Genomic DNA, 57,671 nt, shown 5'->3' with positions numbered 1-57,671 from the left:
TCCCTGTAAAAGCTGTCCTGCTTACACACAGCCACATTGATCATTTCGGGGGAATGAGGGCCTTTATTAATGAAAAAGATATTAAAAGCGGAGCGATCAAAGTGTATGCTCCCGACGGTTTTTTTGAACATTCCATCAGTGAAAATGTAATGGGCGGAAATGCCATGAGCAGGAGAGCGGCCTATATGTACGGAAATCTTTTGCCTAAAAATGGAATGGGAAGTCTGGGATCGGGGTTAGGAACCACCACTGCCAAAGGAAGCACAGGAATTCTGGAACCAACGGATATTATTTCAAAACAAGACGGTGAAACCAGAGTAATTGACGGCGTTACCATAGAATTTATTTACACCCCGGAATCGGAGGCCCCGGCGGAGATGATGTTTTATTTTCCTGAATTTAAAGCTTTTTGCCAGGCTGAAAACATTTCACATACGCTTCATAACCTCTACACATTAAGAGGTGCGCAGGTGAGAAACGGTTTAAAATGGAGCAGCTATATTGATAAAAGTATTCAGAAATTCGGGGACAAAGTAGAGGTTTCTTTTGGCTCTCACCACTGGCCGGTGTGGGGAAACAGCAATATCGTTACCTTCTGGGAAAACCAGCGGGATATGTACAGGTTTATTCATGATCAGACCTTAAGGCTTGCCAATCAGGGGTATAATCCTACCGAAATTGCTGAAATGCTAAAGCTTCCCGAAGCGATTGATAAGAAGTTTTATAACCGCGGGTATTACGGTTCGGTAAGTCATGATGTAAAAGCACAGTATCAGTTGTATTTCGGTTGGTTTGATGGCAATCCTTCCAATTTAAATCCGCTGCCTCCGGCTGAAGCAGGGGCTAAATATGTAGAATTTATGGGCGGAGAAGATAACGTTCTGCAGCAGGCAAAAAAATCCTATGACAAAGGAGAATACCGATGGGTTGCCGAGGTTTTAAAGCATGTTGTTTTTTCCGGCAGCAAAAATCAGAAAGCCAAAGAACTGCTGGCAGATGCGTATGAACAGTTAGGTTACATGGCGGAATCAGGGCCATGGCGCAATTTCTACATCACAGGAGCATCAGAGCTCAGAAACGGTAAAAAAATGGCCGCACGCGGAGGAACAGCCAGCAAGGATATGATCAACGGAATGTCTTCCGAATTGTTCTTTGATTATCTGGCGATGCGCTACAAAGGAACCGAATATTATACAGACCAATTTAACTTTAATATTTCACTGACCGATAAAAATGAAAAAGTAGGACTTATCGTAAGAAACGGAATGGTAACACCAAGAATCGGCAGCTTCCTTACTAACGATGTCACTGCAACCGTTGCCATAAGCAGGAATGATCTGGCGATACTGACTGCCGGAAATAACGCCAAAGTCAATGAATACATTAAAAACGGGAAAATAAAAGTTGAAGGAAATGCAGAAGCTTTTATCAAATTTATTGAGCATATTGATAATTTTGATGCTTGGTTTAATATTGTTGAACCTTAATGATGAGATTAGAATAAGAAGTATTGCATAGCATAAGTAAAATATAGCTTAAAACAAGCAGTAAATAAGCCTCAATCCGAACGGATTGAGGCTTATCCTTTACATCAGCAATCTAGTGCATATAGGAGAAACCAACAAAATAATGTTTTTCCGAATGGTGCTGTAATCCATAATTAAGCCCCGCATCAATTTTAAAATTTTTCATAACCTCCATTTGAAGGGCTGCATTAATATAGTTTGAAAACTCGTGTGCTTTAAAATCGTACGTGTAATAGGTTTCTGCGATTCCGTCAAGATTTTTAGTCAGCGGGTGACTTATGGTAAGTGTCTGTAAAATTTCGGTATGCATTTCGGGAAGATCCTGATCTTTCAGCCGGTCTACTTCCACCTGAAAACCTAAATTCCAGTCTCCTGCAAATTTATAAAGCATGGGGACAATCAGTCCGTATTCAAACCGGCTCTCATCATCATACTGTGACGATGGAATTTTAGCATAGGGCAGTAATGCCATCACAAAAGTTCCTTTATTATTCCCTGTAATATTCTGTTTTATCCGTAAAGTAATATCGCCAAAACCATGTGTTTTAGAAATATCTCCGGAACTTTTTTCAGTTTCCTTTTGTAAACCATAGCTCTGAAAACCGATCTGTACAGCGGTTGATCCGGTAATTCCAATCTTTATATTCCCCTGGTTGATCAGTAAGGTTTTTGTTTTCGTTAAATCAGATTCTTATCTTGTGAATCGTACGGCATCTGTTTCATATTGAATATGCCCAGCATCCACAGTGTAAGGTGATTCTGTGACGTCCGGACGGTCGGTTTCCATCTCCCGCATTTGCGATTTCGGAACAGGATTAAATAATGTATATTTTTTTGTGTGTTCCTGTGCACTACAGGTGAAAGAAATTAAAAAAGCCGATAAAACCAATATGGAAAAGCTGTAATGGTGAGTCATTGTTTTTTTATGACTATTGCAAATTGTATACTAATTTGCATCGTAAAACCCATTTGTGGTATTTAAAATGTATTTGAATGGGTATTAAAAATTGAATAGCAGAATATCTCTTGGTAAAGTAGATCTAAAGTACCTACTTTTGCATACGTTTGAAAGGTGAATTTATTTATGGATACATTTTCGGAAAATCATGATATAGGTCTGGCTTCTTCATTTTCAGAACTGGTGGAAACTAACTTTCATGGGAATATGAATGCTGTTTGCTGGAAAAGAAATCTTGAAGGCGATTTTCAGGAAATTGTTTCCAAACTTACACTGAAAGAAAATATTACGGAAGTTTTTATCGATGATCTCTTGGAGCTGGATCTCTCTGAAAAAGGAAATGCAGCAAGACAAGCTATCATAAATGACATCAGGTTGCTGTCAGATTATGGAGCAGCGCCGTCCCTTAATTTATTAAAAAGTTATGAACGGGATGATGAATTTGATTTTATATCCACCGATGTTTATTCCTATCATGCAGACCGCTCTCCAATAGAAACCTCTACCTTTTTATGCACCTATTATGGTGCCGCCAGTGAAATTGTCGCGAATGATCAGTGCACGCAGAAAATTCTCATTCCTGAAATCCGGGAAAAGCTTAAAAAACTGCATGACGGCTCCGATGAAGAATTTGAAAACTTTTTAAAAGATAACTTTTTTGACCTTCATTATGCCGCAAAGGAAAATGCAAAACCGGTTAATTTAGGGAATGGAAATCTGTGGAGACTTGCAGTAGATCATCCTGGACAAAGCGTTTTACCCTGCATTCACAGAGCTCCGCAGGAAAATCCGGGAGAGTACAGGCTTCTGTTAATTTGTTAGAAAAGTAAATTGTTTTAAACTTTAAATTCAGAGTACGGTTACTATTCGCAAGCTTACCTAAAATAATAATGCAGTACTTTTCTCATCTGCTCCATTGACACGCCAAAAACAACATGCGAACCGAATTCCCAAACCCACCAGGATTTCGGCATATCCGAAACTTTTCCTGAAGCTTCAAAGCCGGAACGGTAGAACCGTGGGTCAGAGCCCATACTGTAATTCCTGCTGCAATGCCTTCGCCTGCCGTGAAATTTTTATTTTTCTCAGTCATAAATATATAGCTTACTCCAATCAATGTTCCTAATGTGTAATGGATGATTTTCATGGATTTTAATGTGCCGGAATATGACAATTCTGTGTGTGCTATTTTTCGGTACATCTCTTTAGCGAAAACCGCCGGCGGCATATTTTCCGGCTGACGGGTTACGTCTGCGCCACGTAATTTTAGTTCATCGTCTTCAGGAGGAAGTAGTGTTTCTCCTATTTTTTGAAGGGGCGGTTCAGCAAGAGATTTTATGAAGGATGCTATCAATCCTATGGCAACTCCTTTTATGAGATTTTTTGTGATCGTATTCATTGGTGTAATTTTAAACTATTGATTAGAACTTCGGGGGCGGCCGTTGAAAACGGCCGCCCCCGAAGTTCTTGTATTCATAAAAATCAAACTATTTCTTCAGAACAGCCATTAATTTTTCAGCAACACTTTCTGAAGAAGCCGGATTTTGTCCGGTGATTAATAATCCGTCCTGTACCACATGTACGCCCCAGTCATCTGTTCTTGTGTAATTTCCACCCGATTTTTTAAGCTCATCTTCAACCAGGAAAGGAACAATATCCGTCAGCTGAACAGCTTCCTCTTCACTGTTTGAGAAACCGGTAACGTTTTTATTTTTAACAAAAGGATCACCGTTTTCGAGGACAATATCTTTGAAAACGCCCGGAGCATGGCAAACTGCTGCTACAGGTTTTTCGTTATTATAAAAATCAAGGATCAATTGCTGAGAATCTTTATCATAAGCAAGATCCCAAAGCGGACCGTGGCCTCCCGGATAAAAAACGGCATCAAAATCAGCCGCTTTCTGATCAATCAGTTTTTCTGTATTGGCAATGATATTTTGCACTTCTTCATCCTGATAATAACGTTTTGTAGCGGGGGTCTGTGCATCAGGATCCTCACTTTTAGGGTCAATAGGAGCCTGTCCGCCTTTTGGGGTTGCAACAGTGATGTCGAATCCTGCATCTTTCAGCAGATAATAAGGAGCAGCAAATTCTTCTACCCAGAATCCCGTTTTTTTACCTGTATTTCCCAATTCCTCATGGGAAGTAACTACAAATAGTACTTTCATATTATTTTATGTTTGAATGTTGTAAAGAAATTTTTAAGTGTACTGTTTCAATAACAGCAGATTTTATCAAAAGATAACTGCTGTTTATGTTTAAAGACACTTTGCTTTATAGCGCATAAAAGCATACAACTTTACTGCCAATCAACAACGGATTGAAATAAAATGTGGTATGCATTAAATAGGTTAGTAAGGAAAATGTTTCGTAATTTTTCTATTAGCTTTTCATCAGAAGTTCGATCATGATCATGATGGAAATAAATTTCTTGGAAGACTGGTATTTGGGATTCAGCTGTTCCCGTATTTCACCCAAAGCATTGCTCAGCTTGTTGCTGACTGTTTTATTGCTTAAGCCTAAAGCTTCGGCAGTTTCATCCACCGACATATTCTTGCGGATTCTCATATCATACACTTTCTGCTCTGTTGCAGGCAGCATAGAAACCACCTCATCAATCATGGCAAAAAGATCGGTAATTTCATTTTCGTCAAGAATTTCAAAATACTCTGCATCTGTGAGATCTACAGAGTTTTCAGATTCGTCAATGCTTATCGTAGCTCTATCTTTTTTATTGCTGTTGAAAAAATCAATTACCCTGTAATGAAGATGTTTCAGGAAATATCCCTTTGCACTTTCGTTTCCGTCGGTCTGTATGTTTTCTGTGTCTTCCAGAACTTTTATCCATAGATTTTGAAGCAATTCTTCTGCCAGTTCCTTGTCTTTGGTTCGTGCAAAAACAAAGCGGTACAAATCATCCCAATACCTTTCATAGAGTATCATAAAAGCCGGCCGGTCGCCTGTTTTTATTTTTTTCAATAATATGTGATCCGTCTGATTCATTGATGCAAAATTACCTAAACGAAAATTAACTTTTTGTGAACTTTGGGGAATGTAATATTAATTATTTCTGAAAATGAAGCATGAATAATGAGTGAATTTTTATAAATGATTAAAAAACACCGGAAATTGTTAACAAGTTGATCCTAATATGAATACAGTGTTAAATCCGTGCTGGGGAAGTTTTTCATTTTCGCTGTTTTATAGATGTAACGGCAAACGTTGATCATGCATTTATGAAAAACCTACAGTATAAAGAAATTCAGGCATTTGTTTTCAGGCTTTGGGAAAGGGAAGTTACTGAAGAAAAAATTTCAGAGAAAGAAAAAGAACTTTTAGAGCAATGGAAAACCAGTGTGGAAAAAGATCTGGGTGAACATTATATCGGAGAATCAAGAGAAAGAGTTCTGTTCTCTTTAGAACCTTATTTTGTATCAACACATATTTCACATCATTCAACTCCGTTTAAAAAATATTTTTTCCGCATAGCGGCTGCCATCATACTGCTTTTTACGATAGGTGGTTTGTTGATCTATCATTCGTTCTTTAAAGCGGACAAATATTATGCAGAATCTGCCAATAGAAAAGTAATGCTGGCAGACGGTTCAGTTGTCGTATTGCTTCCCGGTTCTCAGCTTACGGTAGAAAAGTCTTTTCCGCAGGATACCAGGGTTGTTGATCTGAAAGGAGATGCTGTTTTCATGGTGGCAAAATCAAAAAAACATCCGTTCATTGTACATGCTGAAGGTTTTAGCACAAAAGTATTGGGAACTGTTTTTAAAATTACACAAACCGGAGACAGCAAAACAGTAGATCTTTACGAAGGAAAAGTTGCCGTTTCTTACGCGGGTACTCCGGTTGCTTATCTGAAACCTCATCAGAAATGGACCAACTTCGGGATTCCTCGTACTGCGGCGGTTATTTCGTACAAAACAGAAAAAACATCATACAAAAAACTGCCTTCTTTACTTTCATTGAGCTTTAACGACGTCATGCTGAAGGAAGTAGCAGAAGTTCTTCAGAAAAACTACAGTATCAGTATCATCTATCCTAAAGAATTTGCAGAAAAGAAAATAACCGCGGATTTTACAGGCGGAAGTACAGACGAAAATATTGAAGCGCTTGCTTTTATACTTGGACTGGAAGTGCAAAAAGAAAAGCAGACCTACATTCTTAAATAACATCAATTAAACTAATAATCAGATCAATATAATAAAGTAAACACTAACAATGAAAAGTTTGAAATGTAGTTTTACCATTGCAGCACTGTTTTTTTCGGTAGCGGCGGAGGCGCAGGAATTGTCACAGAAAGTGTCGTTTACTGCACCTGCCGGTAGACATCTTATCGAAGTGCTGGAAGAATTTGCAGGTAAAACAGGAATGAGACTGGCTTATTCAAAGACAGATATTAAAGATATAAAAATAAAAAAAATACAATGTGAAAATATCCCCATTCATCGCTGTCTGGATGATATGATCAACGGTCTTCCTATAGTTTACCGACTTCGGGGAGATCTGATTTCGGTTAAATACAAAGGATCGGAATTATCCGTAACGGGAAACGGAAGGATTTCCGGAAAAATTGTGGATGAAGTCGGGAATCCGGTTGCAGGTGCAGAAATCAGTATTGCAGGCAGAAAAACCGTAACCGATAACAACGGAGATTTTGTGATAGAACTTCCTTCGGGAACCTATACGTTAATGGTAAAGTCTCCCAGATACAATTCTTTACGTATAGAAAAACTTCAGATAAAGGATAATACAACCAATACCGTTTCTTTTGCTATGCAGCCGGTTTCGGATAAAGTTTCAGATATAAAAGAAGTGGTGATCACCGCAACCAAAAAAGCAGATACACAAGCCGGATTATTAACCCAGCAAAAAAAAGCTGCTCAGATGAGTGATGGAATCTCGGCAGAACAGATTTCAAAAACACCGGATAATGATTTGGGTGCTACCCTGAAAAGAGTAACCGGGGTAACTACAATTGATAACAAATATGTAGTGGTGCGATCCATGGGCGAACGATGGAATACTGCTGCAATGGATGGAATTAACCTACCCAGTACGGAAGCATACAACCAGAATTTTTCCTTCGACATTATCCCGAATTCTATGGTGGAAAGTGTTGTGATCAGTAAAACTGCAACACCCGACATGAATGCAAGTTTTGCAGGAGGATTTGTAGAAGTGAGAACCAAAGATATTCCGAATGAAAATTTTACTACCGTAACATTGGGAACTTCCTACAATGATATTGCCACTTTCAAAGAATTTGTAACCAGAAAAAGAGGGAAATACGATTATTTCGGCTATGATGACGGAACACGGGATTTTCCGCTTGACCTTGAATATACCGATTGGAACAATCCTCTGTTCTTTGAGCAGTCAAAACGCTTTGCCAACGATAATTTCACCAACTATAAAACAACGGCAGATTTGAATTCCAATATGCAGATGGCACTGGGAAGAAGCTTTAAATTAAAAAATGATAACAAATGGGGACTTGCCGGGGCGCTTACGATAAGGAACGAACAGAATAAACTGGACATCGACCATACCGGAAGAGGTGGCTGGCTGGATAACGCAGGACTTGTCAACAACTGGCAGGAACTGGGAGTGGCACCCGTAAAATTTTTTAATTTTAAAAATAAAGGAGCATCTTACAGTTACAATTCCACCATTGGAGCGATGCTGAACTTCGGATTGCAGCTGGGAAAGAACAGGCTGTCTTTCCGTAATTCGTATACCCACATTTATGACCAGACCCTTACCAGAATTACCGGATGGAACGAGTACACCGGCGGTACCGGACAGCCCGCAATGGCAGAAGGTTCATACAATTATTTTTATAATGGAATTATTCCGGATAATGATCCTTCACAGTTAAATTCTTTGGACAGACCTTATACAGATAATACAGACTATCCTGTTTACCAGACTTTATTACAGAATAAGCTGGAAGGAAATCATAAGATAAAAGATTTGGAAATCAACTGGTTTGCGGCAAGAACAGGCGTCATTTCGGATACGAAGGATTATACACAGTACCAGACTTTTTATGATTTTGTGGGGAGTGAAATTTTAACCTATCATCAGATTTATAATTCAGGGAATAATTTTTCAAGAGGATATATCGGCAATAAAGAAACCGATTACAATTTCGGAGCTTCGGCAAAATGGAAAATGGATGCCGGAAGCTTTAAAACCGATATCAAAATAGGATATGCCGGAGCCCTGAAAAGCAATACCAATGAGCAGCAGAAATTTTTCCTGAAAGTGGATGAAAACCGAGACGTTCCCAACAGTGAAAAAAATTACCTGAAAATGTACGGATTGCTTTCAGACTGGTTTGATGGCTCACACTACACACAGGGAGGCATCGGGTGGCAGACCAAACCGCTTTATAAAAATGATACATATGAAGGAGAGGTAGATCAGCATGCACCCTACATCATGTTTGACAATCGCTGGAAAAACAAATTGAGACTGGTCTGGGGAATTCGAGCCGAATATTTTAAATATACGCTCATCTCTCAGCAGCTTGATCCGGATGATCCCAGAAACGTAACCAAAGGATCTATTGATGAAAAGCCCTGGCAATGGATGCCTTCCGCCAACTTTACGTACAGCCCTACCAACAAAATCAATGTGAGGCTTGCCTATAACAGATCGGTAATCCGGCCGCAGTTTAATGAAAGAACCGGGCTGCCTTATTTTGATCCTGTAGCTAATGGTCTGATTTATAATACAGAAATGACCTCTTCAGTCATCAATAATTATGATTTTAAATTTGAATGGTTTCCTAATCTTGGCGAAATTATTTCAGCAGGTTTGTATTACAAAAATATCGATCGGCCAATAGAAAGGGAAGGTTTTATTTCCAATGAAGGAAATCTTTTTTTATACAATGGAAATTCGAAAAATGCAAAGCTGAAAGGATTTGAAGTAGAAGTAAGGAAAAGTTTGGGTTTTATACAAGAAAGCTTTTTTCTGCAGCACCTTTTTATCAGCGGAAACTTTACCTATAACACTACGAAGGTAATTGCTTTTAAAGACCGTTACAAAACTGAAGATACCGATGAGACCTATGAAGTGGAAAGACCATTGTACGGACAGACACCCTACGCTTACAATCTCGGACTTTTATATGACGGAGAGCGTCTGGGAGTAAACTTCCTGTATAATGCCAAAGGTGACCAGTACATCACTGTAGGATACGCTTATATCGGCGAAGAGATCCAGAGGCCTTATGCGGTAGCCGATGCACAAATTTCTTATAAATTATTAAGGAATAAAAATTTAGAAGTAAAATTTAATGTCAGGAACCTGTTTAACAGGGTGAAAGAATTTTACAACAATTTCAATTCGTACTCAGTATTCAAAGGATCCGGGACGGATTATCAGACACAGAGAGAAGCGCTTGAGCTGCTGCCCGGAGCCACCGATAAATATGATAAAGATGTAGACAGAATATTGTTCAGAGCTTATAACGGAAGAACTTTCGGACTAAGCGTGAATTATACTTTCTAAATAAATGAATATTCAGTAAAGAGCTCATTGCAATGTACAGGTTGATCCTGGTTATTTGAATCAAAAATAATACTGATGATGCGCGCCACAGTATTGATTCACAACAAAGCTGATACCTTCCCGAATATCAGCGGTGAATAATAGGGAACTCTTCATTACAGCTCCTCATGTAATGTTGGGTAAAAATAACCAAATCGCAGAAATACAGAGGCGGGTATTTCTAAATATTTAAAAACATCAGGTCTGGAAAAACTATATAAGGCTTGATCATTCAAAAACTTTAACAATGAGAAAATTAACTTTAATCGCAGTTACAGCTTTATCTCTTACAGCTTGTCAGCATGAAACATTAGCAGATGCTACTACACCGTTTGAAATGCAGTCTGCTTCTGCAGAATATTTAACAGCTTCTTCACTTCCTGTTACTACGGTAAGCGGAGCCATCACATCAAATACTACATGGAGTGGAGTTGTTGAGCTTGATGGTATTGTAACCGTGAAAAACGGAGCGGTACTTACGATTCAGCCGGGAACGTTTATCAAAGCAAAACCAAACGCAGCCAATACGGCTACCGGAGTGTTGGTAATTTCAAGAGGAAGCAGACTTGATGCTCAGGGAACTTCTACTCAGCCAATCGTTTTCACAAGCTACAATCTATTGGATGGTGACGAAAGCACAACCGCTAAACCTGGAGATTTCGGAGGAGTAATCATGCTGGGCGCTGCACCTACCAACAAACCGACTACTACGGTAATCGAAGGGTTATCCGGAGTAGATTATCAGTATGGAGGATCTAATGCTTCAGACAACAGCGGAATCCTGAAGTATGCACGTATCGAATTTGCAGGATATGATCTTCTTGCTCCTAATTCAGGAAACGAAATCAACGGATTAACTTTAGGAGGAGTTGGAAGCGGTACTACTTTGGATCACATCCAGGTGGCTTACGGTAGAGATGATTCTTTTGAATTCTTCGGAGGTACGGTAAATGCTTCAAACCTTATTTCTTTCGCATCTGATGATGATAATTTCGATTTCGATTTCGGATACAGCGGAACAATTGACTGTGCTTTAGCATTGGCAGATCAAAATTCTACACACAGTCTCAGCGGTTCTAATCCTGATTCCAACGGTATCGAGCTTGATAACGACGGAACAGGTTCTTCAGCTTCACCATTCACCCATCCTGTAATCAACAATCTTACGATTGTAGGAGCGGGTACCTCTTCATTCGGTGCTTTGTATGAAAATGCAATCCACGTAAGAAGAAACGGAAAATTAACTTTAAATAATGCTACGGTAACAGGGTATCCTGTAGGGGTATTATTGGAAACGGTGAGCGGTGCTCCTGTGAATCTTTCTGATCTTAATTTTACAAATGTTCAGGCTTTCGGATATACGTTCAATTACGCTTCATTAGTAGGATCTACCAGGTCTGCGCTTACTGTTTCAGGAGGTACGGCAACTACGCTTAACGGAGGAATGCCTCAGCCGTTCTTCAACTCAGGTACAGTTGACCTTGGATCAAGAAATTGCGGGAATTTCTTTGCTTCTTGGACTAAATATGATTTCTCAATCGTAGAATAATTTTCAATGCAGGAAATAGTAGAGAGACTGCTGTTTCCTGCTTTTTTTTAATCTGATAAATATTTTCATAATGAAAAAAACAATTTTATTTTCTATTCTGCTTTTGCCATTAATGGCTTATTCTCAGATTCCTGTATGGATCAATTCTTTTGATACGTCTGACGATCTTCAGGGATGGACGTTTTTTAACGGAAACGGAAACAGCAACCAATGGCAGCAGGGAAATAATATTTACTATAACGGAACTACACTCACTTATGGTACTTCGGGAGTTTTAAGATATTCCATTAATCTTGTGCCTTCCGGTACGGCAACCAATTTTTCTACGGAGAACGACTGGGTTATTTCCCCTGAAATCAATTTAACAGGAGCTTCAGGAACGATCACTCTTGCAGCCTACATCAGCAGACAGAGAACAACCCATACTATTGTAGGAAGAGATCTTTGGATTTTTACCAGCACCCCTCAAAAACCGGTTCCTACCGTTGCAGATTTCCAGGCGATGACGGTGGACGGAAACGGGAATACCATTACAAGCCCATACACCATTATCGCCGGAAATACGGCGAATCCGTGGCCTTCAACGGATTTAACACAGTCTGCGGAGAGCCTGGTAGATCTTTCGAGCTTTGCCGGAAAGAAAATTTATATCGGTTTCTGGTCAAACAGAATTACTACCGGACTGAACGTTCAGAATATCAATATTGATGAGATAGGAATTTATGCATCTTCGTTTGTTCTTGGGACAAAAGAATCAGCAGCGCAAAAAGCAATTACGAAAGTAAAGGAAAATCCTGTTTCAGAGTCTTTACAGCTGCAGCTTAATCCGGTATTGAATGAAAATTCTGTGGTGGTAAGCGTTTACAATATGTCAGGACAAAAAGTTTTGATGGCTAAATATTCTAAAAACATTAACGTTACAGCTTTATCTTCAGGAACGTACCTGGTGGAAGTAGCTGATGGCAAAACAACGGAAAAACTGAAATTTATTAAAAAATAAACAGATTCCTTTAGAAAGGAAACCATGAAAACTCAAGTAAACATTTTCAATTAGATTTTAAAATTAGGTAATTGCCCGATGCCAGATCGGTTTTGGGCAGTTTTTTAATGTTGATAATGACTCAATGATAATACAATGAAAAACTTTTTAGCATTTTTTGCCTTCACCATATTTTTTTCATGCACGGACAACAGCACATTGGAAGCTTACGATAAAGACCAGGTTCCTGCCGAAGTTACGGTGAAAGGATTCTCAAAGCCGGATATTATCCAAATGAGGCTGAATGGCGAGCCGGTCTCCATCAACGGTGCCACATCTTATACCGATAAGATCGAAACCAAAATCAATTTTGTACTTGATAACGGGGAAACAGACGAATTGGAAATTTACAACCATCAGACAGGAAACAGGATTGCAGCTTATTCTATTACTTATAATAATGCCAAAGATTATAAAAACCTGTATTTCTTCAATCTCCCGGGAATTTTCCTGCAGACGTACGCCGTAAAACCACAGGTAAATTTAGGGAAAGTAGGCTTTGAGTTTATTTTTCCCAATCTCGGCGAATTTTCCGGATCTTCCCTTCAGAACGTTAAAGGTGTTCTTAAAAGAGAGAACGGCGTTGTGCTTGCTGAATTTGACAACATTGGGAAAAAAGATTTCACCAGTGTAAAAATATATAATTATTTCAGTGCTACCGCTCCTGTCTATCTGGAATTGTACAAACCGGGAACTACGGAACCTTACACAGGAGCTGTTATTATAAAAGCAACTGTAAAACAGGATATTGGCGCCAATATGATTGTTCTTCAGGAAAAAATGGAAAATGGAGTAGTAGTTGTAAAAGGAGATATTGATGTAGCAGATTATTTATAAGTAATTATTTATGAAAGACTTTTTTAAAATTCAGTTTTTGTGGATCATGCTGTTGTCAGTTTTCATGGTTTCTTGTAACCGGACAGACGATGAGGTTCCGGATTTTCCCGAAGGAACTACGGAATATACCAACCGCTGGATTCAGGATAGTATGCGCAGGTATTATTACTGGGCAGATCAAATGCCTGCAAAACCGGATTACCATCTTCCCACAAAGGATTTTTTTAAAAGCTTATTATCATCCCAGGACCGCTTTTCTTTCATTGTGAATACTACTGATCCAAACACCTATCCGAAATCCGTTCGGAACCTTTTCGGGTTTGATTATGCAATTCTCCAATTATCAGGAGGTGAAGTAGTAACGGTTGTTAAACTGGTTTTAAAAAATTCTCCTGCCTCCAACTCTGGCCTGGAACGTGGAATGGTGATCAAAAAAATAAACGGCCAGACCATCACCGCTTCCAATGCGCAGCAACTGGCGGAATCTATTTCCACTAAAACAGTTATTGATCTTACAGTCGGAAACTGGCAGAACGGGGCTGTTATTAATGAGAAAAATGTAACGGTATATTACGGATATTCTCTGGAGCAGCCTTTATTATCCAAAATCTTTGAGCAGAATGGAAAAAAAACCGGATATCTTTATATGTATGATTTTCCGGATGGAATAACTTCCGCGCTTAGTCAGAAATTCAGTGAGTTTAAATCGGCAGGAATCCAGGAGCTTATTTTGGATCTTCGCTACAATTACGGGGGATCTGTTTCTTCGGCGGCAGCACTTTGTGCAATGATACCTTCGGGAATTTCTGCAAATTCCAGGTTTATTGTTTATAAAGGCAACAAAAACGGTGGCGAACTCAGCAGAACCTTTTCCCGGCAAATAGCTTATGATCCAGGAGCATTATCTTTTGATGCTTTGCATGCCCACTCTTTAGGCTTAAACAGAGTGTATGTGCTGACTTCGGGAAGTACAGCATCCGCTGCTGAGATTGTGATCAATAATCTGAAACCTTATATGGATGTAATTCAGGTGGGAGATACAACTTTAGGAAAAGATATGGCCGGATTTATTATTGAGGATAAAAGAAAACCGAAAAAAATTACGTGGCAAATTCATCCTGTTATTTATAAGGTATTCAATGCCAGTGGAGAAGGAGGGTATATCAACGGTATCAATCCCCAATTTAGTGTCAATGAATTTAATAATTTACCGTTAATGCCGTTAGGCGATCCTTCTGAAGCTTTACTTTCATCTGCTCTTAATAAAATCTATTCTAAGCAGGGTAATACAAATGCTGATGGAAATGAAATTAAGGTTCTATTTCAGAGTGACAGCCCGGCAGCGGGATTTTCAGGATTTAATTTTAAATAAAACAACGATGCAGGGAATAGAACCGAAAATTCATACCAGCCTCCTCGAACGGATGAAATATTATTCGGATCTTATCAGGAACTCGAAACACGATTCCTGTATCAATCCGGAAGATGCTCACCATATGATGATTGAGCTGAATGAACTGTATGAAGATTATTTAAAGCAAAAAAGAAACCTGGAAAAAAGCATTAAAAAATACCGGGAGTTCTATCAGGGACAGCAAAAACTGCTGACACCCAGAATACGCCAGCTGAGAAGAACCCGGAAATAATACTCATAAAAAAAGAGCTTACGATTTCGCAAGCCCATTGATTTATCATTAAATATTCTGAATTAAGAAACGATTTGATCAGCAATTATCCCCGATTTTATAGAAGTTGCAACTCTTTTGCCCGCGGTATCGCAGAAGTCAAGACCCGAATAATCAGGATTAAGTCCTGCAATGTACGGCACGGTCATAATAAAAAGATTTTGTGTTGCCTTACCATAATAATCAAGTGCCTGAAAATAATCGTTGATATTCAATCCGTCTACACGAAGATAATAGTTCTCCGGTTCGATTTTCAGGATTTTTTTATTACCTTCTTCAAACTGCATTTTTCCTGTATTCGTATCTTTAAACTTAAGATATCCGGAGCTGATTAATCCTTCCTCACGAAGCGTCTTGAAAGGAATATCGTTAAATTGTACCGGCTGCTGTCCGATTGCATCAATATACATTCTGTAATGTTCTGATTTTATCTCTCCTGAATGATGATCGGTATAATGATATATTGCACCTTCTTCCTGATGAGGTTCTACATGGCTCTCGTCATCCACACTTACAAGGCTGATGAGTCCCTGGTTATACAAAGCAATAATTTCCCTGTATGATGACTGTGGCAATGATGCGATAATCACTGAGATAAGAGGAAGCAGCGTTTTTTTCATCCTGATCATATCTTCTGCCGAAAAATGCTTGGCCGGATAATTAATTGCATAGCTGAATGCTGAAAGTGTTTCCTTCCATGCGATAGTCTGATGTCTTTCGATTGATTTTTGTGCTTCATAATATTCGGCTTTAAACAGCTCGAAACTGTCTAGCTCCTCCCGTAAAGTCAACATTTTTTCTACAAATTGCTCAATCGTAAGGTCTTTAATTTCATTATAAAATTTTTCATTTTTCTTACGCAGCGGCTGCTTAAAATTTCGTTCGAAAACATAATTTAAATCTACAAAACCTCCGTTTTTCTCTTTGTATTCATAAATTTCTTCCTGAGACATAATCCAGCCTTCTGAAAAAGCACTTCCTTCCGAATGAAAACGAAGCGCGGGCAAATAGCCTCTTTTTGAAAATAAGGTAAGTGAAAAACTGCTGCTGTTTTCATGCAAAGTGTAGATCATCTCATCACCTTTTTCACTGAATGTCCCGTTCAGTCTCGCGAGTGTTTTAATAGCATCAACGGCTGTAAGGGACGTTCCTCGGATGGCGATCGGATAGTTGGTAGCAGCAGAAAATTTTGAGGGCGGATAAGGAGAATCGTACCATCCGTTGGTATTTCCTTCATGTTTTTTAGGCCAGTGATGGCCTGTACAAATTACAGTTGCCGAACACTCATAGATTTCATCTCCGCCGGTAAGAATTTCGAAATGATGATCCTTTTTGCGGATATCCGTAACTGTTGTTTCGGTGAATACTTTTACGGTAACACCTTTTTTTCTCGCGGTATTCAGAAGTATTTTGAATTGCTCTTCCATATAATCTCCTAAGATCAATCGCGGAATCACTTTGTATTCATTAATATTACGGTAATCTGAGAAATCAGGATGATTCGGGTAAGGTTTTCTCTGAATAAATGATGAAAACGTTTCGGGAAGCTCCGGAAGTTCGTTGGCAGAAACGTTGGCTACGTGTTCTTTGGCTGCGCCTTCCCGGCTGTAAGGCATTCCTGCACCTATTCTAGTGCTTTTTTCAAAAATATATAAGGTTTGGGGATATATATTTTCGGAGATCAGGTGTTTGACAACAAATAATGCTGCCGGTCCGCCTCCGACAATTGCGATACTGTCGATTTTTTCCATTTTACTTCTCTTTTTGCAGTGAGTGGTGCATTATCGCAAACCGGCATATGAAATTTTTTTGATCCGGTTTATGATTGCAGTCATGAACTTACTCCAAAGCGTATGCCAGTACCTGGGTACCTTGAGAAATGTGGTATGTGTAGATGCTGTAAAAAGCGTAGAAAAATTAAATTACATTATTTTTGAAAGCTCTTCGGCGAAAAGTTTTACCTGAACCGGCCTTTTCTTTTTATCCACCTCCAGCCTGTTGTAGAACCCGGTTTTTACAATCACCATTTGTTTTTCAGGAATCATTATGATAAACTGGCCTAAGAATCCGTAGAAAAACCGGTATTGTAAAGAATCTTCATCATCTGCCCAAATGGTAAAGCCAAATGCATCATTTATTTTTGTTGGGGTCAACATTCTTTTGCAGTATGCTTCGCTGATGATTTGTTTTCCTTTCCAATATCCATTATGCATCACCAGCTGACCGATTTTAGCAAAATCCCTTGGTGTGGCATGAATACAGCAGAACGCTTTTTCAACTCCTTTTTTATCGATGCTCCACTTTGCGGATGATTCCATTCCGAGAGGTATCCATATTTTTTCAGAAAGATAAGTGGCAAGATCTTTTTGGGTCGCTTTTCTTAGTGCCAGACCGAGAAGCTGTGCGGCAACACTTTGATATTCATAACGCTGGCCGGGCATTTCTTTACATTCAGTTTCAAACGCCTGCTGAGCAAGATCTTCAACAAAATATTGTTTTGAATTTTCGGAAAAAGGGTGGTGGTATTCTTCCTTCCAGTCAAGGCCGGCCTGCATGGTCATAAGATGACATAAGGTAAGATGTTTACCGTATTTACTGTTTTTATAGGATGGGAAAATGGATGAAAGAAGCTGATGTTCAGATTGAAGATAGCCGTCGTCAATGGCACATCCTACCAGTAAGGAAAGGATTCCTTTCGCCATTGAAAAAGAGTTCATTAAGGATGAAGAATTGTGATTTTTCCAGTATTCTTCATGCATGATCTTATTATTTCGGATAACAATAAGAGATGATGCTCTTGTTTTTTTCAGTTCTTTGAGAATCGTTTCCGGAATTACAGTAGAATTGTATGAGGTTGATTTTTGCCAGGGGTCAGGGTCTTTATTCGGAATGCTTCTGGAAGAAAATTTTTCTGCATCATCGCTTGACGGTGTTATCGGGCCTTTTTTGATATTCAGGGCAAACGCTTTAAATATAAAATGGTAACCGGAAAGGCGGACTATGGCAATAAATGCTGATATTACGGCAATGAATACAGATAGAAATTTTTTCATATTGATTTTGAGATGAAGCGGTTCAGATTGCTGTACTAAGTTTAGCGGATATTCTTATCCTTTTATACAACAAATCTGCTGATTTTCATTCAAAGGCTGTGCCGACAATATTTTGAAACCTGAATATGATCATTAAGAATGAATTCCTATAAAGATATAAGGTATGTTTAGATTTAAAATTTACTTTATCCTTAAAAACGTATGGTTTTAAACTTAATAATTAATGTTAAGTAAAAAAATAAATGTATTGAATATCGAAAACTAAAAATATTATAAAAAATCAGTCTTTTATAATTTTATCCACATGTGATTTAGCGTACTGGAGTGCTTCTTCTGCTTCCTGAAATAGAATTTTCATGGAGATCTGAAAGCCGTTCATCATAAAATAGGTAACCTTACTTTCCGTGTCAAAGCTTAAAAGGGTAATATGATCAGCATTAATTATCAAAGGACCGCCCAAAACTTTTGCACCGTCAATAGAGTTGGGTCTGCTGACTCTGATAATGCTTGAAGCTTTAATATAAATCAATCCTTCCTTCGTTGTTTTTATGGTATAAGACACCTCAATTTTTTTGCTAATGTATTAAAACATTGGATAAAAAATAATAATTGTGGTATGTAAAACAAGTTAGTGTAGTCATAACGATTTATGACTATAATGTTAAAATTTCAGGATTTTTGAATTTTATTTTCTATACGAAAGATTTTGGGAGATTTGTTGGTGGCAGACTTGAAATATTTTCCGAAATGTGAATTGTCACTAAATCCAAGTTCATAAGAAATTTCGGTAACGGATAGATGGGTATGAAGTAACAGTCTTTCTGCTTCCAGAATAACCCTGTTTTTTATAAACTGTCCTGCACTCAGAGCAAGATGCTGTTTAATAAGCATGTTTAAATAATTAGGACTAAGATTTAATTTTTCAGCATACGGAGCAGTTGTTTTCATTTCCTTGTAAAACTGATTCACCAGCTCTGAAAATCGGGCTACAATTTCTTTTTTATGATCGGCAGGCAAGCTGTGCTTTTTTATTATTTTGGAAGCTCTTATACATCTTAATATGAGTGTTTTAAGCTGCATGCAGATCATTTCTTTTGCAAACATGCGGTTTCTGCCATATTCTTTTCTGATTATATAAAACTGCTGCCAGAACTCCGCCACAGATGATGCATCAAGGTCTATCATCTGTGGCATTTCTGCCATCGCGGTATCGTTTCTGATGAGCTTATTACCGGTATAAACGTGATTGTAAAAAGATTTCGTAAATAATATCGCATAGCCCTGGGGAGCCAATGAGAGATTAAAGTAATATACCTGATTGTAATTAAGAAAGAGCAGACTGTCTTTTTTTAATTCATACAAATGGTCATCAATGATTGCTGAACCCTTTGCTTCTTTAAACAGAAAAATAGAATAGAAACGGTTTCGCCAATGTTTATTGATGTTGATTTTATCAAACAACAAAGAAACAGGAAGAATCAGTACTTCATTTTTTAAATAATGTACTTTCTCCAGATGATAAAGTTGCAGCGTTTTGATGTCCTGTTTCACAATATTACTTTTCCTGTTATTGAATTAAATACCGAAAACCGGTTGAAATTTAAACTTCTGCCTTTTCGGATCTGTTCTTTATTTTTATTGAATTAACAACCTTCTTATCCACATAATCTGAATTCATAGCACGCAGTACCGCGAGATAACTCACTCCGAAATTGATTTCGTCGCCAACTTTTAAATTATTTTTATCATCGGTGATATTCAGAATCATCATGTCTGAGCTTGCTCCCAACACTTCAATCCCTTCGCTGAGAGGATATACCTGTTTCACATCAATATCAAGAACACCAAGATCTACAATAGCCCTTACAGAAGTTTTATCTCTGTCTTTTTCATCGTATTCCGGACTTTCACCGGTAAGGTTCTTTCCCACTTTTCCGGTAGGAACCATTGGTTTTTCAATCATTTCAATTACTTCCGCCGTCAGGGTAAAAACATCCTTATGCATTCCTTTAATGTAAGTATCATTAAAAACATCGGTACCGAAGAAAAGACTTTCTCCAACCCGGAAATGATTGATTCCGTCCGGAATATTTCCCTTGCTGATCAAAGGAATCGTTACGGATGAACCCGCACTGATGTATGGAATTTTCTTTTTGAAAAGCTTCTCGGTATTTCTTCTGTAGTTGACGAGACGACTGAGCTTTTCCCGGTCCGGAAGAATACCGTTAAGACATTTGAGATTTGTTCCGATCCCTGAAACTTCAATATTGGGAAATTTTAAAACTTCTGCATAAAAATCCGGAAGAGAATCGGCCATGATCCCTTCCCGAAGTTCACCCATTTCTATCATAATGACAATCCGGTGAATTTTATTTTGTTTAAAAGCTTCTTCTGAGAGTGCTTTTATGGTTTCAATTTCAGAATTGAAGCTTACATCTGCATATTTTACAATGCTTGCTGCAAGACGTTTTGCCGGAGGTTTTATATAAACAGTTTTGGTCTCAGGCGATAGCTCCTTGATTTTTTTCAGATTGCTGAGACGGGAATCACAGATATCCGTATCTGTTACGGAAAGAAGACTCTTCAGGAAGATTTCGTTTCCGCAGAGAAGTTTGGCAACAATTGCCCATTCTATTTCATGCCTGTCAAAAAGATGATTTAAAAAATCATAATTCTGTGCAAGCTTTTTTGTATTTAAAGTGATATAAGACATATTATTTTTTTAATCGCATTTCAAGATATTTGCTTTTGAATCCAAGCTTTTCGTAAAGATGGCGGGCCGGGTTTTCGCTTTCACAGTGTAGCGCGATATCTCCTTCTGTGTTTTCGATGACTTTCTGCATAATATTTTTGCCGATTCCCAGTCCTCTGGATTCTTTGTCTGTAGCAATGTAAACCAGGATATTTTCAGGTATATAACCGCTCATTCCGGTTTTGTTGACAACACAGACACCCTTTAGTTTTCCTGTCTGCTGATCTGCAGCGGTGACAATGAGTCCCCCTGGTTTATTTTCTATGCCTAAAGCATATTCTATAGCTTTTCTGATATCTGTCTCCGGATCTCCGTACTGTCCGAGATGCTCGAAGAGAAATGCTGTTAATGATGAAATTTCAATTGTTTCTGTTGAATTTTTGGGTTGGTATATATTAAATATTATCATCTTTTATTATTATCCCGGGAATGGTAGTGTAATATCGTAACCTGCCGGTTCCGGGTCTTGGGCAGGGTTGTCATTGTCCTTAAAAAAAAGCAATGGCACGGAAGTGTTATTAATAATCTGTTTGAAAAAATTCTCAGAAAAGAATGATTTCCAGCTTTCTTCATCCTGATAATTCAGAATAATAAGGTCAAATTCCGCATCTTTGGACGCTTTGGATATTTCCACGGCTTTATCATTGCTCACGGTAAATGAAGTGTAGTCTTCCGTATCACTTCCTTTCAGAGATTCCCGTATATTGATAAAGGCTTTTCGGATACTGGTAAAATTTTCATCTCCCGATATTCCGAAAAGACTGATAAGACCTTTGTTTTTCTCAGCAATAAGTTTTGAGATTTCCATTTTTTCTTTAAGTTTTTCAAGAACACGTACAGGGACTAAAATTTTCTCAAATTTAAATTGTTTGGAACCTTCCGGCATCAGCAGAACCGAGCAGCTTACTCCTTTAAGAATCTGATAAGAAGAAGAGCCCAGGATAAGCTCCCGCAATCCCTGTTTTCCGGATGTTCCGGTAATGACAATGTCTACAGATTCTTCCTCAACAATTTTGTTGATGCTGTTGGTAATGGTATCTGTTCCGATTTTTTTCAAAAACGTAATATCATTATAGTTTTGCTGCAGAGAATTTTTAATTAATTCGAGGCTGTGTTCTGCATCGGCATATTGTTTAGTTACCGTATCTTCACCTACTACCTGTCTTCCTGTTCGGTCAATAATATAAAAATTCATCACATTATGAAACAGAATGATCCGTGCATTATGCCTTTTTGCCATATGTACGGCAAGAATTGTTGCGCTGTCAGTTTTTTGTGTAAAATCAATAGCAACTAAAATTGTTTTTATTTTGGTGTGTTTTTCCATATCAATTGTGATATAAGAGTGCAAAATTACGGCCAAGCATGCAAAAAACATGTCATCATTTATTGCTGTTATGGTATATTTTACTTTTTATACATTAACCATAATCTATAATTTTATTAAAATAAATTATTTAAGATCGCTTAATGTGGAAAAAAAAATTCTCCTTTAAAATAGGGTATGATAAAAGTAGAGTTATTTTTTTATTGATTTTTGGAATGTATTAGTGAATAAAATAATATCATTTTTAATTTTTTGACTGTCAGTGCTTTAAAAAAACATGTATAACATTCTTTTTTAAATTGATTCTATTTTTATTGATGATAGGAGTATTTTAAAACTGTCAGATTACTTTATAATTCGATAAATTTTAAGTTTTATTTTTTCATTTATTTTCTTAAATCTGAATATATTTTACTAAATTTGAATTCAATATGCGGTGATATAATGAATTCGGAAAAATAATATATATTTTCTTATAGGAAATAAGAAGTAATTATTATATTTTTACTATATCTAAATTTAGAAGTAAAAACTTTATCTTTAGGTGCTAAAAATTATTTTTACTATGAACATAAAACTATTATTATCCGGAATCTTATTATTATCGCTTTTAGCGGCTTGTTCGGATAGGTATGAAGAGGGAGATTCATACCCTGAAACAAGTAAGACTCCAGTAGCTTTTAAAGCTGAAAGCGATCAGGGAGATGAAACGGCTAAAAGAACAGATTCAACAAAAAGCAAAGAAATTATTGATGTATCACAAGCAATCCCAGCAGACATCTCCGCAGGACAGGGAGGAACTGACACCGGAGAAACAATTGATCCGACAAAACCGGACAGGCCTAAGTAAGCTCATTATCGAGATTACGGCTTCTGTTTTTGTTATTATTTCAGCTATATTGCCTTTTCTTAACAATATAGTAGGATACTTCACTGATGTAACGGTGCAGCTAGATAATAACGCCGGTGTAAGAAGTCTTGATCTGGATTCTGCTATTTACTTTTTGTCGATACCCGTTTGTATGATACTGTTGGCGCTGGGCGGATTGTTCAGGGCAAACAGGTTTACTTTTTATGCGGCCTTAATATCAGGGTATTTCCACCTAAGCACTTATGTGAAATTCGTGTTCTTTAACCAGAACAAAATTTCCGCAATTGCGGATGCAGCAATTATTTGCCTGCTGTTGGTGATTATAGTGCTTGTGTTTCTGCTGGATAGGTATTACAGAAAAATTTATCTGCTTGATAAATTTAATAACAGTACACTTGAAAGATTTTCTTCCATATTATTTAAACGTTTAGGAAAAAATGAGTAGTCACAGAGATAGATTAAAGATTCTTGTTGCTCTCTCGGATAAATTATGGGAAGATTATGACAATACGGTAATATCTGAAGAGGAATATATAAGAAAAATGAATTTGGTAAAGAAAGAAATCAATAACGGATTTATAAAAACCCTGGAGGAATTGGAAGTGTTTACCAATGAACTTGGGTATATCGTTATGTCTGTACCTACAAAAAGTTTTATTTATGGTTCAGAAAAGATTATCATTAATAAAAACTAATTTATTTGGCAGATATTTTCATTGCTGAAAGTATTTCGTTCAACATCTTATTTTGTTCTGAAATAGCTTTACTGTATTTCTTTTCAATTTTACTGATCTGGCTTTGAAGAAACATCAATGTTTTGTCCTGAGTATTGTACTGGGCAAACAAATTAGCAAGCAGATCCCCAATCTTATCATTAATTTCATTAGTATAAAGATCATCATTCCGATGGTCTTTTTTGTTTTTCTCAGCTTCTGTTAATAATTCTCCTTCACCGGTGATCAGCCAGATAAGATTATCATTAAGGTCCGGATAGACTCTCAGGATCCGGGCAAGCTTATCCACACCCAGGTCACTTTTCAGTCCGGCACCTTTAAAATTGGACGCCGAAATCCCGCTTTCTCTGTAAAAAGTTTCCTTTTTAATGTTGTTTGCCTCTAAAAAAATTAAAATTCTTTCTTTTGTGGTCTGAATTTTGTCCATAATTATTTTTTATAGTCGGAATTTAGTCTATATTTGCAAAGATAAAACAAAATTATAGAATATTAATACAAATGAAAAATTATATGCAATCTGCGAATGACTACTACCGTCATTTTATACAGCCCAGAGATTTTATTGAATTCCAATCCGGGTTTTTCCTCTCGGAAGGTATTTTCAGAATATCAGGTGAAACACAATGTCAATGGCTTTTACAGATCATCTGTTTTCAGCAGAAAGAATCGGGTGTACAATTGGTAGAGTTCTGGAAGCTGAAGAGAAAAGAAGGATTAGAATACCAGCTCCAATGTAAAGACAGTTCCGGAACTGTTCTTTTTGAAAATACTTTTATATCACCGGATTTCTTATTTAATGAAATTACGATATGGAAAATTGGCAGTTACCTCATCTTGCCGGCAGAATATAATGAATTTGTAAAGCTTATCAAAAATGATACAGCAAATCATACTTTCAAAAGTATGGATGATATTAAAACAAAATTGAACTAAACCTAAGAATAATTAATTAACTAATCTCATGAGTATTAAAAGAAACAAAAAAAGAAATTCCGTAAACACGCTTTACGATTCTTACACATCAACAGAAGAACTGTTTGAATTTAAAGAAGGTTATAAATTAACCAAAGGTATTGTGGATGTCTCCAACGAAGAAGACTGCAGCTGGCTGCTGGAAATCATCCTGGAAGAACAGCCTAAAATCAACTGTGAAACACAGCACTGGCATTTTAAAAGAGTAGAAGGAAACGTTTTCAGGCTTTACTGTACGGATGAGGACGGAATAATTCTTACTGAAAAAAATGATATCTCTATTCCTTTTTATTTTGATGACCTCTTCCTGCTGGTAAAGAAAAACCTTCTTTGTCTGCCGATTGAATCAAAAATGTATGCGTAACTAACCATTGGAAATGTTAAGATTTGAACTAAATAAAAGTGCCGTTACTGAATAACGGCACTTAACTTTTCTGAGGTATGCGCGGAAAAATATCCCAGCGCGCCATTGCTGATATTACTCGGTGGATTTGCAGGAGTAATTCCGCCACCGGGACCACTGCCGGAAAGCTGAAGAAGAGCAGAATAGAAGGTATATACCTGGTTGTCGATACACTGCATTTCAACATAAATACTATCTCCGGGCACAACTTTTATATCGCCCGGATCACTGTCATCATTAGGAAGCAGTAACGGCCTTTGATTGAGCATACCGTTGTTTACATTGTCTGAAAATTCCGAGAAAAACTTTTTAGGATTATTGTTTACGGTAAAACTGAAAAGATAACGGTTTCCTAAAGCAGGAGGATCCGTGAAAACAGGCAAAAGCGTATAGCTTGTTTCACCCGCTGCTACAAAAGAATCCTGCAGAAGGCCCTCAAAAGCAACCGGCTGGGGCATGGTACTTTGTGCAACATATTCGTTACCTTCAGCTTTTACGGTTAAGGTATACGTTCTTCCCGGCTCACCGGTGATTGTAGAGGTTTTATAATTTCCGCCGCCTATATATTGCAATACTTCAGAATGTCCTGCATTGTCACTTAAAGTTACCTGTGCATCTTCTACTGCAGGATATTCATTATCGGAAGTAAAAGAAACCGATTTTGTTATTTTTACAATATAAGGACCTGCTTTATCCGTAATATTACCCTCGATTACAATTTTTCCGCTTTCGTTCTCCAGTTCCAGATCAATTTCTTTTTCACATGAAACGGTTATTGTAAGGGCTGCTATGATTAAAAATATTTTTTTCATGATTAAAACTTAAAATTATAAGTGATATTAGGAACCCATCTGAACAGCGATGTCTGTACAGCTCTTGTTGTCCCCGGATTGTCAGGGTTATCCTCGAAATTGATGACATAGGCGTTTTCCCGTCCGTAAACATTATAAACTCCGAAAGACCAGGATCCCTTAAAGCGCCGGTTGGAAGCGGGTTCGTAAGTTGCATTCAGATCCATTCTGTGATAAGCCGGCATACGGTCTGCATTTCGTTTGCTGTATTGAAAAACAGTTTGTCCGTTCAGTTCATATTTTCCTGTAGGGAAGGTTACTGCATTTCCGGTGCTGTAAAGAAACAATCCGGAAAAAGACCATTTCGGATTGAGCTGATAGGTCGCTACTACCGAAAGGTCATGCGTTTTGTCCATTCTTGCGTTATACCATTCATTATCATTAATTCCATTTATTTTTCTTTCGGTTTTTGAAAGGGTGTAGGAAACCCATCCGGTAAGTTTCCCGCTTTTCTTTTTAGCAATAATCTCAAGTCCGTAGGCTCTGCCTTTACCAAAAAGAAGTTCGCTTTCCACATCAGCTGCCGTATCGAAGGTTATCTGTGCACCATTTTTATAATCAATCTGGTTCTTCATGGATTTATAGTATACTTCGGTATTAACCTCGTAATTATTATTGCTAAAATTTCTGCTGTAGCCTATGCTCACCTGGTCTGCTATTTCGGGTTTCACTGTATAGCTGCTTCCGATCCACTGGTCTGTGGGATTTCCGCTTCCACTGTTGCTTAGCAAATGCAGGTTCTGTGTATTTCTGGAATATCCTCCTTTAATGCTGCTGACTTCATTGATCCGGTAATTAGCCGTAATTCTCGGTTCCGGATTTACATATGTTTTGCCGAATTTTCCTTTTTCAAGAAATTCTGAACCGGTAAGAACTCCGTTTTCATACGTGTTGAAAGTATCACCACCTAAAACACTGAATAAAGAAAGCCTTATCCCATAGTTTACGGTAAGTTTCTCATTCACTTTATAATCATCGTTTATATAAAAAGCATTTTCCCATGAATGTCTCGGGTTTCTGGGAAAACTGCTGACACTGGTTCCTGATGCGCTGCTTGGTGTAATGGTGTGATAAATCGATTGGAGACCAAATTTCACAGAATGATTATTCCCTGCAAACCACGTAAAATCCTGCTTCAGGTTCCAGTCTTCGATTTCGGAAGAAAGCCCGAATGTATTATTGTTGCTGCTTAAGCTCACATTATAATTATAGTTGCTGAATATAAAAGAAGTATTGGAAAACAATTTGCTGCTGATAATGCTGTTCCAACGCAGGGTAGCGGTTGTATTTCCCCAGTCTGTTGCAAAAGTATCACCCAATCCCAGAACATCTCTTCCGAAATATCCTGATAAATAAAGCCTGTTGTTTTCGTTAATCTGATAATTAGCCTTCAAATTTAAATCATAAAAATAAAGTTTACTGTCTTTAAAGTCATCAGTTGCCTTTAAAAATACATCCGCATAGGTTCTTCTTCCGGAAACAATAAAAGAAGATTTTTCTTTTTGAATAGGACCTTCAACACTCAGCCTGCTGCTGATCAGCCCGAGTCCGCCGTTCACATTATATTCTTTGTTGTTTCCATCCTTCATTTTAACATCCAGTACGGAAGAAAGGCGGCCTCCATACTGCGCCGGGCTGTTTCCCTTGATAATACTCGCATCCTTCAGGGCATCACTGTTGAAAGTACTGAAAAAACCAAGAAGATGAGAGGCGTTGTAAACTGCAGCTTCATCCAGCAGGATAAGGTTTTGATCTGATGCTCCGCCCCGAACACTGAATCCGCTGCTGCCTTCTCCATTGCTTTTTATACCCGGTAAAAGCTGAATGGTTTTCATAATATCCTTTTCACCAAAAAGAACAGGCAGTTTTTCGATATTCTTGATACTTAGCGTTTCTGTTCCCATTTGTGCGGTAGTCAGGTTTTTGTCCTTTTTAACTCCTGAGATGACTACCTCTTCAATCTTTGCTACTTTTTCTTCTTCCTGAGCGAGCTGCAGATCCTTTTTTATATTATCTTCAACCGTAATACTTTGCTGAAAATCTTTAAAGCCGGGATTTGAAATGATAAGATTATAGGTTCCTTTCGGAAGGGAAAGCGAATAAAATCCGTAATCGTTGGAAACTACAGAAATGGTAGGGTCTTCAGCAACTTTTACTGTAACCCCGATCATAAGTTCACCATTCCTGATGTCTTTTATGGTGCCGCTTACCGAATATTTTTGTTGTGCAAAAACAGCCGTACTGAAACAAATTGCTGCTGCGGAAGTGGCAATTTTAAAGGATAATATCTGCATTTTGGTTAATTGATTGAGGATTTTAAAGTGCCTAAAATTACAATTTTTAAAGATAGTAACCAACGGATAAGTTTTAACATCATTTTGCTTTTTTTATGCTTTCTGAATAAATGCAATTAAAATCTTCATATTATTATACCAGATTTTATTTTAAGTATAGAATTTATTTATAATTAATTAATTATTTAATTTATCATAATATAATCTGCAAATAGTAATTTTTTTTAAACATACAATGTTATAATGTTTGTTTTATTGCATATATTCATATTGGTTATTGCCTTTTAAATAACAATTTTTTCATCATTATTTTTTTCATCCTTTTCATTTGCGTAATTTTATTCTCCGAAACAGAATTTATACTAATATCAAGATAATGAAAGGATATAATTATGGGATAGTCGGTCTCGGAGTGATGGGAAGAAATCTTCTTTATAACATTGCTGACAACGGATTCTCAGTGGCAGGGTTTGACCTCGATGAAGAGAAGGTAAAACAGCTGCACAGCGACGCAACTTCGGAAATGCAAATGAAAGGAACAGGCTCTCTGGAAGAATTTGTAACCACATTGGAAACTCCAAGAAAAATCATTCTTATGGTTCCTGCAGGAAGACCGGTGGATGCCGTTCTGGATAATATTTCATGCCTTTTAAGCAAAGGTGATATCGTGATTGATGCCGGGAACTCTTACTTTAAAGATACGGACAGGCGTATTTCCGGTATGGCTTCTAAAGGACTTCACTTTATGGGAATTGGCGTTTCAGGTGGCGAAAAAGGAGCGAGAACGGGACCCAGCATTATGCCGGGCGGAGATGCTGAAGCATTCAGCCTTCTTCAACCTATGCTTGAAGCTATTGCTGCTAAAGTTGACGGTGAAGCTTGTACGGCGTATATGGGAAAAGGTTCAGCCGGAAATTATGTGAAAATGGTTCACAATGGTATTGAATATGCCATTATGCAGCTCATCAGTGAAGCATACGATCTTCTTAAAAGAGGAGCAAATCTTACCAATAATGAATTGTATGAAGTTTTCAGGGAGTGGAATAATGGCGAAATGAATTCTTTCCTCATCGAAATCACCAGAGACATTTTTAAACAGAAAGACGACCTTACCGATCATGATCTTCTTGATCAGATCCTGGATAAAGCCGGAGCAAAAGGAACGGGAAAATGGACCTCGGAGCAGGCGATGGAAATAGGTGTTTCTATCCCGACTATTGATATTGCGGTAACATCAAGAATTTTATCTGCCTATAAAGATGAAAGAATACAGGCTTCAGAGCTGTATGCTGAAAAAGAAATTAATACTCCTGAAAATAAAGAACTTTTCATTCGTGAAGTAGGAGAGGCGCTTTACCTTTCTACTCTTATTAGTTATGCACAGGGTTTAGCTTTACTCATCAAGGCTTCTGAAGAGTATGACTTCGGAATTCCATTAAAAGATGTTGTGAAGATCTGGAGAGGTGGTTGCATCATCCGGTCACTGCTTCTTGAAAAATTCTACTCCGCTTATTCGGAAAACCCGGAATTAACAAATATTTTACTGGATAAAGATATTTCAGAATTGGTGAAATCTAAAATAAAATCTTTACGCAAAACTGCTGCATTTGCTGTTTCAAACGGAATTTCAAGTCTTGGCATTCAGACCGCTCTGGGGTATTTTGATGCGTATACTACAAAATCATTACCGGTAAATCTTATCCAGGCACAAAGGGATTATTTCGGAGCGCACACGTATCAGAGAATTGACAGAGAAGGAGTTTTCCACACGATCTGGAACAGTACAAATCAATAAAATTTCGGAAAAATGAATGAAAATAAAATCCTGAGGCCAACCACTATTATTATTTTCGGAGCCACAGGCGATCTTGCTAAAAGAAAATTATTTCCGGCATTTTATAATTTATATATTGACGGAAGAATGCCTAAAGGATTCAATATACTTGCTTTGGGCAGGGCAGAAAATACGGATGAAGATTTTAAAAATTATGTAAAAGAAAATCTTGAAAATTTCTCCAGAAAAAAACTGACTCAGGAAGACTGGGCAGGATTTCAGGCGCATATTACCTATTTCAGACATCAGCTTGACCAGGAAAGCTCGTATGTGGATTTACAAAAGAAATTAAAAGATTTCGACACAATCTACGGAACAAGGGCCAATCGGTTATTCTATTTGTCCATCGGACCGAATTTTATCTCCACCATTTCCAATCACATTAAACAAAGTGAGCTTGCTTCCGATCCTAAAAAAGACAGGATTATTATCGAAAAACCTTTCGGGCATGATAAACAGTCGGCTATTGAGCTGAATAATCTTCTGTCTGAAGCCTTTGAAGAAGAGCAGATTTACAGAATTGATCATTACCTCGGGAAAGAAACCGTACAGAATATTCTGGCTTTCAGATTCGGAAATTCTATTTTTGAACCATTGTGGGATCACAAGCATATAGAATCGGTACAGATTACCGTAGCGGAAGAGGTAGGCGTAGAGACAAGAGGAAGCTTCTATGAACAGACGGGTGCACTGCGTGATATGATCCAGAACCATTTGCTGCAGATTCTTTGTATGGTGGCCATGGAGCCGCCTGCAACACTGGAATCAGGGGAAATAAGAGACCGTAAAGTTGACGTCCTGAAGTCAATCCGAAGAATTCCTGCCGATAAGGTGGATCATTACGCCGTAAGAGGTCAGTATGGAAGAAATAAAATCAACGGTTTTGAAGCCAAAGGCTACCGTCAGGAAAACGGAATTGCACCGGATTCCAATACAGAAACTTTTGCAGCGGTAAAATTCTATCTTGACAATGAACGTTGGCAGGGTGTCCCTTTTTATGTGCGTACGGGTAAAAAAATGAAAGAAAAGCATTCTTATATTACCGTTCAGTTCAAGCCGCTCCCGAATTCTACTTTTTCAGATACACAACATCATCTTGCAGCTAACAGATTGGTGATCAATATTCAGCCACTGATGGACATCAGGCTGCAGTTCATGGCCAAAAAGCCGGGACTTACCCTCTCTCTTGAGCCGGTAGAAATGATCTTTGATTATTTCGTGTGCCAGGAAGATACTCCGGAAGCCTATGAAACATTATTGCTTGATGCATTGTTGGGAGACCTTACTTTGTTCATGCGTTCTGACCAGGTGGAGGAAGCGTGGGATGTTGTAAAAACAATACAGGAAGCATGGGAAAACAATAAAGACGCCTCTTTCCCGAATTATAAAGCCGGAAGCTGGGGTCCTGATGAAAGCTTCACGCTGGTGGAAAGACAGGGAGACAAGTGGTGGTAACTTTAAATAAAGAAAAATGAATATCAGAATATTTGATGATTTAGATACATTATATACGGAAGCAGCGGATGTTTTTAAAAATCTTTCGGAAAAATCAATACGTGAAAAAGGACGTTTTACCGTTGCATTGAGCGGCGGTTCTTCTCCAAAAGCCATATTCAAATTACTGGCAACAGATGAATATGCAGAGAGGATCGACTGGAATAAAATCTATTTTTTCTGGGTTGATGAAAGATGGGTTCCGCTTAATGATGATAAAAGCAATGCAAGAATGACTTTCGAAACGCTTCTTGATAAAGTCCCGGTTCCTAAAGATCACATTTTCCCGATGTACAAAGACAATATTCTTCCGGAAGAATATGCCCGTGAATATGAATCTTACATCCGAAATATACTAGGAAATGAAGGAGTTTTCGATTTTATTCTTCTCGGGATGGGGGATGATGGTCACACCGCATCACTGTTTCCGGGAGAAGAAATTCTTAATGAAAAAGAAAAATGGGTTTCTGCATATTATTTAAAACCGCAGGAAATGTATAGAATTACCCTCACTGCACCTGTTATCAACAGAGCGGAAAATATACTGGCCGTTGCATTCGGTGAATCTAAAAAACAAGCATTGAACGAAATCCTGAACGGAGAATATAATCCGGAATTGTATCCTATGCAGCTTATTGAAAAAAAGGAAAATTTTATGTTCTTTACAGATCATAAAGCAATGGGAAAATAGAAATTGTAAAATATATCATTTGGTCCTGCAGAACGCTCTGCAGGATTTTTTTATTATAAGTATATTATAAATTGATTAATTATTAAGATAATACAGATTTCATATTGTCTAATTTAAAAAAATGCATAGTTTTGTATGAGAACTAAAAAATAACCCTTATGAAACACTCAATCCCAATGCATATTCGTGCAGCATATTCATTAAAGCTTTTAATTAACCGGAAATTTTTATCATATCCTTATTTGGTGTGATAAAGGATCTGTTATACATTTATATTTCAGAATAATCTTACTTAAAATATTCAAAATAATTAATAACTTAAAAAAAACGAAACATGGCAGACGAATCAAAAAGTATATTCATTACATATGCCAATATCAGCTTATGGGGTGGAAAGCTGGAAGGAGTCATTGATACTGCAGAAAAATTTTACAGCCTTAAAACCGTTGAACCTATAAAATTAGGCGATGTAAAAATAGGAAGTGTAGATATAGGAACCGAAGTAGCAAAAGCAAATTTGGGTCTGGAAAAATTAACAGTCAATTTCGTGGTGGAACATAAAGCGGATTCTGCAGCAAAAGATGATAATGCTAAAAATAATGACGATTATACAAAAATGATCTTTGCGCTTAGTACAGTAGAGGCAGCAAAAGCGGTACAACAAATAGAAAATGGAGGTTTCTTAGGAGCCGATTTCACAATTAATTCCGTTAAAGTAGGATACCTGAGCTACGGATCTAAACAAGAAAAGCAAAAGGAAGAATTTGTCACCTGGATGAGTGACAATGTAAAAAAACTGGAATAAAAATCTTCCGGTTCCAGAATCGATTTTTTATAAAACATGAAGCCATTGATGCATTTGCAGAATGGCTTCTTATTCTTATCGTTACATTATGCATTTTCAACTGCCTGTAAAAATACAAGCTTTACTTCTTGAGGCTCCGGAACAAATAATCGGTCAGGATATTGTTTTTGAAAATATACCCTGGTTCAATCAGCAGGAAGAAACATTCATCAACTCGCTTACGCCGTTTGTTTCGCAATCGGTGATTCCACGGCCGTTTTCCAATGATAATCTTATTACTTTGGGAAAGGGGATGCACCTCCACTGGTCGATGCCTTCTCTGCTGAAAACGTTCGATGAATATGGAACGCTTCCCGAAGTACCCAACCGGTGGCTGGTGATAAAACAAGATCAAAACGGTAAAAAAGAAGAATGGATTGTAGAAAGCGATTATATCTGGGATATCAATACAGATGGATTCTCCAGTGCTGAACTTTGCTCTTATCCGATTATAAAAAAAGGACAAAACTCCGGAATCAAAGAAGGTTTTGAATTCCGATATGTAGGAAGAAAATATCTTAAAGACGGACATGCAGAAAAGCAAAAACCAGAATATCTCGAAGGTCTCACTGCACTTGGCTGGGGAAGTCTTTCATTTGACAGCCATTACGCAAACTGCAGAAGCATTTTTGGATTTTATGATGATGATTTTGATGCTGAAATTGATTCCCACTACACCATCATAGGCTATTACAGCGAAAATAAAAAAGATCAGGATTATTTTAAAAAACTGATTGAAGTAAACAGGATTAAGCTCAAAAAAAGAATAGAGTCCGTTGATCTCCGGAAAATGATGGATGATGAGCTTTTCAGAATGGGAATTCAGACTGAGGAAACATCAGAAGGCAATTTTACCGCAGAACAGCTGAATGTTATGCGAAATCTGACTATTGATTATCTTTCAGCGGAAATCAACAAAGCCATGATTTTCGATGCAGATCATGCATTCCGGTACTTCATCAACAGAAACTCTTTCAAGGCGAATGATTATGCATTTCATCTTTCGGAGTCTGTTGTGAATATTAATGAATGGAAGATTAATTCTTTTAACGCCAATAGTATTTCAGGAGGTATAAAAACGATCTGTTCAGGTGTTTTTGAATATAAAAAATCGGCGGTTAAAGCTTATGAAGATCGTTCGGGAAGTCTTAATATTTCCATTGCAAATACACTACCGGAAGCGCTTACAGCAATTCTTTTGAAAGACTATGATGAGGTGGAAAAGCTGGTGAAGGAAGAACAGCTGGAAGCCATCCTCAACTGGGGCGAACTGAATGATAAAAATCTCGACTGGGTAAGCAGGCTGCGTTACAAAAGACATGAAAATCAGTTTAAAACAAACGGAAGCATCAGGAAATGGGAAATTGTCCCCTCCCAAAAACCGGATGAAAACGAAGAATCTCCGGGGTCAGAAATTACGGTACGCATTGAAGAAAAACTGGATCTCCTGAATACAAAACAGGCACAGCTTGATTCTGAAAAATACAGGTTATATCGTGATCTGGAAAACCTTTATGTGGATTGGCATACCTATCTTATGAGTCTTTTCATCTATAAAAATGAAGATATTTCCAACAGCAAGATCCGCGTAATCATGGAAAAAAAACTTCTGCCGGTTATTCTCAATACGGAACGTAAAATCAAAACGCTTCATACTAAAATTTATAATCAGAAAAGATACATCACAGATCTGCTGGGCGATCAGTTTGTACTGGAGCGTAAAGATGATTTTTATTTTTATGAGCCTGTGCCGCCAACTGTCATTGTTTACGATAAGAACAATACCGTACAGGAAAAAAGAAATATTGATTTCCTGAAGAATTCTTATGAAGAAGCGGTTAAAGAAATTTTGATTTCTGATATCATTTTTGATGAAAGCGGCATGCCGGTTTTCAGGCAGAAAGATCATGAACTTTTTAAAAAGTATACCTCTGTAAACTCTTGGAATACTTGTAAAATTGATTGGGAGGCTTTTTTTATGGCTCACAAAAATCCAGGGTCTGGAGCAATATTCAGCCAGGATTTTTTAACGGCAGGCTATATTTTGGATGATCAGAATGCCGATCTTATTAAGAAATATGATCTTCAGAATCTTACTTACTCTCAAAACCCGGATTTATATTACGGATCTTCATTTGTAAATGATTCGGTAAAAGGATTTGTTGAAAGCAAACTTAATGCTTTTCTAAATAGCCAGGATGTTGAAAATGTTCAGATTACAGAAGGGAGTCCGGATCAAAAAAAATCACGGAACAGGCAATATATCCGGAATATAAAAGACAGCCTTAATTCTATCAACTTACTGGAAATAAGCCTTAGCGACTTTAATACTATATTTACCCAGCGGACAAGTGCATTAAGCATGATGCCACTCATTCCCAATGGCTTCGGAGATCATCGCGAATTGGCTGGCAGCATCACAGAACTGATTAAAAAGTATGAATCAAAACTTAACCTCCTGACTCCCAATTCAAGTGCGGCTTTCAATCCGTTCAGAAACGGTGCGTTTAAGGTTAACAGAATCCGGCTGGTAGATACATTTGGCAGAAATAAAATATTGAATGTCAATGATGTTACAACGGGATATCATCAACAGATTCCACACAAAAAAACCTGGATTTCCTTACCTCCGAGGCTGGCGCAATCTGTCTCGGTTTCCGGGAAATGGAAAAAACTTCCGGGGATCAATTCGCCGGTACTCGGCTGGTTTGTTCTCAATACAATCAACAACCGGCTTGAAATATTCAACGAAAAAGGCGAACATTTGGGTGCTTTTAATGCTAAAGGAAAATGGGAGCTTTCCTCTTTCAATCATATTTCCGGTGAAGGATTTTCGGAAGACGAACAGAATAACGATCTGAATCTGGTTTTAAGCTGGCTTGATAGTCAAAGTAAAAAAGAGAATTTTATTGAACATTTCATTGAAGAAACCGTATTTGCGTTAAAAAGCATTCAGCCGGAATCTGCTTACGATCCTTCATTATTAGAAAGCATATCAACAACACCTATTGCCATTACCCGGTTAGATGTTGAATTGCATCTGAAAGGCGGACTGTACTATGATCTAAGTACGGAAAGCCAGAAAATATTTTCCGAAAAAGGAGGCGAACGTAATGATCTGGAATATTCCAGAGTTAAAATTCCTGTAAGTATCGGCGACACAAACCAATACAATGACGGTTGTGTAGCTTATTGGCATTGCAGGAATGACGATAGCGAAGAAACACAGAATATTTCTGAAGAAATTTATTTTAACAGTTCACAGAAAGCGGTTTTTAATCCGGATAAATCAATTGATGAATCTGTAGCTGATCTGGATGATCAGTTCAGAGCATCAAATCAGCAGAATAATGGTACAAAATCGTTTATCGAAAAACGTGAAAGCCTGATCCGTTTTCTTAATGATCTGATGGAAAACGAAGATACAGGCTATATCAGCCAGAGAGATTTTCTGAAAAATTATATCATCGAAGGAAATACAATCTGGTTTAAATTAATGGAAAAGGGAATTCTTATTCCTTATCATGAATCTTCGCAGAATACGGCTGTCAGACTGAAAAAAAGCGATACGGAAAGCTGGCTGTCTGCAGCAACGGAGGTACGTTCCAGATCCTATATTCTTCTTATGCATCCTAAGGGAGAACTTTTTATAAAGTCAGGTATTCTGCCTGTTGTAAAGCTGCAGATGCCTTACAAAAAAATTAAAAATGCGCTCAAAAAAATTGCCTTAACGATCTCTACGGGACCTGTTCTCACGCCTAAAGATCGTTTTGAAATGACACTGCTCAAAGATAACCGCTACCAGTGGAGCTGGATAGAACTGAAAAAGGAAAAGAGCGGCCTGTCCGCCGGAAGTGAAAATAGCATTAAAAAAAATAGGCTGACACAAATAAAATCCCTGGATCTTAAAAAATGCAATATTGAAGGGGAATTCAGGACGGTAAGTGAACTTAGAGAATATCTTTTCACACAAAAAATTATCACAAAGATAAAGCCCTCTGTTAAAGGTCATCCGGATGCGTATATTGTTACGGATCAGAGGAAAAGAAGGGCTTCTTTTGTTCAGGCTGTTTACGAATATGCCGAAAGGAAGTTTTTTGATAAAAGATGGAAGCTTTTTGATCCCAATTTCGGAGAGGATTATACTTTGGCAGAAATAATCAATTATACTTCAGGTTTTAAAAAAACACTCCTGGACAATGAAATGATTTATGATGCTCCTTTTTTTCATGATGAAAAATATATTGTGGTTACTGAAAAATATTTTCAGTTACTCAACAGGCAAAATCCTGAAAATGAAAAGATAATAAAACGAATTCGTGTCCTTCCTTCAGAAGAGAAGAAAGATGTTCAGATTCAGACGAGTAAGCTTATTGATATAGATGAGGAATTTTTGATTTACATCAACCTGAATTTCCGTTCGCAGGAATATCTTCAGTCTGTGTTTTTGGATCCGGATGATTTTTTTCCGGATGAACATATTTATTTCATTAATGAAAAGCCTTATGCAGAGTTTGAAAGCATCTACAACGACTGGCATTATATGGATGATGCCTTTTCGGAAGAAAACCTGATAAAAATGCAGAAAGATAACCTGTCCGTTAAAAGCAGACTGATTGGTGTATTATCTTTTTCAGAAGCTTTGGATACGGAAAATATTCCGGAAATAAAGATAATGGATATTTTGAATGCACGAAAACAAATACCTGTGGATGGAAGGGAACAATACGAAATATTGCTGGATTTTTTTGAAAGAATTGAACTGATGGTTTTTAACGGGAATGAGGATTTGCTTTCTAAATTTTCTGTAAGAAACAGGCTTTCGCGCATCATGGCAGCTAAAGAGAAAAATTTTACGGAAAAGCTTAAGAATCATTATAAAACATTTGAATTCATCCTTGCAAATTCTCAGGCAATATCTTCTATTAATGATTTTAATACCATCAACTCTACCGTTCCGGAACTCATGATGAAAGAAGGCTGGCTATCCATAAAACCTACTAATAACTAATTATGAATAAAGAAATCTTTTATTGTTCCCTTGATCAGTTCGACAGTTTCAATGCGGTGATCAATCCCTGGGCAGCTTCCAGGAAAGATGTTACGATAAAGCTTGATATCAAAAATCCGGAACTGCCATTGGTTAGCTTTGACAGATTTAAAGGTTCATTTCTGAGAATCAGGAACAAAACCATGCTTCATCTATTTCCCGGAAACGATGATCTGCTGTTCGGGAATAGTACTCTTAGTGTTAATATATTTTTGAATATCAGTACAATAGCTGGATCAGCTAAAAATAATTTTATTTTTTTTGATATAAAAATCGATGAGTTTTTGATAACTTTTTATCTGGTTAAAAATTCAGAAAATAGCAATATTGCAGAAATTTATGTTGGCTGCCGCATGATAGAAGATCAAGAAGAAACAGCTGATGTTATCGTCAACCAGAAAACAGGCATTGAAATCAACCTGGATTACTGGTATAACTTCAACCTGAATATCAATAAAAAAGGAATGCTGGAAATCAACGCATTATACATAAATTCGGTATTAAATTCCGGTAGTGTTTCCAGTAGTCTGGCAGGCGGTTATCAGCTTGATCTTAATGAATTTACAGATAATGACCATACTAATTTCCGGCAAATACATAGTCTCATTTTCGGATCGGAAAACAATAAAGGAGAATTCAATGTTTCAGACCTGTATTTATTTAAAGGATTAAATGAAGAAGAACTGTGGATGTATATTGAAAAAGGGATAAATGTCTCATCTAAATATACGTACAGATCCAAAATCAGCTTTGAAATCTTTACGGATTATCAGGATGAAGTATATAAAGGAATTCAGTTTTTTGATCGCCGGAACGAAAAATATATTCTGAAACTTTTACCGGACCGATATTCTTTTACTTCAAGAACAGGAAATTCAAGAATCATTATAAAACTGAAGAAAGGATTTTTTACCATAAATGATAGTAAGGAAAATAGATTTGAAATCAAAGAAGAAAATGATGAATTGCATATTTCAATGGATTTTAATGACAGTCTGTTGGAATATGAATTGCCGAATATAAAGACTGTTAACATTACCAATACGGAAAAGCTATTTGTCCAGTGCGAAATTACGGATATTACGGTTTTTGAGAATAATAATCCTGTTGAAGTCTGCGAAAGCGTGTCTATGGATCAATTGATCTTCGTTAAAGATCTTTCAAAAAAATCAACAATACCTTTAGAAATTATGGTGTTGGGAGAACCGTCTTTTGAAATTAAACCGAATACTGAAATTCTTGTACAGCTTAATCTGATCAACAAATCGGAATACGACCTGAAATTCATACACGAGGAATCTCACGGAGCTAAAGGCCGCCTGAAACTCAACTCACTGTTCTGGAAGCAACTGATTCCAACAGATGCAATTTCCCTGATAAAAATCGAGGCAAAACGAATTTCTGCAAATAAATTAACAGAAATCAAAGAGCTGGTTTTTAAATGCGAGCAGGATGAAGTATTTCTGGAAACCAATCAAAGCTTTATAATCAAACAAAATGAATTTATAAGGTTAAAAATCAGTGGTTTGAAAATAAATGCTTTATCAGAGCTTACTCCTCCTGGTGCTTATCCGTTTCAGATTCAGTTTGAAAATATCGAAGATTATAATAACGGAAGTATTCCCTTTACGCTCAATTTTATAGCTAAAAAAGAGCTTTCCTGTCCGGTTGGAAGCATTGTAGCTTTTTACACCAGAGATATTCCTGAAAACTGGCTGCTGTGTGACGGACAAAGTATTGATGAAAAGCTTTACCCGGAACTGTATAATCTACTGCAGCATAAGAATGTGCCGGATTTAAGAAACCGGTTTTTAGTAGGGGCAGGAAACAATTATCCGCTGGGCAGTACGGGAGGTCAGGATTCCGTTACGCTGCAAACAAACCAGATTCCGGCTCATACGCATCATATTACGGGAATCCAAAGTAATAATGAACCTTTCAAGGATGTTGATCTTGGGTGGATGAGAAGAGAAGAAATGCATGGTGTTTACGGTACGGATCGTACGGTGTACTATTACAAAAGCGATAAATTTGATACTAAATTTTTCAACACCAAAACATCTACTCCCATTCAAAGTACAGGCGAAGGGTTATCACATGAGAACAGGCCACCGTATCACGCAGTGTATTACATCATAAAAGCAAAATGAGATGAGTGCGAAAATGATATTCCTTTCGGCGGATGTTCAGCTTTTTAATAAAAATTTTATCCTTGCAGGTGCCGTAGGCGAAAAAGAAACGATACTGCGGGTGAAAACCAAAGATATTGCCTCCATAGTACGGCAGTTTGTGGGTGATGCTTCATTTTTTTCCATAATAGAAGGGATTCTGCCGGAAGAGGTTGAACTGTCGTTAATCATACCGAAAGGGAAAGAGAATATATTTTCCATATCTGCGGATTTTGCTGAAAAAAAGGTCAGCATCCATATTGTTAAAACCGGAAAATATACTTTATTCAGCTGTTGGATCAACAATTCAATTGCATTTTCCAATCTTCCGCTGGTCGGAGAGTATATTCCTGCCGAACATGCCATTTCCGGAATCGGTTTTATGTATCTAAAGAAGAAAGATAAAAATAGTACAATTGATTCTCAAGATTTTTCATCCCTGCTATTTCCACAACGGAAAGTCTTTTCTGATGATGGTAAAACCTTGATGCTGAATGAAGGAGAAAATATATTCATTAATTATAATGCAGGGAAAGGAGAAACTTGTTTAACCTATCCTGAAAATATACAGAATGTTGATTCTGATAATGACTCACAGAAGAATAATCAGGAAAATAAAGAGTCTGTCTTCAAAATTACTGAAGTAGGAGCCGATACCGATTTTCAGAACGGAAACAAATCAGTACTCCTGAAATTATCAGCCAGGCTTGCCATTTCAAGATTTTCCTTTGAAGTGATTGGGCTGCATGTCGGACTGAATATCAATCACTATTTAGAGACCATAAAAGAATACTCCAGGCAAAAAGAAAGCGATCTGCTTAAGCTGCTTACCGGATTTTTTAAAGGAACCTCTTTCGGAATCCAGGGATTGGCACTTCAGTATAAATCGCCTGCTTTTTCCATTTATGGAGGCTTTTATCGTGAAAAATCAGCTAAAAGCGAAGAATACAACGGCTTATTAACGATCAAGTTGCAGAAAATTGAAATCATAGCCTTAGGATCTTATGTAAAACAAAATACCTATTCTTCATTGTTTGCATTCGGATATCTCGGGCTGACAATTCCGCTGCATCCCGCATTTGAAATCAAAGGCTTTGCGCTTGGTTTAGGATTGAACCGCGAGTTTAAACTTCCGCCGATTAGTGAAATTGAAAATTTTCCTTTAATTCAGATCGTCAAAAACAATGGACCGCGCCCCGGGGAGGGTATTAAAGAGATTTTTTCAAAGCTAAACCATTACATCCCGCCTAAAGAAGGAGCCTATGTCATCATGATCGGATTACGGTTTCAGTCGTTTAAAATAATTGATACCATTGCGCTTATTGCTCTTAATATTGAAAACGGATTGGTATTTAATATGTTGGGATTGAGCACTATGGAAGTTCCGGAAGTTTACAGGATTAAGTTTGCCTTTTCATTACAGGCAGATTTTAATTCAGGTTTTGTGATTGCAAGAGGAGAGATTACCGATGGAAGTTATCTTATTTTCAAAGAAGTGAAACTGCAGGGAAGTTTTGTTTTTGCGATGTGGTTTTCAGAAAGTCTGAAAGGTGATTTTTTATTTACCATCGGAGGGTATCATCCTAATTTTAATGCGCCGAAACATTATCCGTCTTCCGGAGAATTGTATCGTTTAGGATTTTCATTACGACGAGGAAATCTTTCGGCGGCATTGCAGATGTATTTTGCTTTGACGCCTCAGGCAATAATGTTCGGGTTAATTGGTAGATTGAATTACACATTGGATCTTTCAAAAAGCATTACCATTGATTATTGGATCGGATCTAAAACTTTTACTTTTACCATTGGTGTTGAAGTTGAAATAAAACTTGAAGCGCATTTTGTAATGTTTTGGAAGCCATTTAGTTATAAATCTGATTTAGAATTATTGTTTAATGTAAGACTTTATGCGGATTTTTGGTTTTTCGCGATCAATATCAATGTAAGTCTCAATGCAAGACTAAGTATTTGGGGACCGGATCTGGAAGGGATTGCCTATCTGAATGTTGCAGGATATGGCTTTACAGTGAAGTTCGGGGATTCGGTTTCCAGGAACTCGCAGCTAAGCATATATGAATTTAAAAAAGAATTTATTCCTGATGATCACCTTAAGCTGAATATTTCCAGTGGTAAGATTTCCAAAGAAACGGATAAAATCAATGATAAAGAAACAGCTATAGTCAATCCGAAAGATTTTGTACTTGAGTTCAACAGTCAGATTCCTGTTACATCAATAACTCTGAAAGATACAAAGGTAATAATCGGGAATACTGCATTTGGAGTTACCTATCAAAGAGACAATTCCAAAGCATTTCTACATGAGGTTACTATTGAAGTATTGTATATGGAGGGCAGTGTGCCTCAGGTACAGAAAGGCTGGAATATTGATCCCGTCCTCCAGAATATGCCTAAAGCTTTATGGAGCAAAGAACCTTTAACGCAGAATTCTGTACTTTCGGGGGACGGACTGATAAAAAATTTAACTACCGGAGCGGTAATTAAATTTCCGGAAGCAGAGACCGGACAAATCATTTCCGGAGAAAAAATACAGAATTATGATGAAACTCATTATCATTATAGCCAAGAAGGCACTGCAAAAGTTCAGGATTTTAAAAAAGAAAAAGGCAAAACTGCATCTGCTTTTAAAGATTTTGGTTCGGATAAAAAAGTATTCAGTGCAATCCTTGATGAAAACGAATGGGATTTTACCGACTTGCTGTCTGATGAGGAAAGGTATTCATTCCTGTCAGAGTCTGAAATTATTAGCTATTCAATCAATATATAATTATGGCTGAAAATACTTTAAATATTATATCATCCCATATTCCTCAGGTCGCTGCAGGAAAATACCGTATCAATGTGAAGTCTGAAAATGAGATTCTTACTACCTCATCGGCTGTAGATTTTATTGTTTCAGGGTTTGTCAGCCAGATTCCGCAGACAGAAGTATTATCGGTTTATCCGCCGAAAGAGGGGCAGGGAAATTATGCGGGGACATTTCCTATGGTTCAGTTCAGGAGAAGCTCTCTTCCGTGGGATTTTGATTTCACTGCAGAAGGGGAGAGAATACCGTATCTTTTTCTGGCACTTTTTGAAGAAGATGAGCTTGATCAGGAATCCGGAAATATAGATTCAACGAAAATAAAAATAAGAAGCGGAAATACTTCCGATCTGGATTCTGCCTATGAAAAGGATAAAGAATTTACCTACCTTGCTGTTCCTAAAGGAAGTATAAATCTTTTACCGGATGCTAATGAAATGAAGTATCTTGCGCATGTAAGAATTCAGGAAGATCAGAATACGAGCATGAATTTTCCTTCCCGGACTTCCATTGTGCTTTCAAAAAGAATGGCCTTTCCGGAAAAAAGATACAGGGCTTTTGTCTGTTCTTATCTTATGCGTTCGGGAAATACATTCCGGCTGTCGGGAGAAAAAACAGATTTGCTGATGGTTCTTTATCAATGGAATTTTGAAGTGCTTGCAAATAATGCATATCAGTTTAATGATTTGAAATTCAATGGTTTTTATACAGAAACTTCAAGTCAGAGAAGAAACTATGAAAACCCTGTGCATTATGGGGAGGACAAATTGTTTGCATTTTTAGAGAAGAATACATCCCGTTTTGTTAATATTCTTAAAGACCTCAATTCTGATGATAAAAAAAGATCTGAAATCTTATCTCTTTTAAAATATGAAGGCAAAACATTAAAAGGGCTTCTTCACGAGCTCGTTTTTTCAGAGATTGGCTATCATAAGACGTTGAGGGATAATAAATGGATTGCTGAATTAATTGATCTTGGCAAGGTACCATTGCTGCACCATCTGAAATCAGGAGGAAAGATGGTTTCGTGGTATCATGGACCATTCGTGAGAAGTGGATATAATGTTGTGTTTAAAGGGTTCAGCATTAATCCGGAAGAAGGAATCGATTTGGGTGAAAATATTCCGGACCATTCGGAAAAACTAATTTTTTACAGCAAAGACACGAATATGCTTGATCTTGGCTATGCGGCAGCGTGGCAATTGGGCAGATTACTTGTTATGAATAATGTTAAAGTTGTTCAGGAGATTAAAAAGTGGAAACATCAGCTGAGAATAAATGAACTGATTCTTTCACAAAATCAGGAGTATAGCCCTGTTAATTTATCCGTAGATAATAGTGTAAGACAACTTCCTGAGCTTATCAGGAATTTTATCAAAAACATCGTAAAGTTTGTTGATTTTCCATATTACTACCTTTTTCCGGACGAAACATTGCTTCCTGAAGGCTCCATTCGTTATTTTAAATTGGATAATGCCTGGATTCTGTCGATGCTTTTCGGGATATTTAGTATAGGTAATGACTTTAAAATCAGGGATTTTAAAAGATATGTGCTTCACAATTCTTCATTCAGCGAAGTGTTCGATTATAAAAAAAGCTATACCGGATTTGCTATGCATTCGGAAATTATTTCCAATTGGCCGCAGCTCCAGATTGAAACTGATAACGGTTCAGGTTTTCAGTATGTTACGGATCTTACTTCTATGGTCAGGCTATATATGATAAACGGATCTTTCAGCACAATATCATTATTCATGAAAAATGAAAATGCCCATTTCGCGATTGATTTTCCGAATCAATATACGATAGATAAAAATACGGATGGGCTGTTGACTTTTTCAAACAAGAATGGAGATACAGAATATTCCGTATCGGGATTTGAAAAGAATATTTATAAAAACAGAATGCCCTTCGATCTTTTATCCAGACAGCCAAAAGTAGTTTTTACCATCCGTTAAATATTTCTCCTGCTCTATGTAAGTTATTATTACGTTGTGGTTATCGCTAGATCAATAAGTGACTGAATATTTTATGCTCATCACATTGCTTTTAAGGTGTAAATATATTTCTAATTGTGGTACATTTTCATTAAATTTGTTAGTATACCCATAAACACCAAACACCATTCACAAATGTTATGAGCATAAAGAAAACTTCCGTGTCGCTTTTTTTAATGCTTTCGGCAAAAATTTTCTGTCAGCAGTTTTCTTTAAAATATTGTATTGAAAAAGCGCAGCAAAATAATACCGTAATAAAGATTGCCGAACAGTCGCTTGAAACCCGGCAGAAATTGCTCGAATCAAGCAAAAATAACGGACTTCCGAAGCTTGATCTTCTGGCAGGGTATAATTATATCGGCGAACCTCTCAGGATTAATCTCCAACAGGTAAAAGACGGTATTGTTGAGGGCTCTGCCAATCAGGCAGTATATTCAGCAAATACGGCTTATCAGCAGATTACGGGCAACCCGCTTTCGCAGCAGGTACAGAATGTCATTTATCAGACTTCAAAAGATATCATCAGTGCTGTTTATCCTGATTATAATCCTGAAATCACGAAGCAAAGTTATTTCCTTGCCGGGCTTGTTGTGCGGCAGCCCATTTATCTTGGAGGGAAACTGAAATCTTCCCGAAAACTTTCCGAAGAACAGGTAAAAAGCAGCGAAGCAAACCTTCAGTCTTCAAAAGATATTACGGCTTATAATATTGTCCTGCAGTACCTGCAGGTGATGTATCTGAACTCAATGATTGATAAGCAAAAAAAAAGTCTGGAATCTTTACAGAAAAATGAATCCTATGCCGGAAACCTGCTTAAAGCAGAAATAATTCCGCCTTATCAGAAGAACTGGGCAGATATTGCCAGAATGCAGGGCGAAACCAACCTGAAAAATTTAACGACTGAAAAAGAAAATGCGCTTTTCATTTTAAAAGATATGATGGGAATTCCTCTTGATGAACCGGTAGAAATTACCGAAATGTTGAAGGAGTCTTCAGAAATCCCCGTTTTTTCATCAGGATCGGTAAATGCTGATGTACAGTTTCTTCAAAGTAAGAAAGCAGAAGCGGAAACCGGAGTGGATATCACAAAATCATTGTCAAGACCCAATATATTTGCCATAGGAAATGTTCAGTTTTTCAGGAAAGATCTTCCTGTAATTACTCCTCCGTGGCTTGTAGGAATCGAGCTGCAATGGACACTTTTCGATCCGGAAAGACGTTCCAGAAATCTTGCCTCGCAATCTCTGGTTAAAGAAGCTGATCTTCTCATAGAGCAAAAACAGAAATCGGTAAACCTGGCTGCGAAAATAGCGGAAAATAAAATGATAAGTCTTAAACAGCAAAGTGAAACCCTGGATGCGTCACGGAAACAGGCCTATCAGACAACGGATATGGTGAGAAAGAGAATGGAAAACAGCCTTTCTTCCGTAAAAGATGTTAATGATGTATTGCAGCTGCAGTATGAAACCGAAAAACTTTATTATACCTCACTGGTAGCTTATCAGACTGCTCTGGCAACTTATTTATATATCATCGGAAAGCCGGAGGATATTACAAGCTATATCCCATAATGGCAGATAAAGCAAGACTGAACTTATTTTGCATAAATTAAATAACCGGATATCATCCGAAGCATAATCAACCAACAGATGAAAAATTTTATAAAAAATTACTGGGCTGTTTTTATTCCGGTTGCTGTACTTGCAGCAGCTCTTATTTACCTCTTGAAAGAGAAATCTGCTGATACGCCTAAGGATGCCGTAATTGGTATGGTAGATGCCGAATTTATTGATGTTTCAGCTTCTCTTCCTGGGCGTGTTCTTGATATTACGGTACAGGAGGGGGACGAGGTAAAAGAAGGACAGACCGTTGCCCAAATGAAAACTTCCGAAATAGAAACCATTCGGTCTCAGGTAACAGATGCTGTTGAAATCGCACGCAATCAGATGGATAAAATAGAGAGAGGTGTAGAGCCGGAAGTGCTGGCTTCTGCAAAAAATCTTCAGCAGATTGCACAGCAGCAGATGGATCTCATGTCTAAAACGTATAGCAGGTTTCAGAATTTATATTCCGAAGGCGTTGTTTCCGGTCAGGAAAGAGACGTCATTTATTTTAAATATAAAGCCGCTCAAAAAGAACTGGAAACTGCAAAGCTCAATGTACAGCTTCTGGAAAGAGGCAGTAACAAGGAAATGAAAAATTCTGCACAGGCTATTCTCAATCAGGCACAGAAGGCGGAAAAGCTTGCACAGGAAATTAAGGATAATGCTTCTATTAAAGCGCCTGTATCCGGCAGGATATCGACCATAGTTTCCAATAAAGGCGAAATGGTAAATGCGGGATATCCGATGATGACCATTCAGAAGGACAATTCATTTTTTGTAAAATTTAATCTCCGACAGAATCAGATGACAAAAATTGATAAAGGAAGTGTTGTAACGATGAAAATTCCCGGCTGTATTCCGGAAAACGTGAAAGGTAAAGTTTCGGAGCTGGCTCCGGCATTGGGTTATGCAGATTGGGTTCCTGAAAAACAGAATGGAGAATTTGAGCTGAGAACTTTTCAGATCAAAGTAAAGCCTGAAAATCCGAACGTCGTAAAAGGACTTCGTTCAGGGATGACCGCGCAGCTTATTTTACCTTAATTTAAATCTTTAAGTTTGAAAAAAATCAGCATCATTATGGTACGCGAGTGGAAACGGATTTTTTCGATTCCTAATTTCTATGTGGTATTGCTGATTATTCCGCCTATTATTTTCCTTTTTTATGGTTTTATTTATCAGAAACAGTTTGCCAGGGAGCTCCCGATGGCGGTTTGGGACGAAGATGGTTCTTCTGTTTCAAGAACGCTCACGGATATGATGGAGCAGAATGAAAACATCCATTTTACTCATGTTGTTTTCAGCAATGCGGAAATTGAACAATTGATGAAAGAAGGAAAAATCTTCGGGGCCGTTCATTTTCCTAAAAATATGGAAGCGGATGCGAAGAAAAACCACCAGTCGAATATCACATTATACACCAATGGCGCTTACCTGGTTCCTGCAAAAATGATTTATAAAGGAGCTGCTGAAATCATTATTAAAGCTGGGCTTGCCGTGGTTTTACAAAAGGCAGAAAAACAGGGAATGGCAGCTGATAAAGCCAATGTTCTTGTACAGCCTATTAAACTCAACACTACAGTTCTCTATAACCCGGAATTCAATTATCAAATGTATCTCACGCCGGGGCTGGTTACCGTAGGATTGCAGATGGCGTTAATTGTGGCTTCCGTTCTTATTCTTAATCTCGAATTTAAAAAAGAAACAATAGAAAGCCTGCTGAAAATTTCGACTTCATCTTCACAGATCATTATCGGAAAGTTACTGGCGCATCTTTGTATTGCCTGGTTATTATTTATCCTCATCAGTTTTGTGGTGTTTCCTGTTTTTGATCTCGGGAAACCGGAGACTGATTTCAGTTTTTTTATACTATATACACTGCTGGCTCTTTCATGCATCGGAATCGGAATGATGCTTTCCGCTATTTCGGACAACCTGCTTTTCGTAGTAGATGTAGCCTTGTTTTTTACTTCTCCTGCATTTGTGTTCAGTGGTTTTACATTTCCAAGATGGGCAATGCCGTGGTACGATCAGCTCTACGCAGACATAATGCCATATACACACTTTCTGGATGGTTTCATCAAACTTTATTTTATGGAACTTCCGCTACGGTATGCCACTCCGGAAATGATCAGGCTTTTGGTTTTTACAGGAATTACTTTCCCGGTGGCCATCATATTCTTTCAGAGAAAAATTAACCGGTATCTAAAAAATCATCGGGCATGAAAGATATTTTTAACATAATGAAAAGAGAAGTAAGGAATATTTCAGGCGATTCCAGCCTTTTTCTTATTCTTTTGATTGCGCCGGTTTTATATGCTTTTATGTACGGCAGTATCTATCTGAATAAAGGGGAAGAAAAAGTAAAGCTGGCCCTTATTGATGATGACGGATCTGCAGTTTCAAGATTGCTTACCGATCAGCTTAATGCTACGCCTATGATTGAAATTGTTCCGGCTTCCAATATCTCCGACGCTCAGGAGAAAATGTATCAGGACGAAGTAGAAGGGTATTTTTATATTCAGAAAGATCTTGAAAAATATATTCTTTCTCAAAAGCAGCCCAATGTAAATTTAGTCTTAAATGCGTCTCGTTTTCTGCCTTCCAGCGATTTGCTAAGTACGGTAACAAAAGTCTGCCTTACGGTGGGAGCCGGTGTAAGAAAAACCTATTTCAATAAGCAGGGGATGGGGGAAGAAGAATCCATGAAAATGACCAATCCCATCAATATGGATTACAGGCCTTTATACAATTCCGGGATGACGTACGGCTCTTTTCTTTTACCGGGGCTGCTCGCTATTATCCTACAGCAGACATTGCTGATAGGTGTTGCCGCAGGTTTTACCTCCGAAAGAGAAGAGAAGAAAATACCGGAGGTTTATAAGATTTCAGGATTCAGTATTTCAAAATTGATTTTCGGGAAAGGAATTCTTTATCTGTGTATTTTTATGATCTTCGGGACTTTTTTTACCATCGTAAATTTTTCACTGTTTGGAGTTTCGGTCAGAGGAAGCTTTATAGATCTGGCTTTTATTACGGCTTTATTTATCTCTTCGGTGATCGTTTTGGGAATGCTCATCGGAAGTTTTTTCAGAAGCAAGCTTTTTGCTTTCCAGGTATTGGTGTTTTCCTCTTATCCGATATTTTTAATCACTGGATATTCTATGCCGTATCAGTCGCTGCCATCTGCTATTCAGGTAATGTCTGATCTGATTCCCACTTCGCCATTTCTGAAAATATATATATCGATTGTTCAGGCGGGCGGATCAATCGCAGATAATATTGATTCGGTAATACATCTTCTGATCTTGCTTCTTGTACTTCTTATTCTTTTAATTTTGAGAATACAATATATTTTAAAACGCGATCAGGAATAGCAGGTATTCATTAAACCGCAAAAGACGCCAAAATAACTTTTGTTTCTTTTGACGCCGTTATACTTTCGGTTTGCGGTTAAATTGAAAAACTTATTAATTTATCCGTTATGCATTTTGAAAATTTTTGATAGTAGCTTCATCATTTCGAGTATTTTTCGCAATAAAGTGGTGAAAAAAATGTATCAAGAATGGAATCTATTCAAAATTATAAACTTTTCGATACGATTTTTTTCAAAAATCTACTCAAAGTGACGATAATAAATCAAAATGCGCAACTGGTTAATAATATCCTAAAACTTTCATCCAGATTCCGCCAAGTCCCATATAAATAATTAATAAAACAATTCCGATTTCAAGGCCACGCAGCCACCAGGATTTCAGATCAACATAACCACTTCCGAAAAACACAGGCGCAGGGCCATGTCCGTAATGCGTGAGTACACCGTAGATAGATCCTAAGAAGCCAAGCATCATTGCCAGGAGCATGGGCGGAATTCCTACAGCAATTCCTACCGCCAGTAAAGCGGCGTACATGGCAGCAACGTGCGCCGTGGCACTCGCAAAGATATAGTGACTGAAAAAATACACCAGAATAATAACCGGAAAAGCAACAGTCCACGTCATACCTCCGATTTTCAGCTTGATAAGATCACTGAACCAGCCTATAAAACCGAGTTCATTTAATGAGCTTGCCATCATCACCAGAACCGCAAACCATACAATCGTATCCCATGCGCCTTTTTCAGATTTTACATCTTCCCAGGTAAGTACTGATGTCAGCAACAGTAAAGTAAGGCCGATGAAAGCTGTTGTTGTGGCATCAATGGAAAAACTTCCTCCAAAAATCCACAGTGCAAGTAATATAAAAAATGCAAAAAGCATGAGCCATTCATTTTTGCTGATAGGGCCCATTTCCTTCAGTTTTTCGGCAGCCATTTTGGGGGCGTCACCTGTTTTTTTCAATTCTGGCGGATACAATTTGTATAAAACCAAAGGAACAATAAAAAAAGCTGCCAATCCTGGAATAAAACCTGCTGAAGCCCATGACATCCAGGTAATATTGATTCCCAGGTTAGCGGCGAATTTCTGGCACATCGGGTTACTGGCGGTTCCCGTTAAAAACATGGAAGAGGAAATCAGATTCATATAATAGCTGTTGAGCGTAAGATATGAGCCTAATTTTCTGTGTGTTTCAGGTTTTTCAGGTACAGAATCGAAACTGGTGGCCATTGATTTCATAATGGGATAAATAATTCCTCCGCCTCTTGCAGTATTGCTCGGAATGGCAGGAGCAAGACAGACGTCTGCCAATCCTAATCCGTAAGCCAGTCCAAGAGAACTTTTACCGAATATTTTAATGAATAAAAATGCGATACGATTTCCGAGTCCGGTTTTGATAAAACTTCTTGCGATAAAAAATGATATTCCGATCAGCCAGATTACCTTATCTCCGAAACCTGAGAGCGCTTTGGTAATAGATTTTCCCGCATCTCCCGGAGCTATTACCTGCGTAAGTGCAGTAAAGGCAATGGCCAGCATACACATCGTTCCCATAGGTGCCGCTTTAAGGATGATCCCTAAAATAGTAGCCGCAAAAATAGCAAAAAGATGCCATGCGTTCTCGCTTACTCCTTCCGGTACGGGAATAAACCAAAGAATAAGTGCTATGGCAAAAGTAATTACAACATTTTTAATATTTATTTCTTTCATGATCATTAAGTTTGTTTTAGAATCGACTCTGTACCTGTATGATAAAGAGGTTATTATTGTATTGCGTGCTGTTTTCCACCTGATATTTATAACGGTCAATCTGCATCCCAAGCTGAATTCTGGCGCCATAATTTTTCAGAAATTCAAGTCCGAACATCGGCGTAATCGTTTGTCTCGGATTTGAACTGAGTCTGAAGTTGGTATCTAAATATTCGTACCGGCAGGAAAGCTCGAAGGCACTTAGGTTTCTGTGATTAATTTCATAACGCACATTAGGAAGGAAATAAGCTCCTCTGATGAGGTATTCATCAGGATTCTGAGGTCTTGTTTCAGGATCTGCCGCGAAATAAAGAGTATGATTTGTTGCCTGTTTTGCCTCAAGCTGCATATCCAGGCTCCATCTGGGATCAAACCGGATTATTGAACTAAGATCTATTCCCAGGGCATATACTTTTTTACCGAAAACTTCGCCGATACCACCATTTAACCCCAGGTTCAGGTTGTATTTTTCTGAAAAACCGAAAACAAGCCTTGTGGAATATTGTTTACCGTTATCATTGTCATTCACCTGGTTTTTACCGTTACCGTTCACCACGGAAATGGCATATTGAAAAGGAATTTTACCCAGATTGAGCTGACCTGTTGCAGAAAGACCGATCTGAAAGCTTGTCCAGCCCAGTTTACCGAATTCGGTATACTGATTGGACCAGTCCAGTGATTTGATAATATCAATAGGATAGGTTTCTTCCAATCCGAACCAGGGTCGGAACTGCCCTACAGTGAATGCCAGCTTAGGATTAAAGGTATATTTCAAATACGCATTTTCCAGTACTCTTGATTTGGGATCATTTTTAAAATCCGCAAGATTAGCCAGCGCGACAACTTCTGTCCGTTTACTGATCTGGGCGCGCATCTGCACTCTCATGTATTTGATCATGAAATTATTATCAGTCCCGCTGTGATCAGAATGATGAAGGCCGTTGACATCCACATCTTTGCTCATTCCCACCAGATAGCGTGCCTGGAAAAGACCTTTTACCTGGAGTTGGGGATATTTTATATCTTCCTGTTCCGGTTTGCTGTATAATGAATCCGGTTTTTGCGCGGCAGTTAAGCAGAAAGATATAACAAAGAAAGAAGAAACAGCCTTTTTTATAAGAAAAGCCATATATATTGTATTTGGTGAAGCGTTTATTGTATTAATTTAATCCTAAAAATTTAAAAGGTTTTGCTTCTTTAAAACTTGCATTGGCTTTGCCGCTGTACGTTTGAAAATTGCTCAGGTCCAGCTTCATGGTTTTTCCTTTGGGAGTGAGATCAAATTCTTTAAGGTTTACCCAAAAAGTATTTGGAGTAAAAACGGCTTCAAAATAATACGTCAGGTTTTTTTGGTCGGAAACAGAACGCCATCTTGTGGAGGAAATATTCGGTTCTGTTTCGGAGGTTATTCCGTAGGGAACAGAACAGTTCCGGATGACACTGAAAACGCTGGCCACAGCTGTTCTGGTATCTGATGTTTGCGGGATGGCATTGATATAATAAGATGCCCTTACAAAACGGTCGGCGGCGCGGTTGGTTCCCGGGAGCATTACGGTTCCCGGAATACCTTTCCAGTAATTATTGAGTGCCAGCTGCTGATCGAAAATGGGTGAATTGGTCATTACTGTGTAATCAGGAGAGTGATGGATCACGAGTTTGCCTTCGATATATTCAAAAACGGCACTGTCTCCGGATGCATCTGAAATGGAAAGATGAACGGTGGTAAAACGTTCTGTACCCGGAATATAATCGCTTACAATAACAAAGCTTTCTTTCCTGGCATGCTCCACGGCTTCTTTCACTGTTCCGAAATTATCAAGGAAATACTGTGCCCATAAAGAAATAGCTATTCCTTTCTGCTTTCCTTTCGGATCAAATTTAGGATATTGTGACTCTCCAAGCCAGAGGAGATTGGCTACCAGTCCGTTTTCATTCATTCCATCGCAGGAGGCAATATCCCAGGAAGTACTTACTACGCTGCCGTATTTCGACTTCCATTTCATAGAAAGCGGTCCTACTTCACCATTTCTTTCGGTTCCTTTCGGAAGAATCCAGATATTGGCGGGGATTTCATCGCGCCAATCCATCGAACGTGCAGTGATTACAGTATTTTCGGGACCTTTGTAAACAACCCTTGTGCAAGCTTCGGAATAGGTACATGCTCCAGCAAAAAGAGCAGCTGAAAGAAGACTCAGATAAAATGTTTTCATGTTATAGTATTTTGTGTGGTAATATTTTAAACAGTGATAAAATATTATAATATTGGTGAAATAAATGTAATGAAAATTTTTCTATAATACCACATTATCATATTAAATATAATAATAGTGATCAAATTATAAAAAATGATCAATCATAGAACAATAATGAATGCTGTAAAAGTTAGAAAAAAAGGAGGTTTATTGGTGTTGCAGAAAATAAAGTTTCCATCAAGAAAACCCGGACAAATTATAGTCTCCGGATCAGGGTAAGATATACTGTATATGAGTTCAGCCATTGATTTGGTATCCAGTGATCAAATACATACAAATGATGCGTGTAACTGACTAAACTCTATACGTACGGTGGGTAATTAATTAAGTTCATAATTAAAAATAATCAGGCTCAACATGAAGTGGATATAATTCTGATCTGCTTCTTTCCTGTTGATCAATTTATTTTTATAATCGTAAGAATTTAACACTTTTGATAATTGCTGGTAAGTATCAAATTTGTCATCTTTAATTTTTACTCTGAGATTTCCGTCTCTTCTTTTGATAATTTCATCATCCAGTGTTCTTAACTTAAAAATAACCTCGCATAATTTCGGATTAAAATTCATTTTACCGGTATATCTTTCAATAATATTTACCTTGAATGTATCAAATTTTATGGTGTTAAAAATAAGATTAGAGCCAGACTCCTGTGTGTTGAGCTCAAGCGTGTAGTTCATAAGTTTAAATTTAGTACAAATGTAATCAGAAGCTGAAAAAATTCAAAATAATTTGATCAAGTAATGTACCATTTATATCGATTTTGTTTTTTTATTTCAAAAAGGCAAGAAAAGCGCACTATTGACTGCCGAATTTTTTCACCCGGATTTTCTTTTCTTTTACTTTAATAATGAAGGGACTGAGTTCGGCTATTTTTCCCGGTTCAACATTAAATTCCTGAAGGACATTTTCGCAATAAGTATTGGCGGGCAACGAATTTTCATTCAGCTTTATCTTGTAATTGCCGGATTCTATGAACGATATAATCTCGCCGTTGTCATCGGAAATAATGTGTCTTACAAGTATATCATCTTTATATACATCGAAAGCAATCGCAGCCAGTTTAGGATCGAAGTCAAGCGAGGTTTTGGCGTCAAAATCATAACTTACTTTCCCGTGAACCGTTCCGTTCTGGTGCAGCGGAATTTCTAAAGAGTGGTTGTGCGTAGTTACATCAAAGGCTGCTTCATCATAATACCATCCCTGCTGAATAACCTGCCGCAAATTATATTTGTTATAAGGAATCGCACGGTATTCAACATTTCCGTTGTCATCTGTTTTGAATGATACATTATTAATCATAATGATATATCCGGCAGCTTTTTCGTCTCCGTCATCATAGACATTATTATTATTGTGGTCATAATATACAAAAGCTTTAATATTGCTTTTTTTGCCCGGATCAAGATGATTACTTCTTAAATTAATCGTAACACCGGCTTCTATAGTAAAAAGATTATTGGTGAAATTATTAAGGGAATAATTAAACCAGGAAGAATTCAGATAAAATCCGTACTGCTCTTTTGCGTATTTCAGATTGACAAATCCCGAAGGTGATTTTCCATAAAGTGTATCTTCCGTATAAGACAGCCCGGAATTGATGCTCAGCTTTCCATGAAACATATGGTGGGTAACAAATGCCGAAGCTGATGATTTTTCATAACTGCTGTTAACACCTAGTAATTTTGAAAACGCAAATTCGGAAAGATAATAGCTGCCATACTGGTAAATATACTGGAAATTAAGCCATTTGTAAGCATATGTTCCTGTAAGCCGCATCTGATATTGATTGGCATCACTGTCTGGATAGTTGACAAGTCCGGTTTCAATACCCAGTATAGATGAATGCTTCCTGTCCGGGCTGGACCAGCTTACGCGTTCCACCATTCTTCTGGCACTCATTTCTTTGAGATCCCTGCTTTGGGCGAGTCCTAAAAAAGAATTGTACGTATTGGAATTTTCGTTCTGATACTGAAGACTGATGCTTAATCCGAAATTTTTTCTTTTAGGGAAATTGAATCCCGTTTCCAGCCTGCTGCTGTTTGTTTCCAGGTTATTATCGAAAAAATAAAACTTAGGAGAAAAATTGGACACCATGATGTTGGCATAAATAGATTTGTCATTAAATATGCTGCTGGAAATGTTCTGCTGAACCTGAAATATTCCTCTCTGATTTCCAGGATAATAATTGGTGCTGAAAGAATAGTTACCGCTTAAATTGATGTTCTTTACAGATCCGGAATACTGGGTTTCTACTGCACCGGAAGGTTTTGTAATATTAATGCTTTCATACATACTTATTCCGCTGAATAATTTACCGCTCATTTTCCATATTTTATTAAAAGCATATTGAAAATCGGTTCCCAGAAGATTGTGCTTTACCTTTTCAAAAGGATCACTCTTAAAAATATAGGCTGCAGAAATATTGCGGGCTGCATTGCTTGCTCCCAAGGTGCCGCGTACGTAAAACCCATACCCAAGTTTCAGGAATCGGGTTCTGTCGATAAGACTGAAGCTCTGGTCTATAAAGCCGAATTCAAGTTTTTTATCTTTATCCGCAGAAGTAAAGGCATATTCTGCTCCTCTTCCATATAACGAAACTTCGATGATTTTGGTGATGTTTCCGAGAGTAAACTCATTCTGCTCTCTTTTATATGTAATAAAAGTATTGTTCACTACTGGATCTTCCGGCCCGTTGGTTTTGTAAATATTCCCTCTGATAGCAACATATCCGGAAGGAAGATTGAAACCTCCCGAACCGATAATCTGGTATAAATAGCTTTCTCTTCCCAGATAACGCAGGCTCGTTGTAATGCTGTTTTTATTATAATTGAGTGTATTATCCTCTAAGGAACGATAGCGCTGCATGGAAGAATTATTCTGAATGGAAACCGTACTGTTTCCGAATATTTCTTTATCAGGTTCTCTGAAACCAACGACATTTACACTGAACTGGGGAATCTTAACCATATTAACGGAAGGTCTGAACCTGTAAGTAAATACCGAATCTTTCTGTACCGAGATGCTTCCTTTCTGCTCTGCAAAAAAACTTCCCTGGTTTGTTTCCGGAATTTTAAATACTACGGTAACATTTTGTTTTTTATTGCCTAAATTTGATACCCTCGCTCTTATTTCTATAGAATCATTCACATTACTCATGTAGATAACAGGAATATCCGTACTGATCGCCATGGAGTTGTTTTCTGCAATGGTATGGGAGATAGTATGGGTTTTTATGACATTATTCTGTGAATCTGTCAGGGTAAATTCTATCTTACTTTCCCCAAAACCGGCATTGCTGTTTACAAGTATTTTCAGGGGCAAAAATAAATTTCCTCCTGCAGGTATTTCAATATCTGAAGCATTTACT

The 57,671-nt window shown here is 37.7% G+C and carries 46 protein-coding genes (2 of these 46 only partly in view); 26 read left to right on the top strand and 20 right to left on the bottom strand.

Translation table 11 applies throughout. From position 1 onward, the window contains the following. Positions 1-1,487: the 3' portion of an alkyl/aryl-sulfatase gene (locus BUA76_RS02545; protein ID WP_072883242.1), read on the top strand. It extends 499 nt beyond the left edge of the window; the window shows 1,487 of its 1,986 coding nt (coding positions 500-1,986); its start codon lies beyond the left edge, outside the window; it ends in the stop codon at positions 1,485-1,487. Positions 1,488-1,599: 112 nt separating this feature from the next. Here the strand turns inward: BUA76_RS02545 and BUA76_RS19345 are convergent, their stop codons facing one another. Together BUA76_RS19345 and BUA76_RS19340 are read right to left on the bottom strand one after the other, a co-directional pair. Next, on the bottom strand, positions 1,600-2,133 hold the full coding sequence (locus BUA76_RS19345; RefSeq protein ID WP_228408450.1) for a transporter: 534 nt from the start codon (positions 2,131-2,133) through the stop codon (positions 1,600-1,602). Between the two features lie 84 nt (positions 2,134-2,217). Next, a complete protein-coding gene (locus BUA76_RS19340; protein ID WP_072883240.1) occupies positions 2,218-2,442 on the bottom strand; it encodes a hypothetical protein in 225 nt (74 codons plus the stop codon). Positions 2,443-2,610: 168 nt separating this feature from the next. On the opposite strand from BUA76_RS19340, the gene BUA76_RS02530 reads away from it, so the two are divergent. Continuing rightward, the gene (locus BUA76_RS02530) at positions 2,611-3,306 is read left to right on the top strand and encodes a DUF1826 domain-containing protein (protein ID WP_072883239.1); all 696 of its coding nucleotides are present in this window, start codon (positions 2,611-2,613) and stop codon (positions 3,304-3,306) included. An 82-nt stretch (positions 3,307-3,388) separates the two neighbouring features. Here BUA76_RS02530 and BUA76_RS02525 read toward each other — a convergent pair whose 3' ends face one another. The 3 genes from BUA76_RS02525 to BUA76_RS02515 form a co-directional block, all read right to left on the bottom strand. Next, positions 3,389-3,883 (bottom strand): DUF1440 domain-containing protein, encoded by a 495-nt coding sequence (locus BUA76_RS02525; protein WP_072883238.1) that lies wholly within the window; start codon positions 3,881-3,883, stop codon positions 3,389-3,391. Between the two features lie 88 nt (positions 3,884-3,971). Next, positions 3,972-4,652, bottom strand: a complete 681-nt coding sequence (locus tag BUA76_RS02520) for a type 1 glutamine amidotransferase domain-containing protein (protein ID WP_072883237.1) — start codon at positions 4,650-4,652, stop codon at positions 3,972-3,974. Between the two features lie 214 nt (positions 4,653-4,866). Continuing rightward, on the bottom strand, positions 4,867-5,487 hold the full coding sequence (locus BUA76_RS02515) for an RNA polymerase sigma factor (RefSeq protein WP_072883236.1): 621 nt from the start codon (positions 5,485-5,487) through the stop codon (positions 4,867-4,869). Positions 5,488-5,720: 233 nt separating this feature from the next. On the opposite strand from BUA76_RS02515, the gene BUA76_RS02510 reads away from it, so the two are divergent. The 7 genes from BUA76_RS02510 (at position 5,721) to BUA76_RS02480 (ending at position 15,127) form a co-directional block, all read left to right on the top strand. Continuing rightward, a complete protein-coding gene (locus BUA76_RS02510; protein ID WP_072883235.1) occupies positions 5,721-6,665 on the top strand; it encodes a FecR family protein in 945 nt (314 codons plus the stop codon). A gap of 49 nt (positions 6,666-6,714) precedes the next feature. Beyond that, complete coding sequence (locus BUA76_RS02505) at positions 6,715-10,017, top strand: TonB-dependent receptor (RefSeq protein WP_072883234.1); 3,303 nt, start codon at positions 6,715-6,717, stop codon at positions 10,015-10,017. A gap of 286 nt (positions 10,018-10,303) precedes the next feature. Next, positions 10,304-11,605 carry a hypothetical protein gene (locus tag BUA76_RS02500; protein WP_072883233.1) on the top strand — a complete coding sequence of 434 codons (1,302 nt, stop codon included), beginning with the start codon at positions 10,304-10,306 and terminating at the stop codon, positions 11,603-11,605. A gap of 70 nt (positions 11,606-11,675) precedes the next feature. Then, entirely contained in the window at positions 11,676-12,605 is a 930-nt protein-coding gene (locus BUA76_RS02495; RefSeq protein ID WP_072883232.1) for a T9SS type A sorting domain-containing protein, read from the top strand. Positions 12,606-12,740: 135 nt separating this feature from the next. Next, positions 12,741-13,481 (top strand): hypothetical protein, encoded by a 741-nt coding sequence (locus BUA76_RS02490; protein ID WP_143149844.1) that lies wholly within the window; start codon positions 12,741-12,743, stop codon positions 13,479-13,481. A 10-nt stretch (positions 13,482-13,491) separates the two neighbouring features. Further along, entirely contained in the window at positions 13,492-14,853 is a 1,362-nt protein-coding gene (locus BUA76_RS02485; protein ID WP_072883231.1) for a S41 family peptidase, read from the top strand. 7 nt (positions 14,854-14,860) lie between these two features. Then, on the top strand, positions 14,861-15,127 hold the full coding sequence (locus BUA76_RS02480) for a hypothetical protein (protein ID WP_072883230.1): 267 nt from the start codon (positions 14,861-14,863) through the stop codon (positions 15,125-15,127). 62 nt (positions 15,128-15,189) lie between these two features. Here the strand turns inward: BUA76_RS02480 and BUA76_RS02475 are convergent, their stop codons facing one another. From BUA76_RS02475 to BUA76_RS02445, 7 genes are all read right to left on the bottom strand, one after another. Then, on the bottom strand, positions 15,190-16,917 hold the full coding sequence (locus tag BUA76_RS02475; protein WP_072883229.1) for an FAD/NAD(P)-binding protein: 1,728 nt from the start codon (positions 16,915-16,917) through the stop codon (positions 15,190-15,192). A 171-nt stretch (positions 16,918-17,088) separates the two neighbouring features. Continuing rightward, positions 17,089-18,219 (bottom strand): serine hydrolase domain-containing protein, encoded by a 1,131-nt coding sequence (locus BUA76_RS02470; RefSeq protein WP_072883228.1) that lies wholly within the window; start codon positions 18,217-18,219, stop codon positions 17,089-17,091. 280 nt (positions 18,220-18,499) lie between these two features. Beyond that, positions 18,500-18,781, bottom strand: a complete 282-nt coding sequence (locus tag BUA76_RS02465) for a hypothetical protein (RefSeq protein ID WP_072883227.1) — start codon at positions 18,779-18,781, stop codon at positions 18,500-18,502. A gap of 107 nt (positions 18,782-18,888) precedes the next feature. Further along, positions 18,889-19,770, bottom strand: a complete 882-nt coding sequence (locus BUA76_RS02460) for a helix-turn-helix domain-containing protein (protein ID WP_072883226.1) — start codon at positions 19,768-19,770, stop codon at positions 18,889-18,891. A 49-nt stretch (positions 19,771-19,819) separates the two neighbouring features. Beyond that, the gene (locus BUA76_RS02455) at positions 19,820-20,932 is read right to left on the bottom strand and encodes an alanine racemase (RefSeq protein WP_072883225.1); all 1,113 of its coding nucleotides are present in this window, start codon (positions 20,930-20,932) and stop codon (positions 19,820-19,822) included. A 1-nt stretch (position 20,933) separates the two neighbouring features. After that, positions 20,934-21,380 carry a GNAT family N-acetyltransferase gene (locus BUA76_RS02450; protein ID WP_072883224.1) on the bottom strand — a complete coding sequence of 149 codons (447 nt, stop codon included), beginning with the start codon at positions 21,378-21,380 and terminating at the stop codon, positions 20,934-20,936. 9 nt (positions 21,381-21,389) lie between these two features. Then, complete coding sequence (locus tag BUA76_RS02445; protein ID WP_072883223.1) at positions 21,390-22,298, bottom strand: universal stress protein; 909 nt, start codon at positions 22,296-22,298, stop codon at positions 21,390-21,392. Between the two features lie 565 nt (positions 22,299-22,863). Between BUA76_RS02445 and BUA76_RS02440 the strand changes: the two genes are divergently transcribed. The 3 genes from BUA76_RS02440 to BUA76_RS02430 are packed head-to-tail and all read left to right on the top strand — an operon-like array spanning position 22,864 to position 23,864. Beyond that, positions 22,864-23,148 carry a hypothetical protein gene (locus tag BUA76_RS02440; protein ID WP_072883222.1) on the top strand — a complete coding sequence of 95 codons (285 nt, stop codon included), beginning with the start codon at positions 22,864-22,866 and terminating at the stop codon, positions 23,146-23,148. Beyond that, positions 23,051-23,614, top strand: a complete 564-nt coding sequence (locus tag BUA76_RS02435; RefSeq protein ID WP_178337294.1) for a hypothetical protein — start codon at positions 23,051-23,053, stop codon at positions 23,612-23,614. The genes BUA76_RS02440 and BUA76_RS02435 overlap by 98 nt, the downstream gene beginning before the upstream one ends. After that, a complete protein-coding gene (locus BUA76_RS02430; protein WP_072883220.1) occupies positions 23,607-23,864 on the top strand; it encodes a hypothetical protein in 258 nt (85 codons plus the stop codon). Before BUA76_RS02435 ends, BUA76_RS02430 begins: the two co-directional genes overlap by 8 nt. Before the next feature lies 1 nt (position 23,865). Here BUA76_RS02430 and BUA76_RS02425 read toward each other — a convergent pair whose 3' ends face one another. Next, entirely contained in the window at positions 23,866-24,330 is a 465-nt protein-coding gene (locus BUA76_RS02425; protein WP_072883219.1) for a hypothetical protein, read from the bottom strand. A 71-nt stretch (positions 24,331-24,401) separates the two neighbouring features. Between BUA76_RS02425 and BUA76_RS02420 the strand changes: the two genes are divergently transcribed. Beyond that, complete coding sequence (locus BUA76_RS02420) at positions 24,402-24,836, top strand: DUF6876 family protein (protein ID WP_072883218.1); 435 nt, start codon at positions 24,402-24,404, stop codon at positions 24,834-24,836. 28 nt (positions 24,837-24,864) lie between these two features. Continuing rightward, positions 24,865-25,239 (top strand): DUF6876 family protein, encoded by a 375-nt coding sequence (locus BUA76_RS02415; RefSeq protein ID WP_072883217.1) that lies wholly within the window; start codon positions 24,865-24,867, stop codon positions 25,237-25,239. 44 nt (positions 25,240-25,283) lie between these two features. On the opposite strand, the gene BUA76_RS02410 is transcribed toward BUA76_RS02415, so the two are convergent. Both BUA76_RS02410 and BUA76_RS02405 read right to left on the bottom strand, forming a co-directional pair. Then, entirely contained in the window at positions 25,284-26,090 is an 807-nt protein-coding gene (locus BUA76_RS02410) for a DUF4249 domain-containing protein (RefSeq protein WP_072883216.1), read from the bottom strand. Between the two features lie 2 nt (positions 26,091-26,092). Continuing rightward, the gene (locus BUA76_RS02405; protein WP_072883215.1) at positions 26,093-28,423 is read right to left on the bottom strand and encodes a TonB-dependent receptor; all 2,331 of its coding nucleotides are present in this window, start codon (positions 28,421-28,423) and stop codon (positions 26,093-26,095) included. Between the two features lie 376 nt (positions 28,424-28,799). Between BUA76_RS02405 and gndA the strand changes: the two genes are divergently transcribed. The 12 genes from gndA to BUA76_RS02345 all read left to right on the top strand — a co-directional run bounded on the left by gndA (position 28,800) and on the right by BUA76_RS02345 (position 50,300). Next, complete coding sequence (gndA, locus tag BUA76_RS02400; protein ID WP_072883214.1) at positions 28,800-30,218, top strand: NADP-dependent phosphogluconate dehydrogenase; 1,419 nt, start codon at positions 28,800-28,802, stop codon at positions 30,216-30,218. Positions 30,219-30,230: 12 nt separating this feature from the next. Continuing rightward, positions 30,231-31,712: a glucose-6-phosphate dehydrogenase gene (gene zwf, locus BUA76_RS02395; protein ID WP_072883213.1), complete on the top strand. Its 1,482-nt coding sequence runs from the start codon at positions 30,231-30,233 to the stop codon at positions 31,710-31,712. Between the two features lie 16 nt (positions 31,713-31,728). Next, positions 31,729-32,442, top strand: a complete 714-nt coding sequence (gene pgl / locus BUA76_RS02390) for a 6-phosphogluconolactonase (protein WP_072883212.1) — start codon at positions 31,729-31,731, stop codon at positions 32,440-32,442. A 334-nt stretch (positions 32,443-32,776) separates the two neighbouring features. Beyond that, positions 32,777-33,247 carry a hypothetical protein gene (locus tag BUA76_RS02385; RefSeq protein ID WP_072883211.1) on the top strand — a complete coding sequence of 157 codons (471 nt, stop codon included), beginning with the start codon at positions 32,777-32,779 and terminating at the stop codon, positions 33,245-33,247. 88 nt (positions 33,248-33,335) lie between these two features. Further along, positions 33,336-38,297 (top strand): hypothetical protein, encoded by a 4,962-nt coding sequence (locus BUA76_RS02380; protein ID WP_143149842.1) that lies wholly within the window; start codon positions 33,336-33,338, stop codon positions 38,295-38,297. A 2-nt stretch (positions 38,298-38,299) separates the two neighbouring features. Next, a complete protein-coding gene (locus tag BUA76_RS02375) occupies positions 38,300-40,486 on the top strand; it encodes a phage tail protein (RefSeq protein ID WP_072883209.1) in 2,187 nt (728 codons plus the stop codon). 1 nt (position 40,487) lies between these two features. Continuing rightward, positions 40,488-43,289 (top strand): DUF6603 domain-containing protein, encoded by a 2,802-nt coding sequence (locus BUA76_RS02370; protein ID WP_072883208.1) that lies wholly within the window; start codon positions 40,488-40,490, stop codon positions 43,287-43,289. 2 nt (positions 43,290-43,291) lie between these two features. Further along, a complete protein-coding gene (locus tag BUA76_RS02365; RefSeq protein WP_072883207.1) occupies positions 43,292-45,283 on the top strand; it encodes a hypothetical protein in 1,992 nt (663 codons plus the stop codon). A gap of 179 nt (positions 45,284-45,462) precedes the next feature. After that, a complete protein-coding gene (locus BUA76_RS02360; protein WP_072883206.1) occupies positions 45,463-46,893 on the top strand; it encodes a TolC family protein in 1,431 nt (476 codons plus the stop codon). Between the two features lie 78 nt (positions 46,894-46,971). Then, complete coding sequence (locus tag BUA76_RS02355; protein WP_072883205.1) at positions 46,972-47,967, top strand: HlyD family secretion protein; 996 nt, start codon at positions 46,972-46,974, stop codon at positions 47,965-47,967. Positions 47,968-47,982: 15 nt separating this feature from the next. Then, complete coding sequence (locus BUA76_RS02350; RefSeq protein WP_228408443.1) at positions 47,983-49,149, top strand: ABC transporter permease; 1,167 nt, start codon at positions 47,983-47,985, stop codon at positions 49,147-49,149. After that, a complete protein-coding gene (locus BUA76_RS02345) occupies positions 49,146-50,300 on the top strand; it encodes an ABC transporter permease (RefSeq protein WP_072883203.1) in 1,155 nt (384 codons plus the stop codon). Before BUA76_RS02350 ends, BUA76_RS02345 begins: the two co-directional genes overlap by 4 nt. Before the next feature lie 279 nt (positions 50,301-50,579). Here BUA76_RS02345 and BUA76_RS02340 read toward each other — a convergent pair whose 3' ends face one another. The 5 genes from BUA76_RS02340 to BUA76_RS02320 form a co-directional block, all read right to left on the bottom strand. Next, a complete protein-coding gene (locus BUA76_RS02340; RefSeq protein WP_072883376.1) occupies positions 50,580-52,010 on the bottom strand; it encodes an anion permease in 1,431 nt (476 codons plus the stop codon). 16 nt (positions 52,011-52,026) lie between these two features. Next, positions 52,027-53,178, bottom strand: a complete 1,152-nt coding sequence (locus BUA76_RS02335; protein ID WP_072883202.1) for a porin — start codon at positions 53,176-53,178, stop codon at positions 52,027-52,029. A 31-nt stretch (positions 53,179-53,209) separates the two neighbouring features. Then, positions 53,210-54,259, bottom strand: a complete 1,050-nt coding sequence (locus tag BUA76_RS02330; RefSeq protein WP_072883201.1) for a linear amide C-N hydrolase — start codon at positions 54,257-54,259, stop codon at positions 53,210-53,212. A gap of 362 nt (positions 54,260-54,621) precedes the next feature. Continuing rightward, complete coding sequence (locus BUA76_RS02325; RefSeq protein WP_072883200.1) at positions 54,622-54,981, bottom strand: prevent-host-death protein; 360 nt, start codon at positions 54,979-54,981, stop codon at positions 54,622-54,624. A 118-nt stretch (positions 54,982-55,099) separates the two neighbouring features. Then, positions 55,100-57,671 carry the 3' portion of a COG1470 family protein gene (locus BUA76_RS02320; protein ID WP_072883199.1) on the bottom strand. Its footprint extends 227 nt past the window's final position, so the window shows 2,572 of its 2,799 coding nt (coding positions 228-2,799); its start codon lies off the right edge, out of view; the stop codon is at positions 55,100-55,102.

Source organism: Chryseobacterium takakiae (assembly GCF_900129385.1).
In the GTDB taxonomy this organism is placed as follows: Bacteria; Bacteroidota; Bacteroidia; order Flavobacteriales; family Weeksellaceae; genus Chryseobacterium; species Chryseobacterium takakiae.
The sequence above is the reverse complement of the archived record's forward strand: the minus strand, read 5'-3'. Positions and strand labels throughout refer to the sequence as shown.

Excerpts from the sequence above, each read along its gene's own strand:
- BUA76_RS02440 (WP_072883222.1), top strand. The coding sequence starts at position 22,864 with ATGAACATAAAACTATTATTATCCGGAATCTTATTATTATCGCTTTTA.
- BUA76_RS02450 (WP_072883224.1), bottom strand. The coding sequence starts at position 21,380 with ATGATAATATTTAATATATACCAACCCAAAAATTCAACAGAAACAATT.
- BUA76_RS02375 (WP_072883209.1), top strand. The coding sequence starts at position 38,300 with ATGAATAAAGAAATCTTTTATTGTTCCCTTGATCAGTTCGACAGTTTC.
- BUA76_RS02525 (WP_072883238.1), bottom strand. The coding sequence starts at position 3,883 with ATGAATACGATCACAAAAAATCTCATAAAAGGAGTTGCCATAGGATTG.
- BUA76_RS02435 (WP_178337294.1), top strand. The coding sequence starts at position 23,051 with ATGTATCACAAGCAATCCCAGCAGACATCTCCGCAGGACAGGGAGGAA.
- BUA76_RS02335 (WP_072883202.1), bottom strand. The coding sequence starts at position 53,178 with ATGGCTTTTCTTATAAAAAAGGCTGTTTCTTCTTTCTTTGTTATATCT.
- BUA76_RS02420 (WP_072883218.1), top strand. The coding sequence starts at position 24,402 with ATGAAAAATTATATGCAATCTGCGAATGACTACTACCGTCATTTTATA.
- BUA76_RS02515 (WP_072883236.1), bottom strand. The coding sequence starts at position 5,487 with ATGAATCAGACGGATCACATATTATTGAAAAAAATAAAAACAGGCGAC.
- BUA76_RS02425 (WP_072883219.1), bottom strand. The coding sequence starts at position 24,330 with ATGGACAAAATTCAGACCACAAAAGAAAGAATTTTAATTTTTTTAGAG.
- BUA76_RS02385 (WP_072883211.1), top strand. The coding sequence starts at position 32,777 with ATGGCAGACGAATCAAAAAGTATATTCATTACATATGCCAATATCAGC.
- BUA76_RS02480 (WP_072883230.1), top strand. The coding sequence starts at position 14,861 with ATGCAGGGAATAGAACCGAAAATTCATACCAGCCTCCTCGAACGGATG.
- BUA76_RS02405 (WP_072883215.1), bottom strand. The coding sequence starts at position 28,423 with ATGCAGATATTATCCTTTAAAATTGCCACTTCCGCAGCAGCAATTTGT.
- BUA76_RS02475 (WP_072883229.1), bottom strand. The coding sequence starts at position 16,917 with ATGGAAAAAATCGACAGTATCGCAATTGTCGGAGGCGGACCGGCAGCA.
- BUA76_RS02430 (WP_072883220.1), top strand. The coding sequence starts at position 23,607 with ATGAGTAGTCACAGAGATAGATTAAAGATTCTTGTTGCTCTCTCGGAT.
- zwf (WP_072883213.1), top strand. The coding sequence starts at position 30,231 with ATGAATGAAAATAAAATCCTGAGGCCAACCACTATTATTATTTTCGGA.
- BUA76_RS02530 (WP_072883239.1), top strand. The coding sequence starts at position 2,611 with ATGGATACATTTTCGGAAAATCATGATATAGGTCTGGCTTCTTCATTT.
- BUA76_RS02495 (WP_072883232.1), top strand. The coding sequence starts at position 11,676 with ATGAAAAAAACAATTTTATTTTCTATTCTGCTTTTGCCATTAATGGCT.
- BUA76_RS02500 (WP_072883233.1), top strand. The coding sequence starts at position 10,304 with ATGAGAAAATTAACTTTAATCGCAGTTACAGCTTTATCTCTTACAGCT.
- BUA76_RS02415 (WP_072883217.1), top strand. The coding sequence starts at position 24,865 with ATGAGTATTAAAAGAAACAAAAAAAGAAATTCCGTAAACACGCTTTAC.
- BUA76_RS02355 (WP_072883205.1), top strand. The coding sequence starts at position 46,972 with ATGAAAAATTTTATAAAAAATTACTGGGCTGTTTTTATTCCGGTTGCT.
- BUA76_RS02365 (WP_072883207.1), top strand. The coding sequence starts at position 43,292 with ATGGCTGAAAATACTTTAAATATTATATCATCCCATATTCCTCAGGTC.
- BUA76_RS02370 (WP_072883208.1), top strand. The coding sequence starts at position 40,488 with ATGAGTGCGAAAATGATATTCCTTTCGGCGGATGTTCAGCTTTTTAAT.
- BUA76_RS02380 (WP_143149842.1), top strand. The coding sequence starts at position 33,336 with ATGCATTTTCAACTGCCTGTAAAAATACAAGCTTTACTTCTTGAGGCT.
- BUA76_RS02455 (WP_072883225.1), bottom strand. The coding sequence starts at position 20,932 with ATGTCTTATATCACTTTAAATACAAAAAAGCTTGCACAGAATTATGAT.
- BUA76_RS02520 (WP_072883237.1), bottom strand. The coding sequence starts at position 4,652 with ATGAAAGTACTATTTGTAGTTACTTCCCATGAGGAATTGGGAAATACA.
- BUA76_RS02490 (WP_143149844.1), top strand. The coding sequence starts at position 12,741 with ATGAAAAACTTTTTAGCATTTTTTGCCTTCACCATATTTTTTTCATGC.
- BUA76_RS02505 (WP_072883234.1), top strand. The coding sequence starts at position 6,715 with ATGAAAAGTTTGAAATGTAGTTTTACCATTGCAGCACTGTTTTTTTCG.
- BUA76_RS02360 (WP_072883206.1), top strand. The coding sequence starts at position 45,463 with ATGAGCATAAAGAAAACTTCCGTGTCGCTTTTTTTAATGCTTTCGGCA.
- BUA76_RS02345 (WP_072883203.1), top strand. The coding sequence starts at position 49,146 with ATGAAAGATATTTTTAACATAATGAAAAGAGAAGTAAGGAATATTTCA.
- gndA (WP_072883214.1), top strand. The coding sequence starts at position 28,800 with ATGAAAGGATATAATTATGGGATAGTCGGTCTCGGAGTGATGGGAAGA.
- BUA76_RS02510 (WP_072883235.1), top strand. The coding sequence starts at position 5,721 with ATGAAAAACCTACAGTATAAAGAAATTCAGGCATTTGTTTTCAGGCTT.
- BUA76_RS02470 (WP_072883228.1), bottom strand. The coding sequence starts at position 18,219 with ATGAAAAAATTTCTATCTGTATTCATTGCCGTAATATCAGCATTTATT.
- BUA76_RS02330 (WP_072883201.1), bottom strand. The coding sequence starts at position 54,259 with ATGAAAACATTTTATCTGAGTCTTCTTTCAGCTGCTCTTTTTGCTGGA.
- BUA76_RS02340 (WP_072883376.1), bottom strand. The coding sequence starts at position 52,010 with ATGAAAGAAATAAATATTAAAAATGTTGTAATTACTTTTGCCATAGCA.
- BUA76_RS02325 (WP_072883200.1), bottom strand. The coding sequence starts at position 54,981 with ATGAACTACACGCTTGAGCTCAACACACAGGAGTCTGGCTCTAATCTT.
- BUA76_RS02410 (WP_072883216.1), bottom strand. The coding sequence starts at position 26,090 with ATGAAAAAAATATTTTTAATCATAGCAGCCCTTACAATAACCGTTTCA.
- BUA76_RS19340 (WP_072883240.1), bottom strand. The coding sequence starts at position 2,442 with ATGACTCACCATTACAGCTTTTCCATATTGGTTTTATCGGCTTTTTTA.
- pgl (WP_072883212.1), top strand. The coding sequence starts at position 31,729 with ATGAATATCAGAATATTTGATGATTTAGATACATTATATACGGAAGCA.
- BUA76_RS02445 (WP_072883223.1), bottom strand. The coding sequence starts at position 22,298 with ATGGAAAAACACACCAAAATAAAAACAATTTTAGTTGCTATTGATTTT.
- BUA76_RS02485 (WP_072883231.1), top strand. The coding sequence starts at position 13,492 with ATGAAAGACTTTTTTAAAATTCAGTTTTTGTGGATCATGCTGTTGTCA.